At 38.1% G+C, this 42,173-nt stretch carries 39 protein-coding genes and 1 other RNA gene; 15 read left to right on the top strand and 25 right to left on the bottom strand.

All coding sequences use genetic code 11. From position 1 onward, the window contains the following. From KO495_RS03455 to fabB, 4 genes are all read right to left on the bottom strand, one after another. A partial coding sequence (locus KO495_RS03455) for a FimV/HubP family polar landmark protein (protein WP_289847606.1) occupies positions 1-1,559 on the bottom strand: 1,559 nt, incomplete at its 3' end. A 452-nt stretch (positions 1,560-2,011) separates the two neighbouring features. Next, positions 2,012-3,031, bottom strand: coding sequence for an aspartate-semialdehyde dehydrogenase (locus tag KO495_RS03450; protein ID WP_215979000.1), 1,020 nt, complete (start codon positions 3,029-3,031; stop codon positions 2,012-2,014). Between the two features lie 13 nt (positions 3,032-3,044). Continuing rightward, positions 3,045-4,172, bottom strand: a complete 1,128-nt coding sequence (locus KO495_RS03445; RefSeq protein WP_215978999.1) for a 4-phosphoerythronate dehydrogenase — start codon at positions 4,170-4,172, stop codon at positions 3,045-3,047. 175 nt (positions 4,173-4,347) lie between these two features. Further along, complete coding sequence (gene fabB / locus KO495_RS03440; protein ID WP_215978998.1) at positions 4,348-5,562, bottom strand: beta-ketoacyl-ACP synthase I; 1,215 nt, start codon at positions 5,560-5,562, stop codon at positions 4,348-4,350. A gap of 261 nt (positions 5,563-5,823) precedes the next feature. On the opposite strand from fabB, the gene mnmC reads away from it, so the two are divergent. Together mnmC and KO495_RS03430 are read left to right on the top strand one after the other, a co-directional pair. After that, positions 5,824-7,932: a bifunctional tRNA (5-methylaminomethyl-2-thiouridine)(34)-methyltransferase MnmD/FAD-dependent 5-carboxymethylaminomethyl-2-thiouridine(34) oxidoreductase MnmC gene (mnmC, locus tag KO495_RS03435; RefSeq protein WP_215978997.1), complete on the top strand. Its 2,109-nt coding sequence runs from the start codon at positions 5,824-5,826 to the stop codon at positions 7,930-7,932. A 132-nt stretch (positions 7,933-8,064) separates the two neighbouring features. After that, on the top strand, positions 8,065-9,216 hold the full coding sequence (locus KO495_RS03430) for an ABC transporter substrate-binding protein (protein ID WP_215978996.1): 1,152 nt from the start codon (positions 8,065-8,067) through the stop codon (positions 9,214-9,216). 45 nt (positions 9,217-9,261) lie between these two features. On the opposite strand, the gene KO495_RS03425 is transcribed toward KO495_RS03430, so the two are convergent. The 9 genes from KO495_RS03425 to KO495_RS03385 all read right to left on the bottom strand — a co-directional run bounded on the left by KO495_RS03425 (position 9,262) and on the right by KO495_RS03385 (position 17,354). After that, complete coding sequence (locus KO495_RS03425) at positions 9,262-9,588, bottom strand: YfcL family protein (RefSeq protein ID WP_215978995.1); 327 nt, start codon at positions 9,586-9,588, stop codon at positions 9,262-9,264. Between the two features lie 63 nt (positions 9,589-9,651). Next, complete coding sequence (locus tag KO495_RS03420; RefSeq protein WP_215978994.1) at positions 9,652-10,812, bottom strand: ATP-NAD kinase family protein; 1,161 nt, start codon at positions 10,810-10,812, stop codon at positions 9,652-9,654. A 94-nt stretch (positions 10,813-10,906) separates the two neighbouring features. Next, positions 10,907-11,464: an elongation factor P hydroxylase gene (locus KO495_RS03415; RefSeq protein ID WP_215978993.1), complete on the bottom strand. Its 558-nt coding sequence runs from the start codon at positions 11,462-11,464 to the stop codon at positions 10,907-10,909. Positions 11,465-11,558: 94 nt separating this feature from the next. Then, a complete protein-coding gene (locus KO495_RS03410) occupies positions 11,559-11,891 on the bottom strand; it encodes a Na+/H+ antiporter subunit G (protein ID WP_215978992.1) in 333 nt (110 codons plus the stop codon). 10 nt (positions 11,892-11,901) lie between these two features. Next, complete coding sequence (locus KO495_RS03405; protein WP_215978991.1) at positions 11,902-12,171, bottom strand: K+/H+ antiporter subunit F; 270 nt, start codon at positions 12,169-12,171, stop codon at positions 11,902-11,904. Then, positions 12,165-12,701, bottom strand: a complete 537-nt coding sequence (locus KO495_RS03400) for a Na+/H+ antiporter subunit E (protein WP_215978990.1) — start codon at positions 12,699-12,701, stop codon at positions 12,165-12,167. The genes KO495_RS03405 and KO495_RS03400 overlap by 7 nt, the downstream gene beginning before the upstream one ends. After that, positions 12,701-14,218 carry a monovalent cation/H+ antiporter subunit D gene (locus KO495_RS03395; protein ID WP_215978989.1) on the bottom strand — a complete coding sequence of 506 codons (1,518 nt, stop codon included), beginning with the start codon at positions 14,216-14,218 and terminating at the stop codon, positions 12,701-12,703. Before KO495_RS03395 ends, KO495_RS03400 begins: the two co-directional genes overlap by 1 nt. Beyond that, entirely contained in the window at positions 14,215-14,562 is a 348-nt protein-coding gene (locus KO495_RS03390) for a Na+/H+ antiporter subunit C (protein ID WP_215978988.1), read from the bottom strand. The genes KO495_RS03395 and KO495_RS03390 overlap by 4 nt, the downstream gene beginning before the upstream one ends. After that, entirely contained in the window at positions 14,562-17,354 is a 2,793-nt protein-coding gene (locus KO495_RS03385) for a monovalent cation/H+ antiporter subunit A (RefSeq protein WP_215978987.1), read from the bottom strand. Before KO495_RS03385 ends, KO495_RS03390 begins: the two co-directional genes overlap by 1 nt. Positions 17,355-17,784: 430 nt before the next feature. Between KO495_RS03385 and KO495_RS03380 the strand changes: the two genes are divergently transcribed. Next, on the top strand, positions 17,785-18,252 hold the full coding sequence (locus KO495_RS03380) for an Lrp/AsnC family transcriptional regulator (protein ID WP_215978986.1): 468 nt from the start codon (positions 17,785-17,787) through the stop codon (positions 18,250-18,252). 139 nt (positions 18,253-18,391) lie between these two features. On the opposite strand, the gene dnaJ is transcribed toward KO495_RS03380, so the two are convergent. From dnaJ to grpE, 3 genes are all read right to left on the bottom strand, one after another. Beyond that, positions 18,392-19,528, bottom strand: a complete 1,137-nt coding sequence (dnaJ, locus tag KO495_RS03375; RefSeq protein WP_215978985.1) for a molecular chaperone DnaJ — start codon at positions 19,526-19,528, stop codon at positions 18,392-18,394. A 215-nt stretch (positions 19,529-19,743) separates the two neighbouring features. Then, entirely contained in the window at positions 19,744-21,663 is a 1,920-nt protein-coding gene (dnaK, locus tag KO495_RS03370; protein ID WP_215978984.1) for a molecular chaperone DnaK, read from the bottom strand. A gap of 269 nt (positions 21,664-21,932) precedes the next feature. Continuing rightward, entirely contained in the window at positions 21,933-22,568 is a 636-nt protein-coding gene (gene grpE, locus KO495_RS03365) for a nucleotide exchange factor GrpE (protein WP_215978983.1), read from the bottom strand. Between the two features lie 166 nt (positions 22,569-22,734). Here grpE and nadK point away from each other — a divergent pair, with 166 nt between their 5' ends. The 3 genes from nadK to KO495_RS03350 all read left to right on the top strand — a co-directional run bounded on the left by nadK (position 22,735) and on the right by KO495_RS03350 (position 26,051). After that, positions 22,735-23,616, top strand: a complete 882-nt coding sequence (gene nadK / locus KO495_RS03360; protein ID WP_215978982.1) for an NAD(+) kinase — start codon at positions 22,735-22,737, stop codon at positions 23,614-23,616. Positions 23,617-23,787: 171 nt separating this feature from the next. Continuing rightward, a complete protein-coding gene (gene recN, locus KO495_RS03355) occupies positions 23,788-25,476 on the top strand; it encodes a DNA repair protein RecN (RefSeq protein ID WP_215978981.1) in 1,689 nt (562 codons plus the stop codon). Between the two features lie 194 nt (positions 25,477-25,670). Continuing rightward, positions 25,671-26,051 carry an outer membrane protein assembly factor BamE gene (locus tag KO495_RS03350; RefSeq protein WP_215978980.1) on the top strand — a complete coding sequence of 127 codons (381 nt, stop codon included), beginning with the start codon at positions 25,671-25,673 and terminating at the stop codon, positions 26,049-26,051. A gap of 81 nt (positions 26,052-26,132) precedes the next feature. Here the strand turns inward: KO495_RS03350 and KO495_RS17485 are convergent, their stop codons facing one another. Next, positions 26,133-26,588: an RnfH family protein gene (locus KO495_RS17485; protein ID WP_215978979.1), complete on the bottom strand. Its 456-nt coding sequence runs from the start codon at positions 26,586-26,588 to the stop codon at positions 26,133-26,135. 5 nt (positions 26,589-26,593) lie between these two features. Beyond that, entirely contained in the window at positions 26,594-27,031 is a 438-nt protein-coding gene (locus KO495_RS03340; RefSeq protein WP_215978978.1) for a type II toxin-antitoxin system RatA family toxin, read from the bottom strand. Between the two features lie 186 nt (positions 27,032-27,217). On the opposite strand from KO495_RS03340, the gene smpB reads away from it, so the two are divergent. The 4 genes from smpB to KO495_RS03320 all read left to right on the top strand — a co-directional run bounded on the left by smpB (position 27,218) and on the right by KO495_RS03320 (position 29,927). Beyond that, positions 27,218-27,700, top strand: coding sequence for an SsrA-binding protein SmpB (gene smpB / locus KO495_RS03335; protein ID WP_215978977.1), 483 nt, complete (start codon positions 27,218-27,220; stop codon positions 27,698-27,700). A gap of 130 nt (positions 27,701-27,830) precedes the next feature. Next, positions 27,831-28,180: a transfer-messenger RNA gene (ssrA, locus tag KO495_RS03330) on the top strand. 408 nt (positions 28,181-28,588) lie between these two features. Further along, positions 28,589-29,182: a Crp/Fnr family transcriptional regulator gene (locus KO495_RS03325; protein ID WP_215978976.1), complete on the top strand. Its 594-nt coding sequence runs from the start codon at positions 28,589-28,591 to the stop codon at positions 29,180-29,182. 49 nt (positions 29,183-29,231) lie between these two features. Continuing rightward, positions 29,232-29,927, top strand: a complete 696-nt coding sequence (locus tag KO495_RS03320; protein ID WP_215978975.1) for an isochorismatase family cysteine hydrolase — start codon at positions 29,232-29,234, stop codon at positions 29,925-29,927. Between the two features lie 191 nt (positions 29,928-30,118). Here the strand turns inward: KO495_RS03320 and KO495_RS03315 are convergent, their stop codons facing one another. The 3 genes from KO495_RS03315 to adhP all read right to left on the bottom strand — a co-directional run bounded on the left by KO495_RS03315 (position 30,119) and on the right by adhP (position 32,166). Next, entirely contained in the window at positions 30,119-30,610 is a 492-nt protein-coding gene (locus KO495_RS03315; RefSeq protein WP_215978974.1) for a GNAT family N-acetyltransferase, read from the bottom strand. Between the two features lie 167 nt (positions 30,611-30,777). After that, on the bottom strand, positions 30,778-31,017 hold the full coding sequence (locus tag KO495_RS03310) for an RNA-binding protein (protein WP_215978973.1): 240 nt from the start codon (positions 31,015-31,017) through the stop codon (positions 30,778-30,780). A 138-nt stretch (positions 31,018-31,155) separates the two neighbouring features. Beyond that, the gene (gene adhP / locus KO495_RS03305) at positions 31,156-32,166 is read right to left on the bottom strand and encodes an alcohol dehydrogenase AdhP (RefSeq protein WP_215979001.1); all 1,011 of its coding nucleotides are present in this window, start codon (positions 32,164-32,166) and stop codon (positions 31,156-31,158) included. 273 nt (positions 32,167-32,439) lie between these two features. Here adhP and KO495_RS03300 point away from each other — a divergent pair, with 273 nt between their 5' ends. Continuing rightward, entirely contained in the window at positions 32,440-33,846 is a 1,407-nt protein-coding gene (locus tag KO495_RS03300) for a DUF945 family protein (protein ID WP_215978972.1), read from the top strand. Positions 33,847-33,960: 114 nt separating this feature from the next. On the opposite strand, the gene KO495_RS03295 is transcribed toward KO495_RS03300, so the two are convergent. From KO495_RS03295 to maoP, 3 genes are all read right to left on the bottom strand, one after another. Continuing rightward, positions 33,961-35,952 (bottom strand): flavohemoglobin expression-modulating QEGLA motif protein, encoded by a 1,992-nt coding sequence (locus KO495_RS03295; protein WP_215978971.1) that lies wholly within the window; start codon positions 35,950-35,952, stop codon positions 33,961-33,963. Then, a complete protein-coding gene (gene gshB, locus KO495_RS03290) occupies positions 35,936-36,982 on the bottom strand; it encodes a glutathione synthase (protein ID WP_215978970.1) in 1,047 nt (348 codons plus the stop codon). Before gshB ends, KO495_RS03295 begins: the two co-directional genes overlap by 17 nt. Positions 36,983-37,197: 215 nt before the next feature. Next, the gene (maoP, locus tag KO495_RS03285; protein WP_215978969.1) at positions 37,198-37,560 is read right to left on the bottom strand and encodes a DUF413 domain-containing protein; all 363 of its coding nucleotides are present in this window, start codon (positions 37,558-37,560) and stop codon (positions 37,198-37,200) included. Positions 37,561-37,741: 181 nt separating this feature from the next. Between maoP and KO495_RS03280 the strand changes: the two genes are divergently transcribed. The 4 genes from KO495_RS03280 to KO495_RS03265 all read left to right on the top strand — a co-directional run bounded on the left by KO495_RS03280 (position 37,742) and on the right by KO495_RS03265 (position 40,603). Further along, positions 37,742-38,581, top strand: a complete 840-nt coding sequence (locus KO495_RS03280; RefSeq protein ID WP_215978968.1) for a LysR family transcriptional regulator — start codon at positions 37,742-37,744, stop codon at positions 38,579-38,581. Between the two features lie 105 nt (positions 38,582-38,686). After that, a complete protein-coding gene (locus tag KO495_RS03275) occupies positions 38,687-39,139 on the top strand; it encodes a hypothetical protein (protein WP_215978967.1) in 453 nt (150 codons plus the stop codon). Between the two features lie 118 nt (positions 39,140-39,257). Continuing rightward, the gene (locus tag KO495_RS03270) at positions 39,258-39,746 is read left to right on the top strand and encodes a CreA family protein (RefSeq protein WP_215978966.1); all 489 of its coding nucleotides are present in this window, start codon (positions 39,258-39,260) and stop codon (positions 39,744-39,746) included. A gap of 434 nt (positions 39,747-40,180) precedes the next feature. Continuing rightward, on the top strand, positions 40,181-40,603 hold the full coding sequence (locus KO495_RS03265; protein WP_215978965.1) for a hypothetical protein: 423 nt from the start codon (positions 40,181-40,183) through the stop codon (positions 40,601-40,603). 114 nt (positions 40,604-40,717) lie between these two features. Here KO495_RS03265 and KO495_RS03260 read toward each other — a convergent pair whose 3' ends face one another. Beyond that, positions 40,718-42,022, bottom strand: a complete 1,305-nt coding sequence (locus tag KO495_RS03260; protein ID WP_215978964.1) for an ATP-binding protein — start codon at positions 42,020-42,022, stop codon at positions 40,718-40,720. Positions 42,023-42,173 lie beyond the last annotated feature (151 nt).

Here is a 42,173-nt window from a genome sequence, read left to right as displayed (position 1 = left end):
AATGCGTCAATATCATCAGGGTCAGTGACATCCGCTGCTGGCGCTGGCTCTTCATCAACAGACTCAAGTAATGTGTCAATATCATCAGGCTCTGTGACATCCGCTGACGCTTGTGCAAGCTCTTCATCAATATTAATTTCTTCGGTGTTAGTTTCCGTATCGTCGTCATCACCTAAACCATTAAGCAAGTCATCTAAATCATTTTGATTTAACTCACCGTCAGGCAAGTCTTCAGCTTCGGTTGATTCGTCATCACTCCCTAAGCCTGAAAGTAAATCATCTAAATCACCTTGACCTAACTCTCCGCCTTCTAAAGCTTCACCATCACTATCATCATCGAGTAAAATATCTTCAAGATCATCTAAGGCATCATCATCGTCGTCATCTAAATGAATTACATCATCGTCAAGCAACTTTTCCCCATCGTCTTCTAATAAGTCAACCGATAAGTCATCATCCAGTAATTGATCATCAAGCGATAAACTATCATCTAAATCTAAGCCTAAATCATCATCGAGTGATAATTCATCTTCAATATCAAGCTCATCATCAAGAGATAATTCATCGTCTAGATCTAAATCGCCAACAAGTGACAGTTCATCGTCAGTCGTTTCTTTTTTATTTTCAGGTGCTTCTTTCGGTGCTTTTTCCTTATCTAACTCATTAAAAAAAACTTCATCGGACGCTTTTTGACGACGCTTAAAAAGAAAAGCCAATAAACCCAGCAATAACATCGCCGGCACTGTGCCCATTAATAATAGGAACCAGATACTTGAAGTAAAATCTTCTTCGGCGATCTCAGCTTGCTGCTTTTCAAGTAGTAGTTGCTGCTCTCTAGCCTCAGCTTTAGCAAGTAATGCTTGTTGCAATTGGATCATATCGTCCATTTGCAACTTAATTTCTTTACTCTTGGCAACCTCGTTTTGCATGACAACAAGTTTGTCGTTGAAAGTAGTTAAACGCTGACGTAACGCTTCATTTTCTTTGAGAATAGCTTGTAAACCATCTATAGAATCTAAGACATCATTTTGAATGGTGGCTAAGCGCTTTTGTTGTTCACTATCAATTTGTTGTAGCTGATCATTAATCTCAACTTTAACAGTATCTAGATCTTCTTTTTTAACACTCGGAGCCACAACAACTGGCTCTTTAGCTACTTTAGGCTGTTTTTTAGCCCATGATTTTTCATCTGACTCAACTTTTGCGCGTGCTTGTTCTGTATTTACGGCCATCATGCGATCGAATGATGGTATTTTTAAATATTGCCCCTCAACTAAATGGTTAATATTGCTGTCGACAAAAGCTTGCGGGTTAGCTTGATGGAGTGCTTCCATCACTTGATAAACACTTAAACGATTATCAGGTCTAATCGTTAAAGCGATGTTCCATAAGGTATCTCGTGAGTTAATTGGTCCGTAACGATCATAAGGGAAAACATCACTGCTTTTAGGTCCACGCATACGAATGCCACGATCGTCTTCGGCATTAACAGGAAAGTGCATTGAAAGTATGCCAAAAATGACTACCTGCCATAGGCACAGGCGCAATAATTTTTGCATTAAGATATCCTAATTTTTATTATAATTACGTTACATTCCACTGCATTTGTCAAAAAAATGCCGTTTTGAATAACCCTTTACGTAAATAATCGCTGAATTAGCTTGGTTAATTTGCTTATGATAAATAAGCAAAAATTGTTCCAACAGGCATTATAGGCAGCTAACTCGCAAAATGTTCATAAATAATACCAAATTCAATGAAGATGTCTCGTGTTATTCGCCTCTGAATGATTTTTAACTGAATAAAATCAGTATGATTTATCTCAACACTCTTTCATCACTACTTTACATTAAGTGAACTGATGATACCAAGTTAGGTTATTTAGCATTAAACTCTACGGGTATAAACCATTACACCAGAATAACAGGCATAAAAAAACTCGTTGTTAGCCATATTATCTATAGTTAACGACGAGTTTTAGCTTTTCTTTAATCGGCTAATATAAAATAAATTAACTTAAATGATCTTTTACTAATAGCTCTGCGATTTGCACACTGTTAGTTGCTGCGCCTTTACGTACGTTATCAGCAACAATCCACATATTAATGCCACAGTTATGGCTAATATCTTCACGAATACGACCAACAAAAGTTTCATCTTTGCCGCTTGCATTACCAATTTGTGTTGGGAAGTCTTCATCGTTACGACAAACAACAATACCAGGTGCTTGCGCTAGTAAATCTTTAACTTCTTCAGCTGAAATTGGTGAGTTAGTTTCAATGTGTAACGCTTCACCGTGACCAAAGAATACCGGTACTCTTACTGCAGTAGGATTTACCAGTACGTTTTCGTCATTCAAAATTTTCTTCGTTTCCCACACCATTTTCATTTCTTCTTTGGTGTAGCCATTTTCTAAAAACACATCAATTTGTGGAATAACATTAAATGCGATTTGACGAGAAAAGTTTTTACTTTCAACTGGTTTACCACAAAGTAAGTCGGATGTTTGCTTAGCTAATTCGTCGATACACTCTTTACCGCCACCAGATACTGACTGGTATGTGCTTACATTAACGCGGCTAATACCTACGGCATCATAAATTGGTTTTAATGCAACCATCATTTGAATAGTTGAACAATTAGGGTTAGCAATAATGTTGCGATTACGGTATTCAGCAAGTGCTTCTGGGTTAACTTCTGGCACAACTAATGGAATATCAGCTTCGTAGCGAAATTCAGAGGTATTATCAATAACAATACAACCCGCTTCGCCAGCAATAGGTGCAAACTTAGCAGACGTTGAGCCGCCAGCAGAGAAAAAGCCAATTTGCGCTAAACTAAAATCAAAATGATCTGCATCTAGCACTTCAATACTTTCACCATTAAATTCAATAAATTCACCGGCTGAGCGAGCGCTTGCTAATGGGTACAGTTTATTAATAGGAAAGTCGCGTTGCTCTAAAATTTCCATAATAGTTTTGCCAACTAGCCCAGTTGCGCCAAGTATGCATACATCAAATTTTTGTGCCATGATCCTCTCTCTTTTAGTTGGACATTTTATTAAAGCCTAAATGATGTGGCACATCACTATAAGCATTAGGTGATGAAGATACCGTTACTGCGGAAAATTCTCGACGAACGGGGTAGCTCTTTCTGATACTATCAAAACCTTCAACGGATAATTGTTGACGAAATATTGCATCGTCTCGCCTTACATCGTAAACCATTTTTACCAGCTGGTTTAGTAATATTTGACTAAAATCTTGCTTTAATTCAACAAAAGTAATACTTGCGCTCGGTAAAAAGTCCGTTAGCTTATGTGTCACTTTTAAATTAAGGTGCTGACATAATGCCTGATAGAGCATTTCACTGCCACGAGCTTTTCCTTCTAAGCTATAACCAGCAATGTGTGCCGTTGCTAATTCGGTATAAGGAATTAAAGGCTCAAGCACCTTTGGCTCCCCCTCCCAAACATCAAGAACCAGTTTTAACCCATGCCCTGATTGCTTTAAAGCCAGTAACGCTTGATTATCAATAACATCACCACGACATGCACTAATTAATATTTGCTCATCACGTAAATTAGCTAAGTTTTCACTATTGAGTAAATGATACGTTGGGTGATCACCCGTAGTAACTTTCGGCACGTGCAGTGAAATAACATCGCAGTCTAATACTTCTGTTAACGAAGAGAATTCACGTAAGTCTTGAGGGTTTTGCTCAAGTAACGGATCGCAAATTTTATAACAAATACCTAAAGCCGCTAACTTTTCACTTAAACGTGTTCCAGTATTGCCGCCACCAACAATACCAACCGTTAATGAGCTTAAATCCAGTAAATAACGCTCACTAAGTACAACCAAGCTACTTAATACATACTCAGCTACTGAAACAGCATTACAACCTGGCGCTGAATGAAAGCTAATATCACGACCTGCTAAATAAGGTAAATCAATGTGGTCGGTACCAATAGTAGCACTACCAACAAACGATAACTTATTGTTGTTCGCTAGTAATTGCGCATTCACTTGAGTGATGGAGCGTACTAATAATACATCAGCATCTGCCACTTGCTCTGCTGTAATTTCTCTGCCAGAAAAAGGGACTAACTCACCAAAATCAGAAAAAAACTCGTGAGCAAAAGGCATATTTTCATCAAAATAGATTTTCATTATAAATAACGCTTACCAAGGAAATCAGGAAATGTATTTCTATTATACGGTGATAGCTTTATAACAACTAGTAGGCTAGCTTTATCTTTAACAAAACAAGTCGTAATTTTTTGCACAAAAAAGCCCGATAGAAAGTGTTTCTATCGGGCTTTTAACTGCGGCTTAATTATAATAATTAACCGTTAAATTTTTTCATTACTAAAGTAGCGTTAGTGCCACCAAAGCCAAAGCTATTTGACATGATCAAGTTAAGCTCTGCGTCACGTTTTTCAGTAACAATATCTAAGCCTTGCGCTTGTTCATCTAAGTTATCAACATTAATCGATGGCGCAACAAAGTTGTTTTCCATCATTAATAAAGAGTAAATTGCTTCATGAACACCCGCAGCACCTAATGCATGACCTGTCATGGCTTTAGTTGCACTAATGGCTGGAGAGTCGGCACCAAATAATTCTTGAATAGCACCAAGCTCTTTCACATCACCTACTGGTGTCGAGGTACCATGGGTATTTAAGTAGTCTACTTTACCTTCAACGCCTTGCATTGCTTGTTGCATACAACGTACTGCACCTTCACCACTTGGAGCAACCATATCATAGCCGTCAGACGTAGCACCGTAACCTACTAATTCAGCATAAATATGTGCGCCACGAGCTAATGCATGCTCTAGCTCTTCAACCACAACCATACCGCCACCGCCAGAAATAACAAAACCGTCACGGTCTGCATCATAAGTACGTGAAGCTAACTCTGGTGTATCATTACGACCAGCTGATAATGCGCCCATACCGTCAAACATCATCGCTAATGACCAATGAACTTCTTCACCACCGCCAGCAAAAACAACATCTTGCTTACCTAGTTGAATAAGCTCCATTGCATTACCAATACAGTGAGCACTGGTTGCACAAGCTGAGCTAATAGAATAGTTAACGCCTTTAATTTTAAACGGGGTCGCTAAACAAGCTGATACGGTGCTACCCATCGTTTTAGGTACAGCATAAGGGCCAACACGGCGAATACCACGGTTACGTAAAGTATCGGTAGACTCAACAATATTTGCAGATGAAGCACCGCCACTACCAGCAACAATACCGGTGCGAACATTAGATACTTGCTCTTCAGTTAATTTGGCGTCTTTGATTGCCTGGTCCATCGCGATATACGCATAACCTGCAGCATCTCCCATAAAGCGAATAGCTTTACGGTCAATATGATCTTTTGTTTCAAGTGCAGGCTTGCCCCAAACATGGCTTTTTAGCCCTTGTTCAGCAAAGCTTTCTGAATGAGTAATACCTGACTTACCCGCTTTTAATGAAGCTAGCACTTCTTCTGCATTGTTACCAATACTTGATACAATACCTAAACCTGTAATTACGACACGTTTCATTTAATTAACCATCTTTAATTATAAAATCTTCGCCATTATACTGATAATAGCGGCCAAACTGGTATTACCTATCAAAGCTAATCTATTTCAACTCCAGAACCAGCGTACACTTGTACACTATAATATGTCATTATGCTCTAGATAGCTACGCTATTTTAGTTAATGCCAGCAAGCAGAAGTAAAATAACACTGATCCTTATCAAGTTTTCACGTAAAATGTCATTCAGATAACTAGTTGTATTACGGAAATTTGTATCGAAAATGTCATCACCTAATCAGCATCCAAATAAAAAAACAGCCAAAGCAACCTCTTTGGATAAAGAGCCTATTAACAATAGTGATGATCATTTACATTATCGCCCAGATGGTAGTCCTTATTCACAACGTTTTAATGACATTTATTTTGATACCCAAAGTGGCTATCAACAAAGTAAAGAAATTTTTATTGATGGTAATAATATTACCGAGCGATTATTACAAGCAAGTGACACCGTCACTATAGCTGAAACAGGTTTTGGGACAGGGTTGAACTTTATTTTAACCCTGCAAGCTTATGAGAGAGCACAAAAATCAACCGAAAAAAAACTCCCTCCATTACACTTTATTAGTGTTGAAAAATACCCGTTATCAAAAGCACAACTAGTAAAGTCTTTAGCAATACTGCCGCAACTAGCCAATTATAGCGATCTACTAATAGCATTATATCCTCAAGGTGATCCCGATAACTTCCCCAACAATTTATCAATAGCGTTACCTGAGAGTTTTCTCGATAATAATATCAAGCTAACCTTACTATTTGATGATGCCACTGCAGCATTGACGGCATTCGAACCACATATAAACCATAGCCGCGGTAAGCAAAAAGGTTTGATTGATATTTGGTATTTAGATGGCTTTTCGCCAGCAAAAAATCCTGATATGTGGGGCAGTGAACTATTTAATCAAATTGCTCGTTTATCAAAAGCGCAAGCAAGCCTGACCACTTTTACCGTAGCAGGGTTTGTTAAACGAGAACTACAACGTATTGGCTATCGTACTGAAAAATTAATATTAAATGGCAAAAAAGCTGATGCACAGCGGGCTATATTTCAACAAAACCCAATAACTCGCAAAGGTTATCAGCTCAGACCAACCATCACCAAGCCTCAACATGTCAGTATTATTGGTGGGGGTATTGCGTCAGCATGTTTAAGTTACGCCTTAACCAAGCAAGGCGTTAAGGTTACACTTTACTGTAAAGATATGAGTGTTGCTCAAGGCGCTTCAAGTAACGCCATTGGCGCTCTTTATCCACTGTTTCATCAACAAAGTGACGACATTAGTTTATTTTATCAGCATGCTTTTTTACACGCAAAAAACCTTTATCAAGACTTATTAAAGCAAGGTTTTCATTTTGCTCACGACTGGTGCGGTCTTTTAGAAGTGTCTTATAAAGACAGCCTAGTTAAACGCCAACAAGCCTTCGAAGAAATTCATGCCTGGCCAGCCTCTCTTATTCATGGTGTTAATGCGCATCAAGCAAGTGAGCATGCTGGCATAAAATTAAACCATGGTGGTTTATTTATGCCGCATGCTGGCTGGATTTCACCACCAGAGCTTGTGAAACAACTTTTTAATGCTGCCGAAAAAACCAACCGTTTACGCATTAAGTGCCAAACAAAAATCAATAAATTAGTTCAAAACTCTCATAATAAAAGTTGGCGTTTAATTAGCGATAAAGAGAACTTTGACGCCAGCGTAGTGGTTCTTTGTGGTGGTGCTGAAAATATTAATATAGAGCAGCTGAGGTCTTTACCGTTAAGTGCAACGCGTGGTCAAGTTACTAGCATGAAAACCAACTCGGTTATTGGCCCATTAAAAACGGTTATTTGTCATAAGGGCTACCTAACACCCGCACATAATAATCAGCACTGTATTGGCGCAACGTTTCAAAAAAACAACACATCAGCTACCCCAACAAGCGAAGATGACCAATACAATATAACAATGCTTAAAAAATGTTTACCTGAGCTAACCCAAGCCATTAATTGGCAAAGTGAAGATATTAGTATGAGTAAAGCGCGTTTGCGCTGCATGTCACAAGATCACCTACCTTTAGTTGGTGCCATGCCTAACATCAGTGAGCATATAACTCAGTATCCGCACTTAGCTAAAGACAAGAACTGGCCTTACCAAGCGCCAGCTCCCTGTATTGATAACCTTTATCTCATGACAGGTTTTGGAGCGCGTGGTTTATGCTCTGCCCCATTGACAGCCGAGATCTTAACCGCAGATATTTGTAATACCCCCTTTCCTGTCAACACTGAAATGCTATTTAACTTAAGCCCGAACCGTTTTATTATTAGGGATATGATTAAGCGAAAAATCTAGCTCAAGTGTACTATGCTTTATTGAGTGCATATTTTATATAGTATGTACAAAGCAATAATAATTATCGTTAATTTGAGGTTTACGAGCTTTATGGTGATTACCAACTCAACACATTCTTTTATAGAGCATCTCTTGAAAACGTTACGAGTATTTGTATTAATGACATTAGTGTCACTAATCATGACTCACTATGTAATGGCTCAAGATGGAATACAAAAGAGCGTCAATGTAGTTATGGTAAACCCATCAATTAAAGCCGATCCTTTCTGGCATAAAACCGAAATCATTACACAGCAAGCAGCTAAAGCTCTAAACATTAATCTTGATATTATTTATGGTGATGGCACAAGGTTCTTTCAATTTGAAGCTCTTAAAAGCTACTTCAAAAATATAGAACATAGCCCCGATTATATTATTCTGATTAATTATCCGGGTAATGCTAAACAAACCATGGACTTTCTTAAGCAACAAAACGTTAAAATTATAACTTTAGAGCAAACTTTATCACCCGAAGAACAAGCGCAGATTGGTTCACCTGGTGAGCTTTATAAGGGTTGGCTAGGAGAGATTTACTTTGATAATGAAAATGCCGGCTACATACTCGCGTCAAACTTACTTGAACAAGCTAAAGTCGCGAAAAAAAAACCTCTTGTTGCAGGCATTAGCGGTCATTTCGGCTCAGAATCTACACTGCGTAATAATGGACTTATCGCCGCAATTAAAGAGCACAATGCTGAGTTAACTCAAATTGTGCATGCAGGATGGTCCGCAGAAGATGCTTACCATAAAACACTAAAACTATTACAGCGCTACCCTAATATTAACGTTATTTGGTCTGCTTCGGACCATATGGCATTAGGGGCATTAAAGGCCATTGAAGAGTTAGGTTTAAAAGTCGGTAAAGACATTTTCCTTGGTGGCTTTGATTGGATGAGCAGCGCTATTGAAAGCATTAATCAGCAGCGTTTAACTGCAAGTGTTGGTGGACATTTTTTAATGGGAGCTATCGCTATAATAGCCATTTACGATATAGAGAATGGTATTCCGTACCAACCTTTTGTAAACTCTACTCATAATAGCTTTAACCTCGCACTAATCAATAGTAGTAACGTAAAAAGATATTATGACTTGCTTATTCTTGAAGATCTAAAACATGTCGACTTTAAAAAGCTAGCAAACCTTTACTCTAGAGAGGAGCAAATAAGCACTTTCAATTTATTAGAGATGTTAGAGATGTCGTCAAAAGTCAACCTTAAACAAAGTACGAATAAAACGGCTAACTAATCAATAGTTCTATGTGAAAAGCTAGCGAGAATAGATTTACAATAGCTAAGATGCATAGATAAATGAGTTTTGTAGCCCAAGCCAAAAGTTATTCACTATCACACCATCTTGCGGGCTTAATTCTGACTTAGCTGCTTTTAATTTGAGTGTAACTTCACCAACTAAATCCGTGGTAATTACTTGCTGCTCATCGCCAAAACTTGTGGCAACTAAAGCAATAAAACCACGTAAATAACCACTGGCAAAGAGTATGTCAGCATCGACATCCTGATCAAATAACCCATCAAAATAGGCGTAAATATCTGCAACAGTTGCTATCTCTTTTGAGCTTACTGGTGCATTGGTTAAGTCAGAACTTATGGTTGTTGTCATCTTTTCACAGTTTCCATTAAATGAGTTATCTTTAAATAGTTTTTAGTTATGTCTTTAAAATACTTATTGTGGCGTAGCAACCTGATAAAGCACTTGGTCTTTATAGCCTGTGGTAACTGGCATAAACCCTGATAATATTTGATCTAAGCCATTATCACCGGTATCACTAATAAGCGGCCTATTGGCAAGCTCGGCTAATTTAGTTTTAGTGGCAATAATAACTATATTATTTTTACCGCCCTCTTGAGCGATAATAGCACGAAGTACGCGAGGACTTAGCTGTTGGTTACCGCGACCAAATATATGCCCTTGTCCACCAATTAAGGTAATAACTAATTTAGTTACCCCTGAGTGTTGCTCAATACTCTCTATTATTTCAGTTTCCGTCGCATCACTACATAGCAGCGCTTGTTGATAAACAATATCAACCCCAAGCAAAGTATTCTCTAAGCCTAGCTCTGCCATTAAAAATGCGGTTGTTGAGCCTGAGCCAATAATAAATTGAGTTTCATTATATTCAGCCATTTCCTCAATCACATTCGCAGCAATATCTTGCAGTACTAACTCGTCACTTTCTTTACCGCCTGACTTAACGGCTTGCACATAACGTAACTCACTAGGAATTTGCATTTCACTATAGCGCTTTGCTTTAACAATACCGTCACGAAATAAACTTTCATCTATATCCATAACATCGCCAGTAGTGAGTGTTACCAACTCTTTAGTTACCATCAATTCAATTACTCGCCCTGCAGCTTTTGGGGTTATTGCATACACCCCCGAATGTATTTTACAACCGGCTGGAATACCGAGTACTGGTACTTGAAAGTGCTCTTCACTTGCAACCACATTAGCAATATTACGGGCGGTACCGTCGCCCCCTGCGAATAAAATAACGTCAACTTTTTCATCGATGAGTGCACGTACAGCAAGCTCGGTATCATCACTGTGGGTTTGTACTTGTTGAGTTTGGTAAACAACATTAACGTTAAAACCAAGTTGTTGCGCACAATGCTCGCCCATTTCGCCTGATGCTGTATAAATAGATAACTGCTCTTTGTAAGGCTGTAACACTTCAAGTGCCAGTGCTGCACGCTCATTGGCCTTTGGTTTAGCACCTAACGCTAATGCATGCATTGCCATACCATCACTTCCCTTTAAGGCAACACTACCACCAATACCTGCAATAGGATTAATAATAAAACCAAGCTTAAATGATGACATAGTTATTTTCCGTTTAGTGTTCTGTGTTAGTTAAGGTAGCTTTCAAACGCAATTTATTTGTTATACGATTTACGTAACGCTAATTAGCCTAAAGTTATTCATATTCAATTTCATGGCAAGTGCTATCAACTTGAAATAGCTCAACCGTTAATGGCAAAGTGCTATGATAGAATGTTGATAAAACTTCAATAAATTGCTGAGCCCGCTCAGGAAATCCGTGTTCAATAAAGTGACATACTTGTTGGTACACTCGTAGTTTAAAACGCTCGGTATCAGCTTGAAAGCCACTCAAGTTGTCAGCCGAGACATGAAATTTTCGCTTAGCCGCAACATTAAACGCCCACTCTATCGCTTGTGGAATAACCTCAGCTTGCTCAAACTTTGCCTGTTGTTGCTCATTTCTGCCATCAGGCACATACCAATAACCGTAATCTTCTAATAAGCGCCTTTTAGCACCAGCATGACACCAATGCGCTATTTCATGAAAAGCACTTGCATAATAACCTCGAGCAAACACAATTTGATGATAGCTACACTCTTTACTTGCTGGTAAGTAAATAGGCTCATCTGCGCCCTTAATTAAGCGCGTATTGTGTGTGTTACTGAAGGTTTTATCGAAAAGCTGAATTAAATCTTGGTAGTGGTGTGCCATAACGCTAGAAACATAAAAATTATCGTACTATTGTAACTAATAATGACGCTTGATACAGCGCCATTATTATAAAAGTTACTTATTGTGATTTAGCTTAAACGTCATCTTCAATATTATCTTTGCCTTGAGTACGCTCTATACTGTCAAGTTTGTGATGAATTGCCGACTTAATTAGCATATAACCACTAATTGGAGCCGTTAATAAAAGAAATATCGAAATCAGTATTTCTTTTACGCTAAGCCCTGATTGAGCGGTACTAAAAAAAACCATGGCTGCGGTTAATAATGAAGCCATGCCTAAGGTAGTTGCTTTAGTAGGACCGTGAAGGCGCATAAAAAAATCAGGCATTTTTACTAAACCAATAGAGCCAACCAGCACAAAAGAGCCACCTATTAATAATAATATCGAAATTATCCATTCTGTCATGATTTTTGCCTTACTCTATAATATCGCCACGTAACAAGTATTTACATACTGCAACCGTGCTAACAAAACCTAACATAGCAATAAGCAATGCCGCTTCAAAATAAAGCCCTGTGCCCATGCTCATTCCATATAAAATAATTAAGGCGATACTATTAATGTACATAGTATCAAGTGCAAGTATTCTATCGGGTACCGAAGGACCAATTAATAATCGCCATAAGTTTAATAATAACGATAAGCCGATCATGGCAAAAACAATTAAAATGACGGTATCTAGCATTGGAATATCTCCTTAAGAGGCGCTTCGTAGCGTTCCTTAATCGTGTCAATTAGTGCTTGTTCATCTTTAAGGTTTAATACATGTATCAGTAAAAAACGTTGTTTAGGCTTTTCACCTTCAGTAAAACACTCTCGCCAAGGGTAAACTTCAGCGCTTACTGTACCTGGAGTTAATGACACTGTACTCGCCAAAATGGTAATAGGCATACTGTGTGTTAAATCTAATGGAACTTTGACAAAGCCTGGAGTTAGCTTTTTATTAGGCCCTAAAATTAAAATAGCGACCTGAACATTCGCGGTGATAATATCGTATAGGACCAACAATAAATGACGAAATGCTAACCAAGGCTTTATCACTAAGGGTTGCTTAGTGCGAAATGGGCTTGTAATCCAAGGAATAACTAACGCTAAAATTGTTGCCAATACAAGATGGCCTGCCGACACGCTGTTATTTAACAACAACCATACAAAAAATAATAAGAGACTTAATATAGGAGTTGGGAGCCATTTAAATCGAGTATCTAGTCGCATTACTGCTCTCCTATAAGAATAACATTAATATTGCCTTCAAAGTCGTGTAATTGAGTCGCAGCATCAATTGCGTATTCACTCAATTGTCCAGCAAAAACACTCATCAGCGGTGCACCTGAAATCAGAATTAATAAAGCAACTAATTGCGCAGGATGAACCCGCTCTTGTCGAGCACTTTCAGTCGCTTTACCTTGGTGGTTCCAAAAAACCGTACTACCCGCTTTAGACACCCCAACTAATACCGCTAAACTTGCCAGTAAATAAAGTGGCCAAAACACCATGGCATATTCTGCATCTAAGGTTTCTTTTAATAACCATACTTTAGCTATAAAACCTGACAATGGCGGCATACCAATGACAGCAACACTGGCAATAATAAAACAAGCTCCTAATAACATCGGTTGAGAGACCGGAGTCCCCGCCGTAATGCGATCGGCAACTTTACCTCGTTGGCGTGCAATTAAGTCAGCCAATATAAAGAGTGCTGCGGTAACTAAAGTTGAATGAACTAAATAATAAATAGCTGCAGAGCTAGCTTCTACTGTTTGTACCGCTACTAAGGCGACTAAAGTACCTACAGACACAATCACTAAATTAGCAACTAACTTTCTTAAATCTTGGCTCGCTAAAACCCCAATAGCTCCCATCGCAATGGTTGCTAATGCTAACCACCATAACCAGTTTTGCGCCATGTGTGATAATTCACCGGCTTCATCACCAAAAATCAAGGTGTAAACACGCATCATTGAGTAAACACCTACCTTGGTCATAATAGCAAAGAGTGCTGCCACAATAGGCATGGCTGTAGCGTAGGTGTTAGGTAACCACAAATGTAACGGTAATAAAGCCCCTTTCAAGGCAAAAACTACCAATAATAATAAGCCACCAATTTTAGCAAGGTAAACATCATCACCTTGTAATAATGTTACTTTTTGGGCCATATCCGCCATATTTAATGTGCCTAGTACGCCATAAAGCACACCCAAGGCAATTAAGAAAACGGCAGAGCCAACAAGGTTCATAATAACGTATTGTAGTGCTGCCCGTGTGTTTTTCTTATCACCGCCATGCATTAACAGTGCATATGAAGCAATAAGTAATACCTCAAAAAACACAAAAAGGTTAAAGGCATCACCCGTTAAAAATGCGCCGTTCACACCTAAAATTAAAAAGTGTACTAATGGATGAAAGAAGCTGCCTTTTTCGTCATCTCCAGCGCTGGCATATAAAACACAAACCACACTCAGTAAGGTTGTTAAACAAACTAGCAACGTAGATAAAGGGTCTGCAACTAATACAATACCAAACGGGGCGCTCCAATCACCAATAGCATAAACTTGTGTACCATCAGCTTGAACTTTTAATAAAAGTGCGACTGAAAACAAAAAAGTAATAGCACTGAAAACAACAGAAGCAATTCTTCTGATACTTTTATTTTTTCCACAAGGTGGCATTAATAAAAGCACACCCGCTAACATAGGTAATAAAACAGGTAAGGATGTTAAATGCTCAATCATACTTTACCCTTAACCTTGTTATCTGGAACTTGACCATTAACATGGTCGTTACCTAAATCAGCGCGCCCTCTAATTGCTAGAATTACGACAAAAGCGGTCATTGCAAAGCCAATAACTATTGCTGTTAGTACAAAAGCTTGCGGTAATGGATCAGCATAATCTTTGCTATATCCCAATACCGCAGCACTATTAAGACTTAAGCGCCCTGAAGAAAATAAAAATAAGTTAACCGCATACGAAAGCATCGTTAAACCTAAAACCACAGGGAAAGTTCTAGAGCGTAAAATTAAAAATACACCACAAGAAACTAAAACCCCAACACAAGCTGCGTAGAGTAATTCCATTAAATATTTACCTCTTCTTTAGGCGCGTTAGCCGTTAACTTACCTAAACTTGCTAAAATCATTAATGTTGCACCAACAACCGTAATATAAACACCTAAGTCAAATACCAATGCACTCGCAAGTTCAATTTCACCAATAAATGGAATATCAAAATAGTCAAACCACGTGGTCATAAAAGATCGTCCAAAGAACCAACTACCAACCCCTGTAAATAGAGCTATAGCAATACCCGATGCTATAATTTTTCGGTAATTAATGGTTAAGCGCTCAGCAATCCAGTTTGAGCCGTGCGCGATATATTGCAAAATAAACGCAATAGCGGTCACTAAACCAGCAATAAAGCCACCACCTGGAAGGTTGTGCCCGCGTAAAAATATATAAAACGATACTAATAATGCCAACGGTAGTAATGATTGAGAGATACTTGCTAACAAAATGGGATAACGCTCTTTTGCCCAAGGTCTGCCTTCACTGTCACTACCAGGCATAAATAAAGGTAAGTTCACTAATAACTTAGCAATACCTAAAGCGGCAATACCCAGTACACAAATCTCACCTAAGGTATCAAAGCCACGGAAGTCGACTAAAATAACGTTAACAACGTTAGTACCACCACCACCTGTTTTAGCATTGTCCAAGAAAAAATCTGAAATAGACTCTAATGGGCGAGTAATTAATGCATAACAGGCACTCGCAACTACCACACCTAAAGCGGATGAGATCCCTAAGTCGCGTAATACACGCATTGAGCTTGACTCTCTTGGTGAGTGTTGTGGTAAGAAAAATAGTGCCAACATCAGAAGAATAATAGTTACAACTTCAACTGTTAATTGTGTTAACGCTAAATCTGGCGCAGAAAATCGAGTAAAGGCGACCGATACCATTAGGCCAACAACAGAAAGCATTAATAGTGACACTACACGCTTTCTAGACCAAATTACCGTACAAACGGCACCAATAATTAATAGCGCTGCACCAACAGCATTATGAACATCAATAGGCGTTAGTTGCTTTTTGCCAGCTAATTGACTCATTTCAAATAATGGCCAACCAGCAGCGAGTAGTACCACTAAAAACATCAACATTAAATAGCGCTGTAAAGAGCCATTCTCAATGGTACTAATTTTACGCTGACACCATTTAATCATAACGTAAATACTATTATCGAAAGCTTTTTTAGCATTCAATGGTGGTAATGAAGCCTGAAATTGATAAAGGTAACGACGTTGTGTGTATATTAGTAAACCACCTGTAACCGCTATACCACTCATGAGCAATGGTAAATTAAAGCCATGCCATAACGCGACCTTAAACTCTGGCACATAGCCGCCTAGTACCGCAAAAGAAGCCGCCGTTAAAATATCATCAACGACAAAATTAGGGAATATTCCTACTAATAAACATAACGCAACTAATATTTCGATAGGTACTCGCATATAACGAGGTGGCTCGCTTGGCTGCCTTGGTAGGCCAATGGGGTCACCATTGAAGAAAACATCATGAATAAAGCGCGCAGAATAAGCCACCGCCAATGCCCCAGCAACAGTAGCAAGCACAGGGATAAGCCATGACATAGAGCCTAATAATTGTTGATGTAATGTTTCAGCAAAAAACATTTCTTTAGATAAGAAGCCATTTAACAACGGTACCCCTGCCATGGCAGCCGCGGCAACCATCGCCAAGGTAGCGGTATAGGGCATAAACCGCCACATACCGTTAAGTTTTCGCATATCACGAGTACCCGTTTCATGGTCAATAATACCTGTTGCCATAAATAAGGAGGCTTTAAAGGTCGCGTGATTAATAATATGAAAAATGGCCGCCACTGTTGCAAGCTCAGTGTTCAAGCCGAATAATAAAGTAATTAGGCCTAAGTGGCTGATCGTTGAATAGGCCAGCAACCCTTTTAAATCATGCTTAAATAAAGCCACATAAGCACCAACTAATAAAGTTGTTAAACCGGTAATACTCACCAGAATAAACCAAATATCAGTACCCGCTAATGCGGGATAGAAGCGCGCAAGTAAAAATATCCCTGCTTTAACCATTGTAGCTGAATGTAAGTAAGCACTAACAGGTGTTGGTGCCGCCATGGCATGTGGTAACCAAAAATGGAAAGGGAATTGTGCTGACTTAGTAAACGCACCAAGTAACACCAAAATTAACGCTACTTCGTACCAGTCATGGGCTTGAATAATCTCTCGACTTGCTAAAATAACGTCTAAATTATAGCTACCAACAATGTTTCCTAATAACAGCAAACCTGCCAGCAATGCTAAACCACCGCCACCAGTGATCGTTAACGCCATTAAAGCTCCTTTGCGCGCTTCTGACTTATGCCACCAATAGCTAATTAACAAGAACGAACTAATACTGGTTAACTCCCAGAAGAACCAGAGCTGAATAACATTATTTGACATTACAATGCCTAACATCGCTGTCATAAATAACATGAGGTAGCTATACAGTTTAGGCATAGAATCTTTGCTACTTAGGTAATAACGCGTATAAAAAATAACGAGAATACCAATCCCTAAAATCATAAAGACAAAGAGTAGCGCTAAGCCATCTAACCGAAAGGCTATATCAACCCCAAGTAAAGGGATCCACGATATAGTTTCACGAATAACATCGCCTGAAAATACTGCAGGAGCTAAGCTAATCGTAAAGCATAATGCGATGATTGGCATTAACATCGACAGCGCAGTAGATTGATTACGCGTTAATTTACCCGTCATTGAAGAAATAATACTGCCAAGTAAGGATAGCAAGGGTATCCAAAGCAAAGTCATAGAGTAAACCTTTTTTATAATGTCGTATAATTACGACTGTACACCATATTTAATGTGATGATTCATATATTTAATAGCGTAAGACACGCAATATTGGCAACGATTTTACTGTATTAGTCTTTAAGTTGTCTATAGTTTGTAATTCTAGTTTGTTCGATTTTGTACACACTTAACAATAGACGATTTTTTCCACAAAATTTTAATTACGCTAGTAGGAAAATACTCTTTTAATTATTATTGAATACCAATTAAACAAAGTAAAATTAAAGCACTATTTAGTTGTACATTTATCTTGAAAAATCTCACATAATTCGGATTTACCGAGTTTTTATGTTAAAAATTCAAATAATACCCTTATAACACTAGTCGTACTACCTATATAAAGTGTAGTATTTAGCTTAATTAAGAAGTATTCATTTACAGGTGACCAATGAAGAAGCTAGATAATATCGACTTGCAAGTATTAACTATTTTATATAATGACGCAGATATCACCAATAAAGAACTTGCGGCACAAATAGGTATTGCCCCCTCAACCTGCCTAGAGCGTGTAAAACGCTTAAAGCAAAGTAATGTAATTAAAGGCGCATTTATTGATGTTAACTTAAACAACATTGGCGGAAATATAGAAGCCATTGCAGCTATTAGGCTACAGCCCTACTCCGAAGAAATTGTAAACCGGTTTAGAGACGACCTTTTACAGTACCCTGAAATATTAAGTCTTTATCATATGGGTGGTGGTTACGACTACTATATTCATATGTCAGTGAAAGATAGTGAGCATTTACGTCAATTTGTTTTCAAAAACATTACCTCCCGAGATGAAGTCACTACTGTTGAAACATCATTAGTATTCGAACATAGTCGCAGTGGTATTTTACCTAACTTTGACGAGTAATATGATGGGTAATATACAACAGCGTTATCTTTAACTACTTTTATACTCCCTAAGTTTTAGTCAAAAAAAATCCCGCATTATTCATACGGGATTTTTTAATGGGTAACGAATAAAGTCACCAATAATAACTTAAGTTGAATTAGCTTTTTAAGTCATCAAAAAACTTTTTCACACCGTCAAAAAAACCGGTTTCTTTAGGGCTGTGTTTTTTACTACTTTTACCCATTTTTTCTTCTAGTTGACGTAGTAAGTCAGATTGATCACCCGATAAATTCACTGGTGTTTCAATTACAACCTTACACATTAAATCACCAGTAGATGAACTACGTACTGATTTAACACCTTTACCACGTAAACGGAACATCTTACTAGTTTGTGTTTCTTTAGGCACTTTAAGCTTAACTTTACCGCCTAAGGTCGGCACTTCAATTTCGCCACCTAATGCTGCGGTAGTAAAACTAATAGGAACCTCACAATACAAATGGTTTTCATCACGAACAAATATTTCATGATCGCGTACATTCACTTGTACATATAAGTCACCTGCTGGTGCGCCATGCTCACCTGCTTCACCTTCACCTGATAAACGAATTCTATCACCGGTATCAACGCCCGCAGGAATTTTAACAGATAAGGTTTTCGTTTTCTCAACACGCCCTTGACCACGACATGAAGTACAAGGATCAGAAATTACCTTGCCTTGACCATTACACGTAGGACACGTTTGTTGAACCGCAAATAACCCTTGGCGCATTTGTACTTGGCCATGTCCATGACAAGTTGAACAAGTTTTTGCTGATGTGCCTGGTTTAGCACCAGAGCCATCACAAGGCTCACAAGCAACATACGTAGGTACTTTAATCTCAAGGCTTTTGCCTTTAACTGCATCTTCTAGGCTAAGTTCTACGTTATAACGTAAGTCTGAGCCTCGTTGCTGACGTTGGCGTCCACGACCACCGCCGCCACCAAAAATATCGCCAAAGATATCGCCGAAGTCTTGACCAAAGCCACCGCCGCCAAAACCTCCGCCGCCACCACCATGACCACCTTGCTCGAAAGCAGCATGACCATATTGATCATAGGCCGCACGTTTTTGATCGTCATTCAGAATTTCGTAAGCTTCTTTAACTTCTTTAAACTGCTCTTCTTTAGATTTATCACCTTTAGTACGATCAGGATGAAATTGCATCGCTAAGCGCTTATAGGCTTTTTTAATATCTCTTTCCGAGGCGTCTTTGCTAACCCCTAATACTTCATAATAATCACGTTTTGACATAATGACTTCTTTTCTTTGTTCTACGCTCGCGCGAATTAATTATTTATTTACGTTACAACTTAACATTTACGCTATGTTATAACGTAAGAAGCGCCGAAAATATCGACGCTTTAAATTTTGACAACGTTAGTTTAACGTTTTCAGCGGGTTAACTATAACGCAAAGCATAAGTGTGTACACCCATGCATTGCGCTTGTCCGCCAAAGTAGTAATAACTACTTGTCGTCTTTAACTTCTTCAAACTCAGCGTCAACAACATCATCAGCTGGAGCGGCATCGCTTTCTTGAGCTGCACCTTCAGGAGCACCTTGTGCTTGTTGTTTTGCTTGAGCAATTTCCATTAATTTAGCTGACGCTTCCATTAATGCTTGAGATTTCGCATCAATAGCTTCTTTATCATCACCTTTGATTGCTGTTTCAAGCTCTGTTAGTGCAGCTTCAATTTTTTCTTTATCTTCACTTGGTAACTCATCGCCAGCTTCTTCAACTTGCTTACGAGTAGCATGAACCATACCGTCAGCTTGGTTACGAGCTTGTACTAATTCTTCAAACTTAGCATCTTCATCAGCATTCGCTTCAGCATCACGTACCATTTGTTCTACTTCATCATCTGATAAACCAGAAGACGCTTTAATGGTAATTTTTTGCTCTTTACCCGTATTTTTATCTTTCGCAGTAACGTGAAGAATACCATCAGCATCAATATCGAATGTTACTTCAATTTGTGGTGTACCACGTGGTGCTGGATCAATACCTTCAAGGTTAAACTGACCAAGAGATTTGTTAGCTGATGCTTGCTTACGCTCACCTTGTACTACGTGTACAGTAACTGCTGATTGGTTATCATCTGCCGTTGAGAACGTTTGAGACTGTTTAGTTGGGATAGTTGTGTTTTTATCGATAACTTTAGTCATCACACCACCCATAGTTTCAATACCTAATGATAATGGCGTTACATCTAAAAGAAGTACGTCTGTAACATCACCAGAAAGTACACCTGCTTGAATCGCTGCACCTGCGGCTACGGCTTCATCAGGGTTAACATCTTTACGTGGCTCTTTACCAAAAAACTCAGTAACCGCTTTTTGTACCATAGGCATACGTGACTGACCACCAACTAAAATAACGTCGTTTACGTCACTTACTGATAAGTCTGCATCTTTAAGCGCTTGCTTAAGTGGCTCTAACGTTGCTTTAACCATATCTTCTACTAAAGACTCTAACTTAGCGCGAGTTACTTTAATGTTCATATGCTTAGGACCAGAAGCATCTGCAGTGATGTAAGGTAAGTTAACATCAGTTTGTTGTGCAGAAGAAAGTTCACATTTTGCTTTTTCTGCCGCTTCTTTCAAACGTTGCATCGCTAATGGATCAGTTGTTAAATCCATGCCTTGGTCTTTTTTGAATTCAGCTACTAAATAGTTGATTAAACGGTTATCGAAATCTTCACCACCTAAGTGAGTGTCACCGTTAGTCGCTAATACTTCAAAGGTGTGCTCGCCTTCAACTTCGTCAATCTCAATGATTGAAATATCGAAAGTACCACCACCTAAATCGTATACGGCAACAACTTTATCGCCTTCTTTTTTGTCCATACCGTAAGCAAGTGCTGCGGCTGTAGGCTCGTTGATAATACGTTTAACATCAAGACCAGCAATACGACCAGCATCTTTAGTTGCTTGACGTTGTGAATCGTTAAAGTAAGCAGGAACAGTAATTACCGCTTCTGATACTGTTTCACCTAAGTAATCTTCAGCTGTTTTTTTCATTTTCGCTAAAACTTCAGCTGATACTTGTGGTGGCGCTACGTTTTTGTCACGTGCAGTAACCCATGCATCACCGTTGTCTGCTTTAACAATACCAAATGGCATAATTTTAATATCACGTTGTACTTCTTCGTCATCAAAACGACGACCAATTAAACGTTTAATTGCGAATAATGTATTTTTTGGGTTGGTTACAGATTGACGCTTAGCAGGTTGACCTACTAATGTTTCGCCATCTTCAGTGTAAGCAATAATTGAAGGAGTGGTACGGTCACCTTCTGCATTTTCAATAACACGAACTTTGTCGCCGTCTAATACAGCAACACAAGAGTTAGTTGTACCTAAGTCAATACCAATGATTTTACCCATGAGGGAAGCTCCTATCTATTACGTTTACTCTCAAAAGAGAATAATATTAATTAATCAATTGTTGAAATAGTTAATGGGGGTGGGAAAATGCTTTTCAATAGAAAATTTATAAAAATTTCATTTTATTTTAAAAATAATTTTTACGACTTACCTTGCCTCTATTATTTGTTAACCTTGCACTGGTAAGCATTATCATTTACACCCGCCATAAACAAAAAAACCAGACTGAACGTCTGGTTTTTAATACCTAATAAGGCGGTAGTAATAACTTATGCTGACTCATCAACACTCGGTGCAGCTTTAGATACCATTACCATTGCTGGGCGAATTAATCGACCATTTAGCTCGTAACCTTTTTGCATCACGGCAATAACTGTGTTTGGCGCAACACCAGGTACTTCTTGCATAGACATTGCTTGATGAAATTCAGGATTGAATGGTTGGTCTTGTGGGTCAACCGCTTTAACACCAAACTTCTCTAAAGATGATGTTAAACCTTGTAGCGTTAGCTCAACACCTTCAATCACGGCTGCTTTACTATCGTCTTCTTTATCAATATTTTGCAAAGCACGTTCAAGGTTATCAACCGTAACTAACATTTCACCGGCAAATTTCTCTAATGCAAACTTGCGCGCCTTTTCTACATCTTGAGCTGCGCGGCGACGTACGTTATCAACTTCAGCTTTAGCACGAATCACAGAGTCTTTTTGATCAGAAACGGTAGATTGCGCTGCCACTAATGCTAATTCTAATTCATTAATTTTTTCTTGCTCTGCACTAAGTACTTCATGTGCATGCTCGTGTTGCTCTTCAACTTGCTCCTCTGCCTGCTGTACTATTTCGTCAGCTAATTGCTCAGGGCTAAGCGTTTGTTCGTTTTTATTTGTCGTTGACTCAGTTGTCATGAAAACCTCAATTTTAAGCGTCATTTTTAACTATTGCTGTCATTATGGGGACTATGAAAAATCTTTCAAGCATCAATTATCAACAAATTATAAAAATGTGAACTTTACAATGAGATAAAATCCAGCGAAACTGCCACTATTATGGATATAAAAAGCAGACCTAACAATGGCTCAACTTTATAAAACAATTGGCCTTATTGGTAAACCAAAACATGATGGTGCCAGCGCGACTATACTCAAGCTATACCACTATTTAACCGAAAAAAATTATCACGTTATTATTGAGCAATCAGTTGCCCAACACCTTGACCTTCACGAGGCAAAAACAGGCACCTTAACCGATATTGGCGAGCAAGCAAATCTTGCCATTGTTGTTGGTGGTGATGGTTATATGCTAGGTGCCGCACGCGTACTTTCTTGTTTTGACATTGGTGTTATTGGTGTTAACCGCGGTAATTTAGGGTTTTTAACCGATCTTTCCCCTAGCGATATTATTGCACCATTAGAAGAAATACTGGCAGGAAAATCACGCTCTGAGCAACGCTTTATTATAGAAGCAGAAGTATATCGTCACGGTAAGTTAAAAAGCTCAAATAGCGCGGTTAATGAAGCAGTACTTCATGCGGGTAAAGTAGCAAGCATGATTGAATTTGAAGTGCATATTGATGGCTCATTTATGTTTAGTCAGCGCTCTGACGGGCTAATTGTATCAACCCCTACTGGTTCAACCGCTTACTCTATGTCAGCTGGCGGCCCTATTTTAACGCCTAACTTAAATGCACTTTCACTAGTGCCAATGTTTCCGCATACCTTAACAAGTCGCCCTATTGTGGTTGATGGTAACAGTGAAATTAAGTTATTACTCTCAAACGATAACCATGACAATTTACAAGTAAGTTGCGATGGTCATGTTATTTTAGCGGTAATGCCTGGCGATGAAGTTATTATCAAAAAGAGTGAATGTAGTATTCGGCTTATTCACCCATTAAGTCATGATTACTTCAATGTATTGCGTAGTAAATTAAGCTGGGGTAATAAACTTTACTAAACCTCAACAATAACGCTTACTTTTATTAAATAGAAATAAATTCAATGTGTTAATAAAACACGTTCAAAATATCATCAAATAATTGCAAATATTACTTGAACAAAAAACAGTTACTGTATAAATTAACAGTAACTGTTTTTTTTACTTTTGGGCTAAAGCCTGAGGCAAGCTATGTTACTGCAACTTAATATACAAAATTTTGCGATTGTCCGCTCTCTTGAGATTGACTGGCAAGCAGGCATGACAACAATTACTGGGGAAACTGGCGCGGGTAAGTCTATTGCCATTGATGCATTAGGCTTATGTTTGGGTGATAGAGCCACGACTAATGTAGTTAGGCCCCATTGTAAAAAAGCCGAATTAACCGCTAACTTCGACACTAAAGGCAATACTATTGCACAGCAATGGCTACAAACCCACGATCTTGATTTAGAGGGAGAAAGCCACTGTATATTAAGACGCGTTATTTCAGCAGAAGGTCGCTCGAAAGCGTACATTAATGGCAGCCAAGTACCATTAGCGCAACTTAAAGAAGTTGGTCAATTATTAATTAATATACACGGTCAGCATGATCACCAACTTATTGTCAAAGCCAGCCATCAATGTCAATTACTTGATGGTTATGCCAAGCACCAAGTATTACTTGATGATGTAAAACATTATGCTCAGCAATATAAAAAGTTAACGAAAGAGCTAGAATTGTTGCAACAAAACAAGCAACAAAGAGAGGCTAAACAGCAGCTATTACAATACCAAGTAACTGAGCTTGATGAATTTAACCTACAAGAAAATGAATTTACTACCCTTGAGGCCGACTATAAAAGACATAGCAATGCACAAGACTTACTTGATACTACGCTAAGCACTTTACAAAGCATGTCTGAAAATGAAAACTTTAATATTATTGATACCTTAAGGCATTGTAATGACAATATAAGCGCGCTCGCTCGTGTTGATAACCAACTTGAGAGTGTTGCCGCTTTACTCAATGAATCATTAATACAACTAGATGAAGCTAATGATGAGTTAAAACATTATTATCAACAAGTTGAGCTAGACCCTGAAAGTTACAATATGATTGAGGAGCGTTACTCTAGCGCTTTACAACTAGCTAAAAAACACCAATTATCACCTGATGCGCTTGTAGGTTTTCATCAAGAATTAAAACAAGAGCTCACTAATATTTCAAACGATGAGTCGCGTATAGACACCGTTATTGAAGAATTAGAAAAGGTTAAAGGCTTTTACTTTGATGCTGCATCTGCGCTTTCTCATTCAAGACAACAAGCCGCAACGAGCTTAAGTGAACTCATTAGTCATAGTATGCAAGAATTAAATATGCCCCACGGACAATTTAATATTGCCGTTAGCAACCAAAAAACCACGAAAAGCGCGAACAAAGAATTAATCAGTATTAACGGAGTTGATGAAATTAACTTTCAAGTTAGTATTAACCCTGGCCAAGCACTTGAAGCTATGCATAAAGTTGCTTCTGGCGGAGAGCTCTCGCGTATTAGCTTAGCTATGCAAGTTATTTTGGCTGACAAAGTAGTAACTCCTACCCTTATTTTTGATGAAGTTGATGTTGGTATTAGTGGTCCAACCGCAGCAATGGTTGGCAAAAAATTACAACAACTAGCAAAAAACACTCAGGTTATTTGTGTAACCCACTTACCTCAAGTTGCTTGTAAGGGCCACCAACAATTATTTGTAAGTAAATTAACTGATGGTGAACATACAGAAACAAGTGTAACGGAACTTAGTAAGCAAAGCCGTGTCCAAGAAATTGCTCGCTTGCTTGCTGGTGATAAAATATCTCAACACAGCTTAGCAAATGCCAAAGAACTATTAGCGGGCTAACAAACGTAAGCAGCACATTAAAGAGCAAATAAAGTTATTACGAGTTAATAACTTAGCGCTCACTTTAAGTAAAAAAAATGTGTTGCTTTACGACTTTTTTCTCAGTTTTTTCGTATTCGTAAGAAAATAGCTTTGAATCTAACGCTGTGCTTGGTTATCATGCCTGCTCACACTTACTAGGATAATTAAATTTCATGTTGTTCCGTATTACCGTTCTTATTGCTGCATTATCTCTTTCTGCGTGTTCTAGCTGGGTTTTTCGCTATGATATCCCGCAAGGAAACTACCTTGAACAAAAGACTATTGAAAAACTACAAGTAGGTATGACTAAAGAGCAAGTTAAATTTATTTTAGGCAGCCCTGTTGTAGTCGACGCTTTTAATAACGACACATGGCATTATATTTATAAGCTAAAGTCAGGTCGTGATAGAGACTTTGATATTCAGAAAAAATTTATTCTCAACTTTGTTGACGACAAACTAACGGCCGCTAATGGTGACTTTGAGTTGTCGGAAAACTTTTACGTTCCTTTTAATGCTCCAGTAAATGATGCATCAACCGTAACTGAACAGTAATAAACTTATAACTATTCATTACATAAAAAAACGGCTTTAGTAGCCGTTTTTTTATTATTGATTTAAAGAGAAAACCAAGCGTTAGTCTTTATTTTCTGCTCGTAACGGGTTGACTCGCCCACCGGTGGTTTTATCAGCTCGTCCTTCTAACACTGCTTTTTCAGCTCTGCGCTTTCTCACTTCTTTAGGATCAGCAATAAGTGGGCGATAAATTTCAATACGATCTAAGTCTTGCACCTCATCTGACAATTTAACTGCCCTATTCCAAATACCAACTTTATTAACTGATAAGTCAATGTCCTTAAAAAGTGCTAACATACCTGACGCTAGAATCGCTTCTTCAACGGTCGTACCAACAGCAACATTAATCGCCATCAATTTTTGCTTATGTGCTAAACCATAAACTAATTCAACTTGTATTTCTGATGTATTATTGTCTGATGTATTGTTTAATGTGTTGTCTTCTGATATTTGACTTTCTGATTGATTAACTTCAGATCCTTGTGCCACCTCAGTGGTTTCTTCATTAGCTGTCATAATAGCTATTGCGCCCCGTAAATTTGTTTTGCTCGCTGAATAAAAACCTGCACTAAGCTGTTACTAAAGTGACTAAATACTTTACCAAAAGCTAACGACACTAATTTATTCGAGAACTCATATTCTAACTCTAAGCTTATTTTACACGCTTCATCTGAAAGTGGTGTTAAAAGCCAGTAACCTTCCAATTTTTTAAAAGGACCATCAACTAACGACAGCTTTATTTTTTCATTAGATATTAGTGTGTTTTTTGTTGTAAACCACTTACTCAACCCACCTTTAGACACCAAAAGTGCCGCAGTAACTGTGTTACTATCTTGCGCAATAACCTTACTATCATCACAGTCAGGAAGAAACGAAGGGTAAGCATGAATATCATTAATTAGTTCATACATCTGATCAACATTGTGCATCACTAACGCACTACGACTTATGGTTGGCATTACATCTCCGAATTTAGCCCCTCGCAACCCACGCATAATACCAAAAGTCAGCGATAAGCGCATTAATCTCATCATTTTTATGATAAATGATAATTTGTCATGTAAAAACTGTTGTTTATGCGTATAATCACCGCCGTTTGCTAGTCATTTTGGCAAAAATATAGAAACTCTAATGGCAAAAATATAATGGCAAAAAAGAAATCGAAATCATCAAACAGTAATACTATCGCTTTAAATAAAAAAGCGAGACATAACTACACCTTATCAGATAAATTTGAAGGCGGTATGAGTCTGCAGGGCTGGGAAATTAAAAGTATTCGCTCTGGCAAGGTTAACATCTCAGACTGTTATGTTCACATTCAAGGTCGTGAAGCATTTTTAGTAGGTGCGGAAATTAGCCCACTTATTTCATCTTCAACACACGTTGTTTGTGATCCAGTAAGACCCCGTAAATTATTACTTAACCGCCGCGAGCTTGATAAACTTATTGGCGCAGTAGAGCGTAATGGTTACTCACTTATTGCCACTGCAATGTATTGGAAAAAGTGCTGGGTTAAGCTTGAGTTTTATCTTGGTAAAGGTAAAAAAGACCACGATAAACGTGCTGACATTAAAGACCGAGAATGGAAAGTTGAACAAGGTCGCATGATGAAAAACAAACAAGATTAAATAAACTTATTATTTAGCTTGGCGTTTATAACCTAATAGCAGTATAATCAACGTATTGATAACTGATGATTACTTAGTAGATGTGTACTCACAACCACTAGAGTAAAAAATATCAATATTGTAAAACTTTGGGGCTGATTCAGGATTCGACAAGATTCACGAAACCCAAGGTGCATGCCCAGGGGCGGTTGGCCTGGTAAAAAGCCGCAAAACTATAATTGCAAACGACGAAACGTTCGCACTAGCCGCTTAGGCTAGCCATCACCTTGAAATCTCACCTATTGGTTAGAGGATTGATGGTCACCCCAAATAGGTTAGCGAGGGAAGCTTGCTTGAGGCTGAACCGCGAATTAGTATCGAGCTCACCATGACGAAGCCTGTCGATTGGCGTCTAATTGGTTAAATAAATAATCGACTAAGCATGTAGTACCGAGGATGTAGGTTTTTTGGACGCGGGTTCAAATCCCGCCAGCTCCACCAAACTATAAATTAAAGACGCTTTTTAGCGTCTTTTTTTTCGCCTAAAATAAAGCAATTAAAAGTTTTAAGACCTGTAGCGTTAATAATAATTTTCAGCATTCATATTTTAAGTAACTTTGAAAACAATTACCCTCTGAAAAATAACAACTTATATTTTTTTGTTTTGTATAGAACTTACTAATAATCCTCAGTAATACCCTCCCCTAATTATTTCATAATATTTTAAACTTTCTAAATTATTGAAAATATGGAATATTAAGCCTTTGTAAATTAAATTTATGGGGCGGACATTACAGAGAAGTCACCATAATATGCTGTTATGTGTTAGCCGACTGTGTTCAAGCGCTAAGAGATTAAACATGTATCGGGAGCTACTCCGTATGCGAAAACAGAAGGATTACGCCAATTATGACTGAAAGTCTTTCTAGGATCCTGCTTGAGAATGGGGTAATACCTGCTTCCATCCCTAAAGTAACTCCGTTATTTCGGCAAGCTTACATTTGCTCAGGTACTGTAGTGTTATCTCCAGGACAGCATTGGAATGAGCTGATGGCGATTCGCCAGGGAATTTTCAGGCTGTACTACTTGGATTCCAGTGGTAAAGAATCCAATAAAGGTTTTTTTAGCGAAAACCAAATTCTTGCCCCAATAGCTCGTTCTGCTATCCAAGAGCCTTCATTATTTTTCGTTGAAGCGCTGACTAATGTTGAAGTCTATAGCTGTAATTATGAACAGCTAGCTACGATTCTGAACAAATCTCCTAGTGGGAGAAACTTTTACAACCGCCTGGCTGAGAACCTTCTTGAAGATAAAATTCGACGCGAGATCATGTTTCTTCAGTTAGATGCAAAAGGCCGTTATGAGCGGTTCTTCACAGATTTTCCTGACCTACACGAGCGAGTTCCACTCCACCATTTAGCCTCTTACCTCGGGATGACGGATGTAACTTTATCGCGTATTCGAAGAAAAACTGACTTATCAAATGTTAAGGAGCTAATTTAGCTCACTACCTATAATACTCCTCCATTTACAAAAGTGAGGAGTTATACTTATGAGAAATAAATTTTTTAGTAAAATATTAGTTGTTACATTAGTTATTCTATCATCGAATTTATATGCAGCAGCTGTTGAAAAATCAAAGTCGGCATTAGTAATGATTGAGTATCAAAATGAGTGGGTTGCTGATGATGGAACTCTGCGTCACCTCCTTGTTAAAGATGAAACCTCTTTTAAGTCCGCCATCGAACACTCGAAAACTCTTTTGGCTACTGCCAGAAAAGAAGGAATAACCGTAATTCATGTAACGCTAAAACCAGATACTCAGTATAGAATTTTTGGTGATGCGGAATTTGGTATTAGAGCGGCTATACCTAATGCTAAAACATGGAAGGGTGATATGCAGTCTATTCATCGCGACTTTATGCCTACGGCAAATGAACACGTTATTACTGAAAGAACGGGCGTTTCAGGATTTGCTGGTAGTAACTTAGACAGTTTCTTACGTAATAATGGTATAGATACCATCTTTCTGGCAGGGTTTGCAACTCATGTATGCGTAGAGTCAACACTAAGGGATGCCCATGACAAAGGCTATCGTACTTTTGTAGTCACAGATGCTACAGGTGCTTTTACTCAATCACAGCAAAGCTACTTTGAAAATGAAATACTTCATCATTTTGGTCATGGCGTGAAAAGTACTCAATTTATAAAAACCTTTGATAGTAGCTTAGGAAAGGCTGTAGAGTAAACCATGCTAGCCAGCAAAAATTAGGTTAGGTTAACAAATATCTAATCAGAAAATAAGCAAGGATAAAAAAACAGTTGGCTATACTTCGTGCTCCACGAAGTATAGCCAACTGTTTTTGTCCGCTTAACCCGGCGTTATAGGTCTACAGTGCTAGCCAATATAACTCTTAGCTGAATACTGAAAGTAACCCCTTATTTCAACGTGCCCTGCCAAAAGCCAACATCAAGCCATTGATCAAACTTAAAACCAACGTCTTTAAAGTGCCCTACTTTTTCCATCGCAAACTTTTCATGTAAACGTTCACTGGCAATATTAGGAAGCGTAATGCAGCCAACAACTGTGCGAATATCACTTTCTCGTAATTGAGCAAATAAAGCTGAGTATAGCTTACTGCCAGTACCTTGCTGAGCGCAACTCTGATCTACATAAACAGTGATCTCAGCGGTAAACCGATAAGCTAATCGTGCTTTCCAAGTATTGGCATAGGCATAGCCTATAACGTCGCCTTGTGCATTGTGGGCAACAAGCCATGGAAACCCTGCGTTTTGTACCTGCTCAATACGTTGAGCCATATCTGTCGATGTAATGACATTGGTTTCAAAGGTTGCAACAGAGTTAAGAATATAGTGGTTATAAATATTGGTGATTGCTTGAGTATCGTGTTCACATACGGTTCGGATCATTAGTCTTCTCTAATCAATTATCCTGACACAGGGGGAAAATAACAAATAGTGAACATATAATGATTTAACTCGATAAACCAGAATAAAGTTTATTTTCATTTAGGTAATAAAAAGCCAAACACGAGGTTTGGCTTATTGAGGTGTTTGAGCTTTTTACAACGAACTTGTTAACTGTCGGCAATTTTCACACGTACTCTATTTTTAGCAACACGTAAGTGGTGTATTGCTGTTAATGCAACATTTGCCTCTTTATCATTAGGCATTTCAACAAAAGCAAAACCTTTAGATAATCCTGTTTCTTTATCAAGCACTAAAGTACATTCAGTAACACGTCCATGCGCTGAAAAAAGGATACGAATTTCTTGCTCTGTTGTTGAGCGAGATAAGTTACGAACTAAAAGTTTCATAGTTAACCAGTAAGTTGTCAATAATTGCGTCAATTATCGCAACTAAAGTCTATTTAACCAAGCTATTCCGCGTTATTTATTAAAAGCAGGTAGCTAAAGCTTAGCTACCTGCTAACGATAGTTTAACTTAAGCGAGGTTTATATTTTCATTACAACACGGCCAGTAATGTCTCCGTTGATCATATCGTCAAAAATCTCATTAATATCTTCGAGTTTTTTCTCGATGGTTATTGCTTTAATTTTTCCACGAGCAGCAAAGTCTAAACATTCAATAAGATCTTTTCGGGTACCTACAATAGAGCCAACAACGCTAACGCCATTTAATACGGTATCAAAAATAGGTAATGGCATTTCTTCAGGTGGTAACCCTACCAATACACATTTTCCGCCACGACGAACAACTTTATAGCTTTGTTCAAAGCCACTCTTACTTACCGCTGTACAAATACTTGCATGTACGCCACCTGTAGCCGACAGTACCTCAGTAACAACATCTGTTGTTTTAAAATCTAAACAAACCTCAGCACCTAATTTTTTCGCTAAGTTAAGTTTATCTTCACCGGTATCAACCGCAACGACGTTAAGCCCCATTGCCACAGCATATTGAACAGCTAAGTGCCCTAAGCCACCTACTCCAAAAATAGCAACCCAATCACCCGGTTTTGCGCTAGAGACTTTAAGCGCTTTATAGGTGGTAACTCCAGCACAGAAAAGCGGCGCTGCATCGACGTAGCTAATATTGTCAGGAATTTTCACCGCGTATTCACCATCGGCTCTACAGTATTCAGCATAACTACCATCAACCGAGTAGCCTGCATTTTGCTGCGATAAACATAAGTTTTCATCACCGGTTAAACAGTAATCACAGTGCCCACAGCTACTATAAAGCCATGGAATACCAACACGGTCACCTATGTTCAAATGTTTGATTTGCTCCCCTACTTCAACAATTTCACCAACGCCTTCATGTCCAGGCACTAACGGCATTTTAGGTTTAACGGGCCAATCACCATGACAAGCATGTAAATCAGTATGACAAACACCACAAGCATGAATTTTCACCAAAATATCTTTAACGCCAATAACAGGCTTTTCAATATCTTGAATGGTTAACTTACCTTTAAACTGGTTATTTACCGCTGCCTTCATCATTAACTTCCTTATATTAGTCATTGTATTAAACGCAAATTAGAGAATTTAACTACTTTTATGAGTTTAAGAACTTTTAGTCTTCATTGCTATGAGGTAGATCAACAAAGGTAGAGTTACCACTAATGTTTAATATAAAACGACTTATCATCAAGATGTTAGCCAATATACTTTTCTATATGAATATGTAACAATTACTCGAACTAGGGATTACAGTAGCCGTACTATTACGTACTGCTGTTAATTATTGTCAATTATATGGACTTTTAAAACATGAATAAAATAGTAACAATATCTTTATCTGCACTGGTACTAGGTGGGCTTATTGCTCCTAAGTTTGTCGGTGGTCAATTAAATGATTCACTTCATGAAATTGTAAAAACGGTAAACGATGTACCCGGTTATACCATGAGTATTAAAGATATTGAGTCAAACTGGTTCTCTACCAGTGCGGTATTAGTTGTAGGAATAACCCCAGGAACCTTTACCCAGGGCTCTTATGTTGAGATGGAAGAACTTACGCTTGAAACAGAATACAGTGCGACTCACGGTCCATTTCGTTTTGGTGAGCATAGTGGTTTAGGTTGGGTTGGCTGGTCTGCAAAGGTTGACGGTGAAGCATTAAGAGAAGCGCTTGAGTGGCCATTAGAGCAAGCCTTTTATCAAATAGAGTCGAGTATGGGCTTATTCGGCGGTCATACATACGCTGATACTATAACTGCTTTTAGTGCCAAAAAAGCTGATGAAGATATATCAGTAACATTTAGTGGTTATCAAGGTGAAGGTAGCTATGACGGACAAGGCTTAGAGTACTCTGCGATTATGCGTGACTTTACCTTAGCCTCTGATGAGGTTGATGTTACCTTGAATGATTTAACCTTAGATATGTTACTTGAAACATCAATTGAAGAAGTTTTAGCTAATGGTATTTATGACTCAAGCACTAAAATGAATTTTGCTAACATTGATGTCAATATTAAAGATGAAGCAAAAAAAGTCACTTTATCTGATCTTTACATGACTGTAGCTACGGTACTAGAGCCAAAAGAACAATTAATGGACATGAAGTTAGCTTACGGCGTTAATAACTTGGCTGTTGATGATTTTGCTGCACAAGATATTGCATTAGAGTTTGAAATGAACAACCTTAGCGGAGAGTTTATTCAAGCTTACCAGGCCGAAAGTAGGGCTATTGCTAGCGCTAATGGCGTAGCAGACCCAACAAAACTGATTGAGTTTTTAAACAACAATTTATTGCTACTGGTTAAAGCCAACCCTGAAGTAAATATTACGAGTTTGCGTGGCACCTTACCACAAGGTAAGTTTAGCAGTCACTTTAATACCAGCTTAGTTAATATTACCAGCTTACCTGCACAATTAGCTGACCCTAGTTTTTGGTTAACCCATGCGTTAGTTGACGCTAATATTAATGGTGATAAAGCAGCAATTGAGTGGATAGCAACAAACATGATGCAAATACAGCTTGCTAAAGACCCTGGCACTGCAGGTATGACCGAAGCTGAAATTACAGATCTTGCTAATCAACAAGTACCGGCAATGCTTTCAATGTTTGCTCAACAGGGTTTTTTAACCGCTACTGAAACAAACTACAACTCAACGTTAACGTTAAAAGACAAAGCACTAATCCTTAACGATAAGCCTATTCCATTACCTTTTTAAGGTACTAACGTTAAATTAGGCTAGCGTGTTTAACCTAAAATATAAAAGCCGAGTTAAGTGCTACTTAACTCGGCTTTTTTATCGCTAACTTTTATATATAAATTCATGAAATTTTTATAAAATAGAGCGCACTAAATAATCTAAAATACGACTTTCTTCTGTTTCTTTCACCTTAAACTCAAACAGTGGGATTGGTTTGATAATTAAACCTCGTTCAATCATTTCACTGATAATAGCAAAGTCTAACAAACCTGTTTTACCTACAAGTAAGTCTTCAAGCTTGGCCGTTTTACTCAATAAAAATATATCGCGAAACCCTTTTAGGTATAAATGGTCTTTGGTAAATCCACCACCACGATATACACGCGTAGTTAAAGTGAATGCCGCTTCTTTTGCCATGCCGTGCTCATTAATAAGTGTCAGGTAAGTTTTGGTGAAATCTCCCTGCGTTACCATATAATTAACGGCCATTACTCGCAAAGCTAACATTTTTAACCGTGACAACGTTAAACTGCCTGAGCAATATTCACTAAAAATAGCTAAGCCTTCTTGCGTGTGAGTATTACCCACCAGCCCTAGTGAAAACACCTTTAATGGCTGTTTTTTAGCATTAATGGTGGTATGCATATGAATACCTAATTCATGGTACGCATAAGCATGTAGCTCGGCCTTAGTAAACGTTGCCTCTTTGTTAATTGATAACAAACTACGCTTGTTATTTACCATGGCTTTAGCCACAAGGCGACTCGACTTTTCTACTCGACATTTTAACTGCCATTCTTGTGCTATTTCAGTGAAGTAATCAACCGCATAATCAGCATCAAATTTTTCAGGCACTTCTGTTGAAATATCAGGCGCGTGTAGAATAAACTTAGCATTAGCAATATCTTGCTGGTCAGGCTTACCATAATACTTTAATGAGTTATAAAGAAAGTCTTCCGTGCCAATTGTCGTTAACAAGTCAATTTTTGCCGCTAAATTGTCAATAACATGTCGGTAGAGTTGCTGAATATCAGCATCCGCAATCTGGTTTATTGGTAACTTATAAAGTTTTTCCCTAAATTCATAAGGATTAATATTTAGCTGTTTATAAGTAAACTCTGGCGTATATTGTGCGTTTTGATTAAAAAACTTTTTACGCTCACTAGCAATATTAACAGGGTTAATAAAACTTAACGTATCAACATTTTGCGATAAGTTATATAAGCTTTTATCAAGGGAAATAAGCGCTGGCGATAACGATGATGACAATATATCAGCCTTGCCAACTGACTTACGTTTACCGTAACGGCGCATAAAAAAGGCGGTTGTTTCACTTAAGGCATTTTTAAAGCTCGCTCGTAACTCTTCTAATACCAGCGAGTACAACTCACCAGTATCTTCATCCATAAACACTTTTTTCACTTCAATAGGTAATACCAACGTATTATCAAAGTGCGCATTAATATGGGTAATTAAGTAGCCATGTCCTTGATTGACTTCATCAACTGTGGCCGAACAAGCAATATTAGGTAACTCAATTTTTGCTAATTGCTTTTGAAAGTGTTTAACAATGCCGCCCCAACGCTCCATATCTATTTGTGCTGAGCCAATATCAAACGTTGGTGCTGTAGTTGCTAACTGTTTGTAGTTGTAAGCATGCACATCAAACACTATTGCATTTTTAAACTGCTTTTCAATACTAGCAACTAGCGCTTCAAGTACATTGTAAAAGGCTTGGTGCTTCGCCTGACTTTTTGCGCGTTGCTTTGCTGTGAGTGCTTTTTTCCATACTGGCTTTTTGCTTGCAATTTTATGGTTAGTTGACAGGGCTTTAGCGCGGCTTAAGTCATACTCAAAACGAGAGTCATTACCCATTAATACCACAGGAAACGACGAAATAAGCTCATCGGTATATGGGTCTTCTTCATATAACGACTCGGCTTTGGTCAATAAAAAGCTTTGCTTTAATTCAGCACGTAAGCGATGACCATTATGAACAGCCGCACAAATAACTGGCGAATATTCATCTATTTTGATAATAAAAGCGCCACCCTCAACTTCAGCTTGAAAACACTGTTGTTGTTCAATCAGCGCTATACATTCTTGCTCAGACAGCGTTAGCATTTTCAATCACCTGTCTAAATTCATTTTTACGGCTGCGTGATAACTCTTTCGCATGAACAACGCTCTCTACAAAGTCGATAACCTTTTCTTGCAAGCGCACACGGTTAAGCTTATTTATACGCATAATCCCTCCTGGGCTTAATACATTCACTTCTAACAATTTACCGCCAATGACATCAATACCGGTAAAATATAAACCATCGCGCACTAATTTAGGGCCAATGTATTTACACAGCCTTTTTTCTTGCTCTGTTAATTTATGCTTAACAACGCGTCCGCCAGCATGTACGTTGGAGCGAATATCATTATCGGCAGGGATACGTTTCATCGCACCAATAGGCTCGCCATTTAACATTAAAATGCGCACATCGCCCTCTTCTGCTCCTTGTAAAAAGTCTTGAAGAATGACGTAGTTAGTCCCTTTGCCGCTTTCATCACCGCCAATATAAAAATCAAGTAATGAGCTAAAGCTTTGACGAGCGTTTTTCTCAAGCACAATAACGCCGCGACCGCCATAGCCATCAAGCGGTTTTAAAATCATACGATCGCTGGTTGACTCTTCAAAAATTCGCTCTAAATACTCACGGTTTTTTGAGACATGCGTTGCGGGAATAAACTCGCTTTCGGTATCTTGAAATGATGCGGTATATACTTTGTTATTAGCGATACGTAAGCCATCTAAGTCATTCATAATAAAAGTATCACCACGAATAGAGTCTAGAAAGTTTAACGCTAAGGTATCTAGCGGTGGGTTAGCACGCATAATAATGGCATCAAAGCCCGCAAGTGGTAATTGTGAGCGGCGAAACTCTGCTTTTTTATAAAAATTAGGAATGTTATCAGAAACTTTTTCATTGCGTTTGAATACATCACAAAACGCACTCGCAACACTATCGCGAATGGTTAAGTTATTCACGGTAGATAAAGCAACAGTGTGACCACGTTTAACACACTCGTGTATTAGGCGTAATGTTGAGTCGGTTTCGGGCTCAACTCTATCCCACGGATACATGATAAAACAAATTTTCATAAGTAAACTCTATTAAGTGCTATTTAGCGTTTGTTGTAGCAACTCACGAAAAGTGTGAGTTTTACACGCTGAGGGTAATTTTTGGCGAGAGTACCGACAATAAACGCAAAAAGCTCTTAATAAATTTTTATCGTAACAACAAAAAAAATCAATCAAAAAAAAAGCTAAACATATATTGCTTAGCTTTTATTAACTTTACTATATGTGCTGCATCGCTAATCGTTCATTACGATATCAGGCTCCACCTCAACATCAGGTGTAACAACACTACCGCGACTTCTTGCCTCGCTGATCATAAAGCCATGGCGGCGTTTAATATGAGCGAGAGCATTTAAATATTTTTGCCATAAGCGCACAGGATATAAGTCAGTATGTTCTACGCCTATATTAGCAATAAAGCGTTTTTCTTCTCTGTTTTCACTAAGCAAACGACCACTTAATAAACCTTCAAAGGTATCACCGTAGAGCTCAAGCTCTTCAGCTTCTCGTTTATTAAAGTAACCACTGCGTGCTATGCCGTGAGGGAAAACACTATCGCCATAAAAAGCACGTTGACCTTTTCTTATCTTTGTTTGCATAAGATGTACTCCAATTTAACGTAAATAAGCGTATTGATTAATTCATCGCGTTAAGGTTTTTCAATTCGCTAGAATGTATACCAATTAAATTACCGAATAAAACAAAAAAAAATTGTCGTAACGACAATATTTTCATACATTAAGGGCTGTAATAATTAATGTATTAATTAGATAGTATTTTATGGATATTCGCGTATTTAAAACCTTTATACAGGTTGCTAAAACAAAGCACTTTGGTCACGCTGCTGAAAACTTATATATTACTCAAGCCGCGGTAAGTGCTCGAATAAAACAGCTTGAAGAATTCTATGGTACTCAGCTTTTTATCCGTGATAAAAATAATTTACGCCTAACTCCGTCAGGTGAAACGCTACTTGCTCATGCCCATTTAATGATTGAGCAGCTTGAACAGTCAAAGCAAGCCATCACCACCGCCAAAAAGCAAAAAACACAATTTACTATTGCTGCAACACCCAATGTTTGGGATGCTTTTTTTAGTTCGCGCATACAAGAAACGATTGATTTTTTTAGTGAAGTTTCATTAGGTACTGAAATATCTGTACGCGAAGTTATTCAACGTAAACTTGGTGAAAAAACTTTAGACGTAGGGCTTTTAACTGACCCGATAAAAGATGAAGACTTTACCAATACTTTAATTGGGCACTTTGAATTAGCGTTAGTAAGCACCAGTGAAAACCATCTGGATGTTATAGACCATTATATTTTAGTAGATTGGGGGCTTACCTTTTTAAAAGAGCATGCATTGCATCATAAATTGCAGCCATCTTTGCGAACTTCAGCGGCAATGATCGCTTTAGAGGTTTTACTCTCTCGCGGTGGCTTTGCTTATTTACCCTTAGCGCTTGTTAGTACTTTAATTACTAATAAAACCTTATATAAAGTCGAAACGCCACTGCTAACCAAGCGGCCAATTTATATGGTGACTAAAAATCAATCATCAACAAGCCGGAAAAATGAGTTACTTAACAACTATGGGAGCTTTCTTAAAAGTAATGCTTAGATTAACTAAGTATTACTTTACCCTAGCATTTACTCAGATAAGTCACAATGGTGTTATTATAGCTGTTCGCTCTTCTTACTTTATTACGCCAATAAAGGATCATGAATGTACACACAAGCTGATTTAGATAATATTACAGCACAATTACCCCTATTAAAAAAAACTGCAGAGCGAGAGTTAGCATCTATTTATGGCTTAACCGGTATGGTATATACCCCGCATAGGGATTTATATATGGAAGCCTGCCTAAAAAAAGCTGCAATAGTCAGCCAATTCAAAAAAGAAGGACTGTTAGCGCTATCTCAAGTAGAAATAATCACCGCGGCATTAGATGCATTATACCCTAAAGTTAAAAACCGTGATGTGGTTGAGTATCATGGTAACTATTATCAGCGTAGCTTTTCTCCCCTGAAGTTAAGTAAGTCAGGTAAGCTGGTACGAAAATGGGCAAAATACTGGCTTTTACAAGGTGCTAATGGTGAAATAGAGCCACAATGGAAAAGCGAGGTACACGACTTATGGCCGAGCTACTTTGTTATTCGCGCGGTTATGGATTAACGTAGCATACGTTATTGCTAGGTTATAGCTAGCCACAAGTAACCACAACCAGCCACTTTAGAAACGACGAACTTAGCTATCTTTATATATACTTACGTTAACTTAACGAGACAACAATATGAAAAAAACACGACAACTATTATTTACACTCGCCACAACTAGTGCTTTAACGGCCTGCTCTGATAATGAAGTAGGTGATGTTTCTTTAGGTATGTTTACCATGAAAGATATTAAATTAAATACCTTAGTTGACCCGACCGTTACCGGCGTTACTTGCCATGTAGCCAGTGTAGAAGCAAATTTAAGCTTAGCCGATCCTAGCGACAGTTCTATTTCTTGTCGTCAAACGGGCGAAATCACGCCACAAATGATTGCAGCAATAGACACCAGCAAATCTGGCGAAGTTGTTTTTAAAAAATCAAAGAGTATATTTTTTAAAAGTATGAAAGTACGTCGTATCTTTGATGCTGATAACCAAACGCTGATGTATTTATCTTATTCAACAAAAGAAACTTCAGGCAGCTTTAAACATAGCTTATCAACAGTGCCGCTATGGGGAACAAAGGCTTATAAACCAAAAGCAGCCTTACCAAGTACTGATACTTAGTTTTTTAATTAACCCTAAGTATCTATAATCTAAGCTTGAACGGTTCTTCCATTACACTGTGCTTTTAAGGCAATATTTTGCCTACTATACTTCAGTTCAAGCAACCCCTCTCTTGACTTTATACGTATCTCCCTGTGTTTAAGTAAATTCTTTACAACACTAAAAAACACAAATAGTAACTATTATCATTGTAATAATATTGCATAAAAAACCTTTTTATTCTTATATTTATTAAAAAAAGTGATTAAAACAGGTTTTTATGCGATTTTTTACGCATTAAAAACAAAACAAAACCAACAAAAAAGTAAAAAAAGAACATAAATGTAATTTAATTACAAAAATAACTTTACACGTAAAAATAAATTAGTATAATTACTCTATTCCTTGAGCAGGAACATTTTTTAACTTGTTGATGACATAATATAGAGGTTTATATGAAGAATTTAGTAGCAGCTTTAAGCGTAGTTTTATTCACTGGCGCAGCACAAGCGTCAACGTCAAGTGTTAAGTTTGTTTCTGTTGATAACTCAATTGAAAGCCAAATTTGTGTGGTAGCGGCAAAAAGTGGTTATAACGCTGCAGTAAGCTATGCAAGCCAATCTGGTCAAAAAAACATGGTAGCAATGAAGTGTAACGGTAAGAGCATTCAACAATTTTCAAAGGCTTACCAAGCACCAAAAGCAGCAACAAAAATTGTAGTTGTGCCAGCTAACGCAAACAGTGCTTCAAAAGTGTGTGCTCAAGCAGTAGCAACAGGTATTGACTCAGTAGCAAACACAACAAACTTTGACGTTAAACAAATGCGTTGTAACGGTCAAACTATCAGCCAGTTCGTAAAACAGTATTCAACATTGTAAAAGTTTTTAAGCGCAATTTGTAATTCCCTTACATTGCTTTGGCCGCATTCTTCATAATGCGGCTTTTTTTTGCCTAAAATTTAAGAACTATAAAGCTTAGCACTGCACTTTAGTTTAATTGCGAGGTAAAGTTACGGTAAACTGCGCTCCGTGTAACACGGTTGAGTTGTCAATAATTAAGCTACCTTGGTGCCACTGCACAATACGCTTAACAATAGCTAAGCCCATGCCATAACCTTTAACCTTTTTACTACTTTCACCACGAATAAAAGGTTTAAGTATTTGCTCACGTTGCTCTGGTGCGATACCTGAGCCATCATCCGTAATAGTTAATTCAACATGAGTATTGCTTTCTTTAATAGTGACATCAATTTTTCCTTGGCAATGCTGATAAGCGTTTTGCAATAAATTAGCAACGAGGATCATTAAATACGATAAATCGCCATAAACCATAATTGGCGTTGTTGGTGGTTGGTAATGCAACCGCACGTTGTCTTGACTTTTATTACTGATACACCGAGCAACCAGTGCAGAAAAGTCTATTTGCGTTTTATCTAAAGTGAGTAGCGTTTGATCAAGGCGAGCATAGTTAAGCAAGGTTTCAACTAAGTCGACCATTTCATCAACATTGTCGCTAATACGTTGCTCGAAACGTCGTCGCAATATCGGATCATCTTCCTCAGCAATAGTATCTATACCAAAGCGAATTCGGGCAAGTGGTGTACGTAAGTCATGTGAAACGGCGCCACTGAGCAACTTAATATCGGCAACTAAATCTTCAATACGCTGAGCCATACGGTTAAACTCTAATTCTAAATCTCGAATATAAGACACCGAACCAACATTAATACGTTGCGTTAAATCCCCTTCCCCAAAAGATTTTGCTGCTTGACGTAAATAAAATAGACGCTTTGCTAGCGGGTAAAGCCATAAAAACATTAATAACAGCACCGCTAAATAAAATAAACTGGTCAGTAATATTGATATATACGTGCTGTTTTTCGGCTCTGCCATAGGAATAGTTTTTAGCACTAGCAGCTCATTGGAGCTACTCAAGTAGAAATGCAGCGCTATATATTCATCGGTTTCCAGCAATAAAGGTTGCCCTGCTTTAAGCTCACTAAGTAATACCTCAGGTAAAGGTAACGCTTTTAAAGGTAATAAACTCAGCGTGAAGCCATTTTTCTTTGGCCACTTTTGAATAAATGTTGCTTTATCAGTTAACTGGTTAACCGTTATTGCTAAATTTTCACCTAACCGTTCAATAGTGCTAATATTATCAATTGGTTGTGTTTTATCTGAAGATGATATTGTTGTAAATGACGCTTGATATTGGTTGTAAATACTATCAAACATCCAACCTAAACCTATGGTTGCGATTAATACAACACTTAATAATGACAGTGCTAGTCTACCCATGTTATTCCTTTCAATTGAAAACTAGGGGCTGTTGAACTTTCGCGGTTAAATTTTGTTCGAGATAAAAGCGTTTTAATCGCGGCGGACAGTGTGTTGCCTAGTCATTCTAAGCAAAGACTGTTCAACAAAGAATAAAATGCTTTTAGCCGAA

The sequence above is a fragment of the Colwellia sp. D2M02 genome (assembly GCF_018860755.1).
Lineage (GTDB): Bacteria > Pseudomonadota > Gammaproteobacteria > Enterobacterales > Alteromonadaceae > Colwellia > Colwellia asteriadis.
The sequence above is the reverse complement of the archived record's forward strand: the minus strand, read 5'-3'. Positions and strand labels throughout refer to the sequence as shown.

Excerpts from the sequence above, each read along its gene's own strand:
- KO495_RS03450 (WP_215979000.1), bottom strand. The coding sequence starts at position 3,031 with ATGGCACAAAAATTTGATGTATGCATACTTGGCGCAACTGGGCTAGTT.
- KO495_RS03445 (WP_215978999.1), bottom strand. The coding sequence starts at position 4,172 with ATGAAAATCTATTTTGATGAAAATATGCCTTTTGCTCACGAGTTTTTT.
- fabB (WP_215978998.1), bottom strand. The coding sequence starts at position 5,562 with ATGAAACGTGTCGTAATTACAGGTTTAGGTATTGTATCAAGTATTGGT.
- mnmC (WP_215978997.1), top strand. The coding sequence starts at position 5,824 with ATGTCATCACCTAATCAGCATCCAAATAAAAAAACAGCCAAAGCAACC.
- KO495_RS03425 (WP_215978995.1), bottom strand. The coding sequence starts at position 9,588 with ATGACAACAACCATAAGTTCTGACTTAACCAATGCACCAGTAAGCTCA.
- KO495_RS03420 (WP_215978994.1), bottom strand. The coding sequence starts at position 10,812 with ATGTCATCATTTAAGCTTGGTTTTATTATTAATCCTATTGCAGGTATT.
- KO495_RS03415 (WP_215978993.1), bottom strand. The coding sequence starts at position 11,464 with ATGGCACACCACTACCAAGATTTAATTCAGCTTTTCGATAAAACCTTC.
- KO495_RS03410 (WP_215978992.1), bottom strand. The coding sequence starts at position 11,891 with ATGACAGAATGGATAATTTCGATATTATTATTAATAGGTGGCTCTTTT.
- KO495_RS03405 (WP_215978991.1), bottom strand. The coding sequence starts at position 12,171 with ATGCTAGATACCGTCATTTTAATTGTTTTTGCCATGATCGGCTTATCG.
- KO495_RS03400 (WP_215978990.1), bottom strand. The coding sequence starts at position 12,701 with ATGCGACTAGATACTCGATTTAAATGGCTCCCAACTCCTATATTAAGT.
- KO495_RS03395 (WP_215978989.1), bottom strand. The coding sequence starts at position 14,218 with ATGATTGAGCATTTAACATCCTTACCTGTTTTATTACCTATGTTAGCG.
- KO495_RS03390 (WP_215978988.1), bottom strand. The coding sequence starts at position 14,562 with ATGGAATTACTCTACGCAGCTTGTGTTGGGGTTTTAGTTTCTTGTGGT.
- KO495_RS03385 (WP_215978987.1), bottom strand. The coding sequence starts at position 17,354 with ATGACTTTGCTTTGGATACCCTTGCTATCCTTACTTGGCAGTATTATT.
- KO495_RS03380 (WP_215978986.1), top strand. The coding sequence starts at position 17,785 with ATGAAGAAGCTAGATAATATCGACTTGCAAGTATTAACTATTTTATAT.
- dnaJ (WP_215978985.1), bottom strand. The coding sequence starts at position 19,528 with ATGTCAAAACGTGATTATTATGAAGTATTAGGGGTTAGCAAAGACGCC.
- dnaK (WP_215978984.1), bottom strand. The coding sequence starts at position 21,663 with ATGGGTAAAATCATTGGTATTGACTTAGGTACAACTAACTCTTGTGTT.
- grpE (WP_215978983.1), bottom strand. The coding sequence starts at position 22,568 with ATGACAACTGAGTCAACGACAAATAAAAACGAACAAACGCTTAGCCCT.
- nadK (WP_215978982.1), top strand. The coding sequence starts at position 22,735 with ATGGCTCAACTTTATAAAACAATTGGCCTTATTGGTAAACCAAAACAT.
- recN (WP_215978981.1), top strand. The coding sequence starts at position 23,788 with ATGTTACTGCAACTTAATATACAAAATTTTGCGATTGTCCGCTCTCTT.
- KO495_RS03350 (WP_215978980.1), top strand. The coding sequence starts at position 25,671 with ATGTTGTTCCGTATTACCGTTCTTATTGCTGCATTATCTCTTTCTGCG.
- KO495_RS17485 (WP_215978979.1), bottom strand. The coding sequence starts at position 26,588 with ATGACAGCTAATGAAGAAACCACTGAGGTGGCACAAGGATCTGAAGTT.
- KO495_RS03340 (WP_215978978.1), bottom strand. The coding sequence starts at position 27,031 with ATGCCAACCATAAGTCGTAGTGCGTTAGTGATGCACAATGTTGATCAG.
- smpB (WP_215978977.1), top strand. The coding sequence starts at position 27,218 with ATGGCAAAAAAGAAATCGAAATCATCAAACAGTAATACTATCGCTTTA.
- KO495_RS03325 (WP_215978976.1), top strand. The coding sequence starts at position 28,589 with ATGACTGAAAGTCTTTCTAGGATCCTGCTTGAGAATGGGGTAATACCT.
- KO495_RS03320 (WP_215978975.1), top strand. The coding sequence starts at position 29,232 with ATGAGAAATAAATTTTTTAGTAAAATATTAGTTGTTACATTAGTTATT.
- KO495_RS03315 (WP_215978974.1), bottom strand. The coding sequence starts at position 30,610 with ATGATCCGAACCGTATGTGAACACGATACTCAAGCAATCACCAATATT.
- KO495_RS03310 (WP_215978973.1), bottom strand. The coding sequence starts at position 31,017 with ATGAAACTTTTAGTTCGTAACTTATCTCGCTCAACAACAGAGCAAGAA.
- adhP (WP_215979001.1), bottom strand. The coding sequence starts at position 32,166 with ATGAAGGCAGCGGTAAATAACCAGTTTAAAGGTAAGTTAACCATTCAA.
- KO495_RS03300 (WP_215978972.1), top strand. The coding sequence starts at position 32,440 with ATGAATAAAATAGTAACAATATCTTTATCTGCACTGGTACTAGGTGGG.
- KO495_RS03295 (WP_215978971.1), bottom strand. The coding sequence starts at position 35,952 with ATGCTAACGCTGTCTGAGCAAGAATGTATAGCGCTGATTGAACAACAA.
- gshB (WP_215978970.1), bottom strand. The coding sequence starts at position 36,982 with ATGAAAATTTGTTTTATCATGTATCCGTGGGATAGAGTTGAGCCCGAA.
- maoP (WP_215978969.1), bottom strand. The coding sequence starts at position 37,560 with ATGCAAACAAAGATAAGAAAAGGTCAACGTGCTTTTTATGGCGATAGT.
- KO495_RS03280 (WP_215978968.1), top strand. The coding sequence starts at position 37,742 with ATGGATATTCGCGTATTTAAAACCTTTATACAGGTTGCTAAAACAAAG.
- KO495_RS03275 (WP_215978967.1), top strand. The coding sequence starts at position 38,687 with ATGTACACACAAGCTGATTTAGATAATATTACAGCACAATTACCCCTA.
- KO495_RS03270 (WP_215978966.1), top strand. The coding sequence starts at position 39,258 with ATGAAAAAAACACGACAACTATTATTTACACTCGCCACAACTAGTGCT.
- KO495_RS03265 (WP_215978965.1), top strand. The coding sequence starts at position 40,181 with ATGAAGAATTTAGTAGCAGCTTTAAGCGTAGTTTTATTCACTGGCGCA.
- KO495_RS03260 (WP_215978964.1), bottom strand. The coding sequence starts at position 42,022 with ATGGGTAGACTAGCACTGTCATTATTAAGTGTTGTATTAATCGCAACC.